The sequence below is a fragment of the Vibrio sp. 10N.261.46.A3 genome (assembly GCF_041472995.1).
GTDB classification, from domain to species: Bacteria; Pseudomonadota; Gammaproteobacteria; order Enterobacterales; family Vibrionaceae; genus Vibrio; species Vibrio coralliirubri.
The window spans coordinates 1-57,671 of the sequence record NZ_JBFRRH010000004.1; the positions used below are offsets into that span (position 1 = coordinate 1).

The window sequence follows — 57,671 nt, forward strand, 5'->3', positions numbered from 1 at the left end:
TATATTTGATCAACTGTCGATGAAATCAATGAACTCGTCAATGAACACATCGTATTGGTCAAAATCAGCAATCGAAGTCTTGCAGCTTACTTCAAAACCCAGAATCGCGAATTCACCTAGGTATAGCTTTTTGCGTAGGCGGCGATTTTTGTTTTCGATTTTATCTAATTTCATAACTGTCTCTCTTTTCGTTTGATAAAGCATTTATACACAGTTCTACCCTAATCCCCAAGAGTTTTGTATTGCACGAGAGTGTTAATGGCAAAATTCGTGCTACAGAAACAAAATCTTAATCAAATCTATAAAAATCTGTCACTTAACTGCTTCACGATTAGTCACACATTGACCAAACTTATTAACTCATTAGTTAGTAACTGGGTTAGTCATGAATAACGAATAATAAAATCAGCCAATAGGAAGCAGTCGAGATGAGCAAGGAAACATTTGATAGCACTCGTTTTAACAAGAGCAAAAACAAACCCTTCGAAGAAGTTTTAGATGCGAACCTTTCAAGAAGAAATGTTCTCAAAGGCGGTCTAGGCATCAGTGCAATGACCGCATTTGGCGCTTTTGGTTTAGCAGGCCACAGCACAGCGCACGCGGCGACAGCATCATCTGGCGCACCGCAAAAAAGCACTGCTACACTTGCATTCGAATCGGTTAAAGGCTCATTGACAGACAGTGTCGTTGTGCCAAAAGGCTATACAGCACAAGTATTGGTTCCTTGGGGTACTCCACTAAACAAGCAAGGCAAGGCTTGGTTAAAAGACGGCACCAACAATGCACAAGATCAAGCAAACTCACTGGGCATGCACCACGACGGCATGCACTTCTTCCCGCTTAATGGCAGCAGCAACGACGGCTTATTGGTAATCAACCACGAATACATCGACCAAAAAGCACTGCACGCTAATGGTCCTACATACGATGAAGGCAACCGCCCTAGCCTTGATGAAGTACGTAAAGAGATCAACGCACACGGCGTCAGTGTGGTTCGTGTGAAACTTGAAGGCAACCAATGGGTGATGGTCGATAACGATCCACTTAACCGCCGCTACACGGGCGCGACCGTAATGGATCTGTCTGGTCCTGTTGCTCACAGTGAATTTACCAAAACCAAGTTCTCACAAGACGGCAGCCAAGCTCGTGGCACGTTGAACAACTGTGGTAATGGCTACACACCATGGGGCACTTACCTAACGTGTGAAGAAAACTGGCCGGGTTATTTCGTTAACAAAGGCGAGACAACACCAGCGCAAGAACGTATTGGTATCGCTACCGACAAAACACGTTACGGTTGGGACACGCTTTCAGGTAACAAACAAGAACGCTTAGACGAATTTGCTCGCTTTGACGTAACACCAACAGGTGAGTCAGCAATGGACGATTACCGTAACGAAGCACATGGTCACGGCTACATTGTTGAAATCGACCCATACACAGCAAACTCTCGCGCTAAGAAACGTTCTGCACTGGGTTGTTTCCGTCACGAAGGCTGTACGTTTGGTAAGTTGACCGAAGGAGAGCCGATTGTATTCTACTCTGGTCACGATTCACGCTTTGAATACCTATACAAATTCGTTTCTGAAGAGAAATGGGACCCGCGTGACGCAGAGCCGAGTAATCGCCTAAGCGCGGGTGACAAGTACATGGACAAAGGCACACTGTATGTGGCTAAGTTCAACGATGATGGTTCAGGTACATGGCTACCACTAACGTTGAGCAGCAAGACTACAAACGGCGGTAAGCTAGGTGATTCATTTGACTCTCAAGCAGCGCTTATCATTAATACCGCAGGTGCAGCCGACCTTGTTGGTGCAACGCCAATGGATCGCCCTGAATGGTGCTCTGTTGACCCAATGACAGGTACGGCTTACCTGACGCTGACTAACAACAACAAGCGTAAAGAAGCGAACTCTGCGAACCCTCGCGTAGACAACAAGTTCGGTCATGTTATCCGTTGGGATGAAGGCAAAACGGCAGGCGAGTTCGATTGGGATATCTTCGTATTTGGCTCTCCAGCAGTGGAAGACAAGTCTATTAACCGCTCAGGCCTAACAGACATGAACCAATTCGCGAGCCCTGACGGCTTAGCGTTTGATGCTCGTGGCATCTTGTGGATTCAGACAGATAATGGCGCAGATGAAGTAACTGGCTACACCAATGACCAAATGCTGGCAGTGGTTCCATCTCAGCTAACGGATGACAACGGCAACAGCGCGGTGATTGATGCAAACAATCAAGCACAGCTTAAGCGCTTTTTTGTGGGTCCAAACGGATGTGAAGTAACTGGCTTTACCATCAGCCCAGATTTCAAATCACTGTTTGTGAACATTCAACACCCAGCAAACTGGCCATCGTCTGAAGATGCAACAGCACAAACTCAAGGCAATGTCCGCCCAAGAGCATCTACGGTTGTGATTCGTCGTGAAGACGGCGGTGAAATCGCGGTTTAAATATACAACGCAGGCTAAGCTCAGAAACATCTCTGTTATCTATTTTCTGTTCGCTAGCTAAGTAAAATCAAAAAGAGCGATAAGGCCAAATGCCCTATCGCTCTTTTATATTCTATGCATTCTTCGGTTTAAGTAAGAATCCGAATTTTCAAAACTCACCGTAATCCTAAATAGTCATCATCCCAAGTACACGTCATCCTCGAGAAGGAGGAACGACGTCTCTGCTCGTTGTAAGCTAACCAGAATTAACTCACAAACAACCAAACACCAACGCCCATCATCAACGTACCTGCAATACGGTTCATCAACTTAACGTTATCGGCTTTGCCCAGCATATGCTTTAAGCTCTTTCCGCCTGTCGCGTATAAAGTCATGCAAACAAACTCAGAGACAAGAATGATCGACACGAGAATGAATAACTGCGGTGCTAAGTCTTTATTGCTGTTAATAAAGGGAGGCAGTAGAGAAATCATAAACGCCCAGCCTTTCGGATTCGCGATAGCTGTCACGAAGCCTTGAACCACCAAGTCCCAATCATTGCTGACTTTTGTTGTTTGGTTGTCAGTACTGATCGCCAGTTTGCCTCTCGAACGCCACATCTGAACGCCCAAATAGAACAAATACCCTGCGCCCACAAACTTAAAGCCTGTAAATAGCCATGGGTAATTCAACATGATAGAAGCGATACCCAATACCGCGGCAATAGAAACCACAGCGACACCAGCCAATTCACCGATCATCATCCATAATGTACGCTTGTATCCAACACTCATTCCTAGCGTCAACGCCAAAGTCATACACATACCGGGCGTGATTGACACGAAGAAAAACGTGGGAATAAAAGCCCAAAGTAGTGCGCTATCCATATTATTACCTTATCGACTTATTTTTATTTAATAGTTCTTGTTTCTTGATCGGGCTTGAAATGAAGCGAGGTGGAAACGAAGCAGTAATGACAATAAACAATATTGCGATCAATACAAACAAAAAGAGCCACAAAACAGTGGCTCTTTTCAATCACCAACCGTAATTACTTACGACGGTTTTTAATTCGCTTCATCATAGTCAAACGACGTTCAGCGCTTGCTTGATCTTGTGGCTCTTCGTTCGCGTTGTTCTTACGACCTTGGCGGTTTTTGTAAGCCGATTTAGTGTTCAGCTTCTCAATGTAAGCATCACGTTTCTTCGGTTCATAACCCGGTTGTTCAACACGGCGAATACGTTGTTGAATCAGTTTTTCAACTTGAACAACAGTCAGCTCTTCTTCGCGGTTAACGAAAGAGATTGCGTGACCTTGTTTACCAGCACGACCTGTACGGCCAATACGGTGAACGTAATCTTCCGCTAAGAAAGGCATGTCGTAGTTAATTACGTGTGGTAAGTCTTCGATATCAAGACCACGAGCCGCAACGTCGGTTGCTACCATCACACGTGCTCTGCCTTCTTTGAAGTCATCCAACGCACGACGACGCGCGCTTTGCGCTTTATCACCGTGACAAAGTACCGCTTTAATACCGTCAAGCTTGAGCTCTTTAACCACATCGTTCGCTGTTTCTTTGTAGTTCACGAACACAAGCACTTGGCGCCAGTTTTTACGGCCGATAAGCTCAGAAAGCAGTTCAGTTTTACGTTCTTGATCCACTGGATAAACCACGTGACCAACAGTAGCAGCCGTAGAGTTTTCGCGCTCAACACTAATACGTTTAGGTTTACGTAGAATATCAACAGACAGTTGGTTTAACTGAGTAGAAGTCGTTGCAGAGAACATCATGATTTGCGGTGATGTTTCTACATCCAACATGATCTTACGAACGGCATTGATAAAGCCCATATCAAGGATACGGTCAGCTTCATCAAATACTAGAAATTCTAGGTTTGCGATAGACACGTTACCCGCTTCTAAGTGCTCTTCTAAACGGCCAGGAGTTGCAACCAAAATATCCACACCCAGTTCTAGTTGACGAACTTGTGAAGACATCTTGTTACCACCGTAAACCGCAGAAACGCTTAGATCCGTGTATTTAACGTAGTCTTTAATGTTTTGAGCGATCTGCGCAGCTAGCTCTCGAGTTGGAGCAAGAATAAGGCCGCGAGCCGTTCCTCTAGACGCTTTTTTACCGCTGTTCAAAAGGTGTTGGATAACAGGCAATGAAAATGCCGCTGTTTTACCCGTACCGGTTTGAGCAGTAGCAAAAATATCATGGCCTTTACGAGCCATTGGAATCGCTTTTTGTTGAATTGGAGTGAGTTTTTCATAACCACACTCAGTCAACGCTTTGACTAATTCAGGAGCAAAACCTTGAGAGGAAAATGACATTGTTACGGGTTCCTTAAGCAGACAGCCTACATTCTTATTTCAGCCGAGCACTATAAAGTAATTAGAGTGATTTATCTCACATTTATCGTGATATAACGCAAACTTTCTCATTTAATCTGGTGTTTATCCCGCCTTCAACGAGGTAAACACCAAGATCCTTGGTTCAAACAGCAAAAACTGGGCTATTTGATGCCACACAGCTTGAGTAAAATCTGCTCGAGCTCGCCCCATGGCATAAGCTGCGAGTCGATCACTTCCAATCGAGATTCAAAACCATCAAGCGTAATTTCGTTCACAGACACGACTTGATTCGCCACATTGAATGCGTAGCAACCTTGATCGGTGTTCACGACGGCTTTTACACGTTCAGCCGTTAGATCCGACAACATAGAGAATAGCGCATCGAAGTCGAACTTATGCTCTGCGCCAAATAGCCAACCACAACTAAAGTAGCCCTGCCCTTTATTCTCTTTACGGATGAAAGCTTCACCAGGAGGAAGTTGGAATTGAGGCTCTTGTTCAGCATGATCGTGATGATGGGCTTCAATATGAGAGGAAGCACTGCCGTATACTCTTTCAATGTCCAACACTTCCAATGGCACTTCGCCATCGTGAATTAGCTTATGGAAGACTTTTGCCGGCGATTGATCCGTCACCCAATCATTAAACACATCGATGTCTTCAGAATGAACAAGGTCAACCTTAGTACCAAGAATCACATCAGCACTGTCTAGTTGATCATTAAAATTCTGATTCGAGGTGTACTTTTCATTAGATAGATTTCGTGGGTCAACCAAACCAAGCGTCGCTTTTAAATCAACATAAGGCTTGTACTGATCTGAAGTCAGTGTCGCAATCACTTGTTTAGGGTGACCAAGCCCTGTCGGCTCAATCAATAAACGGTCTGGTTTTTGGCGAAGTAAGGCATTAATACCTACCGACATAGGCACGCCCGCAGTACAGCACATGCAGCCACCCGGCACTTCTTTAATCAAAGCGCCTTGATCTGTCATCAATGCACCGTCAATGCCGATTTCCCCGAACTCATTAACCAGAACAGCCCAGTTTTCATTCTCAGGTTTATTTTTTAGCAGGTTCAAGATGGCTGTCGTTTTACCAACACCCAAGAAACCCGTAATGATGTTTGTAGGAACTTTTTTAGTCATATCAGTTCTCCTTTTTAAGGGAGTATATACTCAATCACCAAAAAGTTGACCCCAATCGATTGTTTACACTGAGATTCGTTAATAGAGGTTGGCGCGAAAATAATCAGAAGAGATAAAGCAGTAGAAGCGGAATGTGGAAATGGGATGCTCCAGACGAACTAAAGGCGTACTTACTCAGTACGCCTCCCCCTCGTTACTCAATCGTGAGTTCGCGAATCAGGAAGCCTTAAATATCGACCTGAACATTTAACGAGGAACTAAAACTTTGTTTCTGAATCCATCCAAATTGTGTGTAAAACCTCACTTCTCCTTGCGGTTCGTTATGTTGCTTTACGATTTAACTATGGTTCATTTTTGGGGATATTCAAGCTGCCGCCAGAGAATCGATCAAAATTGTGACGGTGATTCCACTATTGGCCATAGATTCCATTTATGTAACACGTACATTCCATAAATGAAATTCAACTTTTCATCTTTGTTGCTATAGGATATGCAGAGGAAGCGTATAATTTAATGCAACCCCGCCTTAACTCATTCAGGAAACTTATCTCTATGACCAGAAGAGAGAAAATTAAGCAGTCCTTACTAGCAAAAATGCCAAGGGATGCTATTAATCAATTTCTCTCAAGAGATAAGACCCCAGCTTCGGTTCTCTTCCTTTCTTGTATTGTGGGTGTACTTGCAGGTGTAGTGGGTACCTATTTCGAAGTTGCGGTTCATTTCATCACAGAAACCCGCACCGATTGGCTAAAAGATGAGATCGGTAGCCATTTACCACTTTGGCTTGCTGCTTTCCTTATTAGTGCGGCATTCGCCTTTATTGGTTATTTCCTTGTTCACCGATTTGCTCCAGAAGCTGCCGGTTCAGGTATCCCTGAAATCGAAGGTGCAATGGACGGCATGCGCCCTGTTCGATGGTGGAGAGTATTACCCGTAAAATTCTTTGGCGGCATGGGCGCGTTAGGCTCTGGTATGGTTTTAGGCCGCGAAGGGCCAACCGTTCAAATGGGCGGCAGTATCGGTCGTATGGTCACAGATATCTTTCGAGTTAAAGATGATGACACTCGCCACTCACTGTTGGCTTCAGGTGCTGCTGGTGGCTTAGCCGCCGCATTCAACGCTCCGCTAGCTGGCATCATGTTTGTGGTTGAGGAGATGAGACCACAATTTCGCTACTCACTCATATCAATCAAAGCCGTCATCATCTCAGCGGTTTCAGCCAACATTGTGTTTCGTTCTATCAATGGCCAATCTGCCGTTATCACAATGCCTCAATACCAGCCACCTGAACTCGACGCACTTTGGTTGTTCTTGTTGTTAGGTGTGTTGTTCGGCCTGTTCGGCGTAATTTTCAATAAGCTGATTACGCTTTCCCAAGATCTGTTTGTGGCGATACACAAGAATGACCGTAAACGCTACTTGATGACAGGTACCCTACTTGGCGGTTGCTTTGGCTTGTTGCTGCTCTATATACCTGAATTAACTGGTGGTGGTATTGGTATCATCCCTAACATCACTAATGGCAGCTACAGCGCCAATGTGTTGTTGTTGATTTTCTTAGGCCGAGTCCTCACTACCCTGCTTTGTTTTGGCTCTGGTGCGCCAGGCGGCATCTTTGCACCAATGCTTGCGCTAGGAACACTCTTTGGTTATGCGTTCGGGCTTATCGCAGCGGCATTCTTTCCTGAACTGAATATTGAACCGGGTATGTTTGCCATTGCTGGCATGGGAGCCTTATTTGCAGCCACTGTTCGAGCGCCTATCACTGGCATACTGTTGGTTATTGAAATGACCAATAACTACTACCTGATCCTGCCGTTAATCATCACCTGCTTAGGTGCGGTAATCATTGCTCAAATGTTAGGTGGGCAGCCAATTTACAGTCAACTACTTAACCGTACGCTGAAAAACGAGAAACTAAGACAACAAGATCTCCCTCAACAAGAGGAAGTGCGTTAATTACAAATGACTCATGAAACAAAAGCACACATTCAACGTGCTTAATCTCCCGATTCTGTATCAAAATCAAAAAAGCAAACGTTAAACTTGGTATCATCCACTCAAAATTAGTTGAGTGCCCTCAACATCTATTGAAGGGTGACCTACACGCTCTAACTAAAGCAAATAGTCCAATATTCTGTAATTAACTAAGTCGGAGCAAGTCGTTGAACTGGAGAAGATTAACCCAAGTAAAAAATGTACCGCCATCTCAGGCATCTTTAGCACTTGGCGTTATTGGGTTAGGACAAGCTTGGGCGTTATATATCCCGGGCATTGGTGAGATCATTCGTCCCTACCTCGCTTCATTCGGCGCACTATTATTGCTGCCTGTTTTACTGCGCTATTTAACGAGCTTTAATACCTTCCTTAATGACATTCGCCACCCGTTAAGTGGAAGCTTGATGGCACCAATGAGCATGGCTTTACTGATTCTGTGCGACTATTTAGCCGAGATATCGCCTGCCATAGCTTACCCAGTTTGGTTCTGCGCGTTATTGCTGCACTTTACCATGATGGTGTTGTTCTTCAGTTTTCAGATCATCAACTTCAAAATGTCGAACATTGTACCGAGTTGGTTTCTGTATCCGGTCGGTTTGATCAGCAGTTCCTTAGCAGGCACACAGTTCGGGCACACCGTATTTTCAGAAACACTTGCGGTCACTTGTATTGGTATCTATTTCCTTATGTTGCCAGTGGTGTTGTACCGCTTGGTGTTCGAAGGCAATCTTCCTCGCCGAGCAAGACCAACACTCGCTATCATGGCGGCTCCGGTTAACTTATCTTTAGCCGCTTACTTGGTTAACTTCGACAACCCAGACCCGATTCTAACAGGTGCATTGGCGGGCATTGCCATCACCATGACACTATTGATTTACTTGTGTTACATCCGCCTAATGCGTCTGAAATTCCAACCTTCAATTGCTGCCGTCACCTTCCCATCCGTGATCAGCGCGATTGCCATGCATCGTCTAACCACATTTTTCGGCACGGAATACCCACAATGGTACTGGCTGCACAAGTTCGGTTTCTTCGAGCTAACCATCGCCACCATTCTAGTGATTTGGGTAGCAGGCGGTTACGTGAAAATGTACTGGCCTGAGTTTTTTGATTCCGATTACATGTCTAAGAAGGTTAAACGTTCTTAGATAAAAGCTAAAAGATCCTAGCTTCAACCATCATACTCTGCAGTAGGTGATGATGTTAGACAGAGCAAACCAAAAAAGGCCTCACAATGTGAGGCCTTTTGAATAGGCAAGGTATTAATAGTTCAGGCGAGTGTTACTAGAACTCTCGAGACCTATTAGAAGTTAGCGTGAGGGCCGAATACTTCGTAGTGTACGCGTGAACGGTCAACTTTAAGTGCGTCTAGTTGTTCCACGATGTTCTTCATGAAACCAACAGGACCACAGATGTAGAAATCGCTCTCTTCAAAGCCTTTAGTATCAGAGATAGACGCTAGATCCATTTGGCCTTGATGCGTGTTTTCACATGCAGATTCGTCTTTGTTCATGTACCACGTTTTCGCTTCCCAACCTTTGTCGGCAACAATATCTTTAACACGAGTCGTGAAAGAGTGTTGGCCTACGTTCTCACAAGCGTGAAGGTAAAGTACTGGCTCGTTTTTATCTTCCGTGTTTAGGAACTCAAGCATAGACTGCATTGGCGTTACACCAACACCTGCAGAGATAAGCGTTACTGGCTTGCTGCGCTCTTGATACATGAAGTCACCTGCTGGTGCGTATAGGCTAACTTCATCACCAATAGCAACCGTATCGTGTAGGTGGTTAGATACAACGCCTTGTGTCTCTTGGCCTTGTCCTTCACGTTTAACAGAGATGCGGTATTGCTTGCCGTTTGGCTTATCAGACAGTGAGTATTGACGAATCTCGCTGTATTGCGAGCCTTCCGGTTTCACTTCGATACCGATGTATTGACCTGGTGTGTAATCCAGAACTTCACCGCCGTCTTTTGGCTGAAGGATAAAGCTAGTTACTAGCGCTGACTCTTCGATCTTGTCTGCAATCACAAAAGCACGTGCCGCTTCCCAACCACCAACAGCTTGCTTACGCTGTAGGTAAAGTTCAGCTTCACGATCGATGAATACTTGCGCCAAGAATAGGTAAGCAGCTGTCCATGCTTCTTCCACTTCTGGAGTAAACGCGTCAGCAGCTAGTTCACGTAATGTTTCAATCAGGTGCAAACCAACAATTTGGTAGTGCTCTGGTTGAATGTTAAAGCTTGTGTGTTTCTGAGCAATACGTTCAACAGCTGTTGTTAAAGCAGCTAGGTTTTCAATGTTCTTTGCATAAGCCGCGATAGCTTCAAACAGTGCTACGCCTTGGCGACCTGTTCTTTGGTGAGTCATATTGAAGATATCTTTCAACTCAGGGTTATGCGTGAACATACGTTGATAAAAGTGCTGAGTTAAAGCTGGGCCTGCGCTCTCAAGTAGAGGGATAGTAGATTTGATGATTTCGATATGTGCATTGTTAAGCATGAATTTACTCCGAACACTGAGCCTTATGACCTATATGTCATTTTGACTACTTAAAAATAAGAATGACTTATCGATTTTCTGAAATCTTAGTTATTTTTAGAAACTGAGTTATTTTGACTCGTTTTCATTTCAAAAAATCGCGAAACCTGATTAATGCCACCTGATTGATTGAGATCAAGAATAGTCTGTTTAATCAGCGCTATAATTGGGCTTCGCTGTATCTTTTGCACAATCAGTGCCAACTTTATCAATCCCCGTCATTACTGGTTTTCTTCTCAAAACTCATCTTATAAAAATGTCAAAAAGACCTTTTTTTTAAGTCAATAAGACTCTATTATGTAGATAAACACACACAGTTAGAGTTTTTTATGCAAGATATCTCCGCATCTACCCTCATGGAAATGACCATTGGCCTCGCAAGTGGTGTCAACGATCAAGATCGTTTCAATCGCCTGATCGATGCCATTCGCAAAACCATAACGTGTGATTGTGTCGCGCTTTTAAGTCTTCAAGGCGATACGCTAGTACCTATCGCAATGCAAGGGCTCAGCCGAGATACATTCGGTCGTCGCTTTATCATTTCAGAACACCCACGGTTTGAAGAGATCTGCGCGTCTCGCTCTCCTGTTCGTTTCGATGCTGACAGCTCCCTACCCGACCCTTTCGATGGTTTGCTTATTGACCATGATGGCGATTTACCAATGCATGCTTGTATGGGCTTGCCTTTGCTATTTGGCGACAAGCTATTGGGCATTCTGACTCTAGATAGCTTGAAACCTGATGTCTTCGCGAATATTCCGGCGCGTAACCTTGAAGTGCTGGCGGCTATTGCAGCCTCAACGATGCAGATGGCACTGACCTTCTCGCAACTTGAACATCAAGCAAAACAGTCAAAGCAATTACTCGAAGAATTGAACGTCGAAGCGTGGGAACGTGACGGCGGTGAGTTGATTGGTAACAGTGACACCATGGTCGCGCTTAAGAACGACATCGCTGTTGTCGCGCCGTCTGAATTCAACATCCTGATTCATGGTGACACCGGGGTTGGTAAAGAGCTCGTGGCTCGTACCCTGCACCACCAATCTCAACGTAAACGTAACCCACTCGTCTACGTAAACTGTGCTGCAATTCCTGAAAACTTAGTAGAGAGTGAACTGTTTGGTCACATTCGTGGCGCGTTCACTGGCGCAGACAAAAACCGCTTAGGTAAATTTGCTTTAGCCGATGGTGGCACACTGTTCCTTGATGAGATTGGTGAATTGCCTTTGGCTGCTCAAAGTAAGCTCCTACGTGCTCTACAAAACAACGAAATCCAACCTGTTGGCCAAGACAACATTCAAACTATTGACGTGCGAGTATTGGCAGCGACAAACCGAGATCTAAAACAAGAAGTTGAAGACGGTCGATTCAGAGCCGATTTGTACCACCGATTGAGTGTGTACCCTATCGCGGTGCCTGCACTGAAAGATCGTGGTGACGACATCAGCTTATTAGCGGGTTTCTTCTTAGAACAAGCGCGTCGTAAGCTTGGTATCAACCAAGTTAAGTTCCGCTCCGACGTTCTTTCTTTCCTAAACCGTTATGGTTGGCCGGGTAACGTGCGTGAACTTGAGCATGTGATCAGTCGTTCCGCATTGAAAGCCTTAGCGCGCAGCACCAATAAAAACCTGGTGACAATCACCAAAGAAGATTGTGGTCCACTCGACCAAGATCAGCCTATTGCGACGACTCAGGTGAAGAACACACCGTTATCGACACCAACGATCGACCTTTCTGCAGGGCTACGTGGTGCAACGGACGATTTTCAACGCAGTATCATTACTGAGGTGTTGGAAGATGCCAACTTTAACTGGGCACAGGCAGGGCGAGTTCTGAAAACAGACCGAGCAAATCTGACTCGACTGTCTAAGCGTTTAGGGCTAAATGTGGCTAAGTCTCACACGATCGAACGGACAAAATAGATATTAGCGGTTTGTTGCGAGCATCTGACAAAACTTGTGTATATAATGCTGCAAATTGTAACGCTAATTTTAAATATGTAGAGAGAGTTATGAAGTTTATCCGTTGGTTCTTAGGTCGTGTCATCTTGTTATTGAATTTTGTTTTCAGCCCACGTGGTGTGAAACGTTCTCAAGAAGAACAAAGCAAAGTGAATGAGCAAGCAAAAACGCACACGTTATACCAATTCGAAGCGTGCCCATTTTGTGTGAAAGTGCGCCGCGCGATGAAACGTCAGTCGGTTCAATTTGAACTTCGTGATGCAAAAAACAACGAGCAACACCGTGCTGAGCTTGAAGCTGGCGGCGGTCGTGTGAAAGTGCCTTGTCTACGTATCGAAAAAGACGGCAAAACTGAGTGGATGTACGAATCTTCAGATATCGTGACTTACTTAGAAAAGCAGTTTGCATAAGCAATAAAGCGACAAAATCTAGATACAAAAAATCCCTCTAATGTGAGGGATTTTTTATGTCTGTTATTTGGCGTTAATCGCTTCAAATTGGGAGCGAAAACTCAAACGACTACTTCGCTACAATCAGCATCAATTCCACACGGCGGTTACACGCCTTGCCTTGCGCAGAAGCGTTCGTACAAGCTGGAACATACTCACCGAAGCCACGAGTATAAATAGAACGACTCGACACATAGTTACTCTCTAATCGAGCCTTCACTTCTTTTGCTCGCTGCTCTGAAAGCGGATCATTGATTCGATCTGTGCCCGTATTATCGGTGTGCCCTTCAATCACCACATCAATATCTTGGCGTTGAGCAAGGTAGCTGCCTAGCGTATCTAGCCATTGATTATAAGCTGGCTCGGGGAATGCTGAACCTGTTTTAAAGTTCACGTGCTGCTCAAGCTTTACCATCACATGGTTGCCCGGCAACACTTCAAAATCGATACGGTTTTGTCTTAAAAAGACTTCCAGTGGGTCGTTAGTCGACACGCCACGTCCGTAGTTGGTCGTTATGGTTCTTTGTTGATGAGTGCTGCTCTGAATTGAGTAACCACGATTGCTTGCTACATGAGTCGTTTGAACCACACCCCATTCAGGATGCATCAAGTCGTAATCGGTTTGTGGTGCAGTTTCTAGCATGTCACCGCCAAGTAAGTCAGTTGGTGACGTGGCTTCACACCCAGCCAAAGCTATGCTCAACATTATCGCTAAATATCTCATTACTTCACCAACCACTCATGCAGATAAACCATTCACTAATGTCTATATCGGCACCGAGGGAAAAACTTTAGACGAAAAGAAAGCAGAACCCAAAAAAGTGCTGTTGATCACAGTTAACCGTCTACTAGCCTGTCTTCAGCCGCTAGTTCGAACTGTTTGCATTTATTTACCTTATAATTGTTTTCCAATTCGTACTAAATAGTTAGAATCTCACGACTTCTCAACGCTAGAGCAAACATTATGTTTAAACCATTTACTAAATTCATCACAGCACTCGCTGCCGTACTTATTATTGCGGGTTGTAGTGAAACAGACGAGCCACAAAAAGGCGTTCAATACGAAGCGCTTCCAACTGCTCTAACAGAATTTAACTTGTCTCCGATCACTGAAATCTTCTCTCTTAACTGTGGTCACTGCCGTCAAATGGAAAGTGCCATTCCAGAGATTGAATCTCTAACAGACCAAACGATTGGCAAGATGCACGTGACGTTCAACGAAAGCGCTCAAATCAGCGCAATGATCTACTACACAGCAGTGATGCAGCTTAATGCGACGCCTGACCACGCATTCATGGACGACCTATTCGGTGCCGTTCAAATGGGTGCAGATGCAACACCAGAGCAGCGTCAACAAGCACTAGAGACAGCGTTTACTTCTCGTGGTTTGGTTAGCCCATACCAGCTGAACAAAGAACAGCAAGTCGCTCTTTTCGACTACGTTAAAAAAGCTGAAGAGATTTCAGTAAAAGGTCAGATCAACTCAGTACCAACCTTTATCATCAACGGTAAATACCAAGTACTAACAGCAGGTCATCAAGACGTTGCTGGCATTGCAAAAACGATCAACTACCTTTTGACTCAACCATAATCACGGCTTTAGTCAACTGATTAACACATTCTGTATTAACTACGAAATTCAGCACTCAATATAAATAGGTTTTACTATGTCTAAATTTGTCATCCCGGTCATTGTCTTTCTTTTGGCGGGTTTCATGATTTACCGTACTTGGACGAATCATAAGTCTGGTGCAGAGAACTTCGAACAAGGTCAACAGTTCCTTATCGAGAACGGCGCTAAAGAAGGTGTTGTAACGACTGAAAGCGGCCTACAGTATCTTGTACTTGAAGAAGGCACAGGTACAGAGCACCCAACAAAGAACAGCAAAGTAACAGTTCACTACCACGGCACTTTGATTGACGGCACGGTTTTCGATAGCTCTGTTGAGCGCGGCGAGCCAATCTCATTTGCTCTTAAGCAAGTAATCAAAGGCTGGCAAGAAGGTTTGACTTACATGGTTGAAGGCCAAAAAGTTCGTCTATTCATTCCAAGCACTCTAGCTTACGGTAAAGGCGCTTCAGGCCCTATCCCACCATCATCGACTCTGATTTTTGATGTAGAACTCATCTCTATCAAATAATCGAAGTGATTGATTTAAGCCCCAACATACGCGCTATGTTGGGGCTTTTTTATATCTGAACATTTGAAAGCACTTTGGCTATTTGGCTATTTGGCTATTCAGCTACTGAGTTACTGTAACAACGACCAAATATAACCTCGAAAACCAACCACTAGACGACTGGTCTAATTTAACCTATAGTACCGCCCATGAACGAAAAAACGAATGACACACGCCTGCATGTTTTAGATGTTGGCTATCAACTAATAGTAAACAACGGCTTTAACGGCGTTGGCCTATCGCAATTGCTTAAAGAAGCGGACGTGCCGAAAGGATCGTTTTACCACTACTTTAAATCTAAAGAGCAATTTGGCGAGGCGTTGATTCAACACTATTTTGAAAACTACATCACTAAGATTGAAGCAATTTTAGTACACGGTGAAGGTAATCATTATCAGCGAATCTTGAGCTATTTCTCGCTATGGGCGAAGACCGAAAACGGTACCTGTAATGCTCATAAATGCTTGGTCGTTAAACTCAGCGCGGAAGTTTCTGATCTTTCTGATCCTATGCGCCAAGCGCTACTAAAGGGTGCTGAGAAAGTGACGAATACCATCGAGCAGTGCATTGTTGGTGGTATTGTAGATGGCTCTATAAAGGTTGAAGACAGCCAAGAAGCCGCTCAGAACCTATACTCAATGTGGTTAGGCGCAAGCTTATTAAGCAAACTGAGCCAGAGTTCACATAGCTTACAGTCAGCTTTGAGCCTTACCGAACGAATTTTAAAAGGTGAAAGCTAATAACGCGCAGCGCGCTTTATAGGCTTTGACTTAAAAGAAATCACCCACCCTCTTATCAACTTGATGACGGCGGGATTTTTAGACAACAAGACTAGACGACTGGTCTAATTCTAAATATATAAAACATAGATTAAGGATATCCAATGACTCAACAAGACAATCGCCGCATCGTATTGGCTTCTCGCCCAGTTGGCGCACCAACTCAAGACAACTTCCGTTTAGAGACAGTAGCTGCGCCAAGCATCAAAGACGGCGAGATGTTACTTCGCTCAGTTTTCCTTTCTCTAGACCCCTACATGCGTGGTCGTATGAGCGATGCTAAATCCTACGCAGATCCAGTTGCGATTGATGAAGTGATGGTAGGCGCAACCGTATGTCAGGTTGAAGAATCAAACCACGCTGATTACGAAGTTGGCGAATGGGTTCTGGCTTACACAGGTTGGCAAGATCTTGGTGTGTCTAACGGTGAAGGCCTAATCAAACTCGGCAAAGAACCAACGCACCCTTCTTACGCGCTTGGCATCATGGGTATGCCTGGTTTTACTGCTTACATGGGCTTGCTTGATATCGGCCAACCTAAAGAAGGCGACACGCTAGTCGTTGCAGCAGCAACAGGTGCTGTAGGCGCAACCGTTGGACAAATCGGCAAACTAAAAGGCTGTCGTGTTATCGGCGTTGCAGGCGGTCAAGAGAAGTGCCAATACGCAAAAGAGGTTCTTGGCTTTGATGAATGTATCGACCACAAAGCTGACGACTTCGCAGAGCAACTGGCTAAAGCGTGTGACAACGGCATTGACGTTTACTTTGAAAACGTTGGTGGCAAGGTATTCGATGCAGTAATGCCTTTACTTAATACAGGTGCTCGTATTCCTGTGTGTGGTCTTATTTCTCAATACAATGCGACATCACTTCCTGAAGGCCCAGATCGTATGTCTAGCCTGATGGGTATGCTGCTTGTTAAAAGAATTAAGATGCAAGGTTTCATCATCTTTGATGACTACGCGCACCGTTACAACGAGTTTGCTGTTCAAATGACAGAATGGCTATCTCAAGGCAAGATGCACTATCGTGAGCACCTGGTTGAAGGTCTAGAGAATGCGCCACAAGCATTCATGGGCCTTTTGGAAGGTCAGAACTTTGGTAAGCTTGTTATCAAAACGAACGAAGCTAAATAAATTCAATAAACTGAACCCGTTAACTAGGTAGAATCATGATTACTTTGCATCACCTAAATAAATCGCGCTCAAAGCGTATCATCTGGCTGTTGGAAGAGCTTGGGGTAGATTACCAAATCAAACCCTACCAACGCGACAGTGTCACTTTTCTTGCACCACCAGAACTCAAATCCATTCATCCATTGGGTAAATCTCCTGTCATTGAAGACGATGGCGTCGTGATCACTGAATCTGGTGCTATCACGGAATACCTAATCGACAAATACGGTCAGGGTAAGTTCGCACCTACACGCGGCACCGCAGACTACGTGCAATATTCGCAATGGCTTCACTTCGCTGAGAGTTCAGGTATTTTGCCAATGCTACTTAAGATCTTTGTAATGAAAGACGGCTGTGAAACTAACTTCCTAGGCGGTTATGCAGACGATGAAAACCAAAAGATCTTAACTTACGTGAATAATGCACTTGAAGGTAAAACCTACTTGGTTGCAGACACACTAACAGGTGCAGATTTTATGATGTCTTTCATCGTAGAAATCGTTGGGAACTTTGGTGCAACTGCGCTCTACCCAAACATTGCTAAATACGGTGAACTTTTAACAAGCCACCCTGCTTACCAAAAAGCAGAGCAAGTAGAGCTAGAACACTCGAACTGATCGAGTTTCACTCAAACACGTGCTTGCTAGGGTAAACACAAGAAACTAAATGAAGCCAAAGCCTATTTATCTTCTGCTTTGGCTTCTCATTTGTCTTCATTTCGACAACAATACCGAACTCTAACTGAACAGCCATAGAGTTTGATCTTAATGCCAGTAAACCTCGCTCAATACACACCTCTGCACCTAGCAAACACGAATGTCGATTTAGCGCTACCGACTCGCTTTACGTTCCCGTATTACTATACGCCGCACCCTGTGTGTGAATTCGCTATGCTGCAGCTTCAGCAATCACTTGTCGACTATGGTGTGAATGAAAACTCGCAAGGTAATCTCTATGCTGTGCTTCTTGTTCAGAATCCAACAACACAAGAGTTAGGCTACCTTTCTGCGTTTTCGGGCTTGCAGTTAGATCCGGCTTTGGCCTCTCAGTTAAACAACATTCACTTTGTTCCACCAGCCTTTGACTCAGAACAGTTTCAATCTCAAAACAGTGCGAACCTTGCTCGCCAGTTGCAACTTGTGGACGACATAGAAAAGCTACAACAATCGCACAACCTAGACGCATTATTGGCTGAACTTGAAGAGTTAAAAATCAAATCAGCACAAGCCATCGAAGCCTTTCAGTTAGCAATGGCCGCGAACAAAGCCCAACGTTGCGAACTCAGAGAGCAAGCCAATCAAGAAAAAGCATTAGGGAATCTAGAGTCAGCGGCAAACTTGCTCAAACAACTGGGTAATCAAAGTAGCCAAGAGAAACGTGACCTAAAAGCACTTCGTATTGAGTGGAAACAGAAGATCGCAGAGCGCCAATCACAAGTTGATTTGATTGAAAGCGAACTGAAAAACCGTCAGCAAGATCACCAAGCAGTTTCACAGCAGTTGGAAACTCAACGTCTCTCTCACTATCGCTTTATCGATCAAGCCAAGCAATCTAAGAATTTACTCGAGTTGCTCGATGGCAAAGACGCTCTTGAAGGCTCTGGTGAATGCTGCCTACCTAAGTTGCTTAACTTTGCGTTTGAACACGGGTTCAAGCCGTTAGCTTTGTCTGAATTTTGGTGGGGATTACCGCCTACAGATATCATTCGACAACACGCAAACCTCTACCCTGTTTGTCAGAGTAAAAGCTTTGAGATCCTCGAACACCAGCTAAGTGGCATAGAGCTAGAAGATAACCCGCTTATCGTGAACCCTGCTGTAGGTAAGTCTTTTGATATTGTTTATGAAGACGACGAGATCGTGGTCGTCAATAAGCCTGAAGAGTTCTTGTCGGTTCCCGGTAAGTTCATCGAAGATTCAGTTTATACCCGCATAAAAGCGCGTTACCCGGATGCGACTGGTCCTTTGATTATCCATAGATTGGATATGTCGACGTCAGGTTTGTTGATCTTGGCGCTCACGGCAGAGTCAAACAAGCACATTCAGAAGCAGTTCATTGATAGAACCGTAGAGAAACGCTACACCGCGCTACTTGATGGCGAAATTACGGGCGAATCTGGCGATATCAGCCTTCCTTTACGCGGCGACATCACAGACCGACCAAGACAACTGGTTTGCCATCAACACGGCCGAAATGCAGAGACCCATTGGCAAGCGGTGAGCACTCATAATGGCAAAACCAAGGTTCATCTGTACCCTAAAACAGGGCGAACCCACCAGCTGCGAGTACACTGCGCTCACCCATTAGGGCTTGGTGTGCCTATTCGTGGTGACGACTTATACGGATACAAACGCGAGCGCTTACACCTGCACGCTGGCTACCTGAAACTGATTCACCCGACAACCGGTGAATGGATGGAGTTTGAAGTTCCTTCTGAGTTCTGAACCATTTCCATTTGGTAGGGCTTCGTGCCCTACTCTTATTTCCTTTGCCCCCCATTGCTATCGCTACATGTCGAATAAACTTAGTACGGATGCAATGATCAAGAAGCCAGACCCCAACAGTGTCACCATCGCGGGAATACCATCCTTCCACGTATCGAATCTCAAATGAAAGTAAATAGCCCCTAGTGAAGTACTCGCTAATATCAAACCTCCCATCATTTGCGTATGTTCAGGTGCTAAACCAACCAAAGCACAGAGCAACAATACAGCTCCAGTAAACTCAACCATGCCAACTAGAAACATGGTCACTCGGTTTAATCCATAGCTTTTAAAAAAACCAAGTTGGATTTCAAACACTTTACGCTGCCAAGCAAGTGTCTTGATTGAGCTTGCCAATAAAAAGAACACCACCAGTAATACACTCACCACTGAAATCATATCGCCACCTTTCTTAAGAGTTATTAACGTCAGTGGGATTATTTAACCATTCATAAATCGAGCGATAAATGCTAATTTTATGATAGTTAAGATTCCAATTTGGAATGATTAAGTTTAGATAGCAGACGTAAGGCAAGTAGAATGGATAAAATTGAGTGTATTCGTATCTTCGTGGAAACTGCACAGCTGAACAGTTTTACTGCTACTGCCAATAAGCTCGATATGACACAAAGTGCTGTCAGTAAAAAGATTGCGTGGTTAGAAAGTGATTTAGGAATGACGTTGTTTCAGCGAAACAGTCGCAAAATATCCCTAACCCATGCAGGTAAAGACTACCTCACTTATTGTGTCCGCTTCCTAGAAGAAATGTCCGCAATAGAAAGTCAGCTCAAGCGAGAAACTGAGTCCGTAGAAGGTGAATTGAAAATATCCGCTCCAAGTGCCTTTTCAACCATGTTACTCAGTGAACCGCTTCAAGCATTCATTGAACAACATCCGGGGATACGGATTAATCTCAGTGTTGACGACCGTATCGTTAATCTCAATGAACACAATATTAATGTCGCCATCCGCGCATCACAGCTGAAAGACTCAGGGCTAAAAGCACGCTTGCTGTTTAATAACAAAGTTCACTACTTCGCATCACCCGCATACCTAGAGAAACACGGAGCACCGCAACAGCCACAAGAACTGAGCAAACACCACTGCTTAACCTATTCACTGATGACGCCTGCGAATGAGTGGCGTTTTACCGACAAGAGCCACAAAGCCAGCAGTATTAAAGTAAATCAAATATTCACTTCAGACAGCCCAGAAATGCTGCTTAAGATGTCTCGTCAAGGTTTAGGTATTGTCGCTTTGCCGAATTGGATGGGTAAAGAGTTTGTAGAGAAAGGGGAATTAATACGGTTGTTGGCAGATTGGAGTAATGACCAGTTACCAATGTATGCGGTGTATCATGCGAGCGACTATTTGCCCCAACGAATCCGAGTGTTTATCGATTTTCTTGCGGAGTATTTGAGTTCAAGAAATAGTTAAAGCTCTAAGAACAGCTAGAGCTCAACTGAGATCGATAGCTAAGATAAAATCTTAGCCCATTACATCCTTGCGCTGATCAACGCATTCATAAGAGCCCATTTCGAACTCACGACAGATCCATGGTCGGTTTTCGTAGATAGTACACATCAGTGTTTCTCTATCTACCGCAGAACACCACCCGTCATCTAAGCGCTTCATGGTTTCACCGCCCCATTCATCGTAAGCGATGTGCTCTTCAGGTACGCCCGTATCTGTGATGATCATAACCTCTAAACGACAACAGCATGCCTGACAATTGGCACAAGTTACTTCAGGTTCGGTGATGTTCTTTATCTCTATGGTCATAAGTGACTACACTGCTAAATTTTGCGTATAGTAATCGAAACCGCTCGCTACGGCTAATAAAGAAAGCTGCCAATACTGTTTTCATACAGGCAAGAATAGAAACGGGCGTTGTGATTGACTCACAACGCCCGTTAGATTTTTCGTTTAATTAACTAGAAGCGCTATCTAGAATAGACTCGCGAAGAACAGCTTAACGTAGTCCATTAAACGTTTGAACAAACCGCCCTGTTCAACCGCTTCAAGCGCGATCAAAGGCTGAGTTTGAACATCTTCACCATCAACAGTGTAATGAACCACACCTAGAGTTTGACCTTCTGCAATCGGCGCTTTCAGTTCAGAGTTAAGCTCGATAGATGCAGTCAGCTTTTTACTATCCGACTTAGGCAACGTAATGAACGTGTCTTCTGCCACACCTAGTTTCAATGTGTCTTGCTCACCAAACCATACCTTCTCTTCAGCCACTTGATCGCCGCCTTTGTGCGGGTTTAGTGTATCGAAGAAACGGAAACCATAGCTCAATAGCTGTTTGCTGTCTGATTCACGGCTCTTAACGCTTGATGCGCCCATCACAACCGCGATAAGTCTCATCTCACCTTGTGTCGCTGAACTCGCCAAACTGTAGCCAGCACCGGAGGTGTAGCCCGTTTTCATGCCATCAACGGTTAAGCTTCTATCACGCAACAAGCCATTACGGTTGTGCTGTGTGATGCCGTTGTAACTGAAAGAGCGTTCGCTGTATAAGCCATACACATCCGGTAAATCACGAATAATGGCACGACCGAGTAACGCGATATCGTAAGGAGTCGAATAGAGGTCGTCTGCATCTAAACCATGTGCATTGGCAAAATGGGTGTTTTCTAGCTTCAGAGAGGTCGCCCAAGAGTTCATCAGGTCAACGAATGCATCTTGCGAGCCCGCAACGTGTTCCGCAATAGCAACACTTGCATCGTTACCGGATTGAATAATCAAACCACGGTAAAGGTCCATCATTGCTACATCGGTATTTACTTCGATGAACATTTTTGAGGAGTCTGGGAAGTTCTTCGCCCACGCATTTTCACTGATTCGTACCTGATCATCAGCAGAAATGTTGCCTCGCTTCATCTCTTGACCTGCCACATAGCTGGTCATCAGTTTGGTCAAGCTCGCTGGGTTTAACTTAGTGTGTGCGTTTTTTTCTACCAGCACATCACCAGAATTAAAATCAATTAACACATACCCTTTTGCGCCTAGGCTAGGTGGGCTTGGTACTATAGAAGGTGCTGCGATAGCTGAATTACTTACCATCGCTGCGTTACTTACAATGAATATACTTAATAGAGGGAGAGAGTATTTGGAAAACAGTTTCATTGAATCAAACCTAAGTTAACGTTTTGAGCAGTATAGACAAATGCTAGCAAAAGAAGCGCGAACTTTACGTTGCTTTACGTATTTGTACCATTCGTTACAAATAAAAAAGTATAATCTGCGATCTGACCATATTTTCCACAACTAATATTGACCCAATAAATACATTCAACATCTAATACTATCGCTCAGGCATGCGTCTAAATAACATTTCCACAAAGCCAGTAATGCGCTGTTTGCTCTCGCTTGGCTCTAAATCAGGTTGAATGCCAGACTGTGCTAATGCTTGCCATTGTACGACCTCTGAGTTAGGTACGAAAAACGCAATGTACAACGACCCTTTCTCCGCAACTTTACCTTCACCATCGTAAAATGGCACACCAGTAGATAGCTTAATCGCATCGAAGATAGACTCATCGTTCAGTTCCGATTCTTCCGCTAATCCAAAGCCTACAACAACATCGCCGACACCATTCTGCTTTAACTGGTAACCTTTACTTGAGAGTTGTTCTTGAATCGAGTCCCGCACTAAGTCGGTCACCACGGTTTCATCATATTTTTGAGAAAGGTAAACCTTTTCAGATTCAGGGTGCCAGGAGTACGTCATCACGCCGTGTTTCATGAAATCAAAGTCACCGCTAGTGACCACACCATAATTGTGTGTGGGTGGTATTTCTTGCGAAGTGCATGCAATCACCCCAATAGCCATCAAAGCCAACAGTACTACTTTTTTTATGCTTTTTGTTGCACAAATGGATCGTTTTATCATTCGAGGCTTCCTTACCTATATAAGAATAACTATCAATTCAACCTCCAACATAAATAGTAATTATGTTAATAGAAAGGTCATTAAACGTTTGCGTAATCGCTAACCTTCACTTCTGTCCGTTTTGGGGGTTTAATCACAAAAACAGAGTTGGTATAGTTCACCCCGTTAAACAAAACCAGACCATTCGAGGCACGGAGCTTCCTCAGTCATCTCATGAAGAGAAGAATTGGTACCGACAAAGTATCGGCAAATTTAAGAGGGTCAAACAATGGAATTCAATATGGTTGAAATTTTAGGTTACGCTGCGTCTATTATGGTCGCAATTTCATTAACAATGAAAGATATCGTTCGTCTGCGTGTCCTTAACTTTATTGGCTGTGCACTCTTCACAGCATACGGCATCATGATTGACGCATGGCCAGTTGCAGCCACCAACGGCTTTATCGCTTGTGTAAACATCTACTTCCTTGCAAAAATGCAAAAGGAAAAAAAAACGGAAGCGATGAAAGCAGCGAAAGCTTAAATTAGCGATTAGCCTTTCAAATAATTCTGAAAAAGCCCAAATAGAGCGATCTATTTGGGCTTTTTTGTGTCTGTCGTTCTCAAGAACTCGATTTGTGTGCACAAAACTTTTCAATCCAACGAGTCTTTCAACCAATCACATGTAAGCAACGTGATATTCGTTCTCTCGATACGCTTGAGTGTTGTTACGTCCACTCTCTTTTGCTTGATAAAGCGCTTTGTCGGCTTTATCGATAGCGGTTTCAATGTCAGTCAGTGCTTGTGTATGGCAACACCCAGCGCTGATAGTCACTGGCGACACCAAGCCTTGAAGTTGCTCAACACATAGCCGTAACGCCTCTGATAATTCGAATAACTCATGTTCATCACAATCAAACGTCACCAAAATAAACTCTTCACCGCCATAGCGTGCAATCAAACGACGACGGTTAACAAATCTCTTAAGTGACTTTGCGACCGCACAGATAACTCGATCGCCTTGAGCGTGACCATATTGATCGTTGACCCGTTTGAAATGGTCAATATCAAGCAAGATGACGCCGACATTCGTTATCGGATAAGGCGAATTCTGAGTAATTTTCAGTTTTAGCTGCTCGATAAAACTCCGTCGACTAGGAAGCCCAGTAAGGTAATCTAGGCTTGCCACATCCAAGATTTTGAGATGACGATGCCGCAGGTAAAGAACCAACACGACAATAATGCTCAACAAACTTACAACCAAAGCCATCAAACTAATAAACAACAGGCTATGATTTCGATTAAGCTCTTGCTCTAAGATACCTGCAGAAATGACCCAATTAAGATAAGGGTAAAACTTATAGAAGATTTTTTTGTTGGTCGTGCCACTATCACTGGAAATCGAGTAACTGAATTGACCTTCTGGTTTGGTGGCGATTCGATCAATAAGCAGTTCAGACGAGTAGCCTATTAAGGATTTCAATGATTTATGTTCATAATCCGGATGAAGCACTAAGTTACCTTGCAGATCGACAATGTATACATATCCGCTATCACCAAACGCGTACTTTCTAAGTTTGTCTTTTAAACCTTCAAGATCGACCAAATACATCAGTTCTTCTTTATAGGTCGTCGCAACCAAAGTGTTGCCACTCGGGAGCCTCATCGAATAAGCGACTTTGGCTCTACGGCTTATTTCATGAGGATTAGCGTGAAAGTACTCGATCATGCCAGAGTCAATAGTGAGCTGTTTTTGGATATGAGTAAGATGTCCGCGCTTCTGACCTTGCAAGAATGGATGATAAAGGTGGACGCCTTGGGGTGACATCAAATAGATATAACCCGATTGTCCAATATGCAATTCACGGGCAATTTGGCTTACCTGTTCAACTTCTTGTTCTGGCGTGGTATGCCATACATGAGACGCAACGGTATCCGTAATTCCTTTAAGATATGTCTTTATCGCCTCATTCACTGTGGTGTCGACAATATCGTAACTCGCGTTCACAATCGTACGAAAAAACAGTTGGTTAGATTCCAACAATGACCTTTCAGTTCGATTAAATTGAAAGGCAGAAAGAATCATCGACACGACGGCGAGCGCAATTGAAAAATTAAGAATGTATTTACGTCTGACTTTCAAGATTACCCCGTAGATTTATAATTTCAGGTAACGCTGTGACTTCTCTTATATACAGACTGTTTTATATCATGTTTTTATTTTTTACTGAACGAGTGTCGATATTTTCAAGGGTTTCTATACGCAATCTGTGACTTATGACAAAAACGCCGAACTGGATTCAGTTCGGCGTTTTAATTTTACGTTTAAATTGATGACTTAATTTATACTAACATCCTGATAAATAGACTTAAAAGCATTCGCATTTATTACCTATTACTACGCTCTATTGTCTATAAAGAGATTACTTAGCATTAAATTAAGAACAAACTTGAGTCCAGCTACCGTCGCTACCCGGTTCAGAACTTGTCCACCAGTTTGCTTGATAAACACTACCGTTATGAACCACTTGGTCGCCTGTGTTTGCGTGGCTTGGGTTACCCGCCCAATCTTTCTGAGGTAAGTCTGGGTAAACCGCTAAACCAGCTGTATCACATGTACCAGGGTTGGTGCCGCCATCGCCAGGGTTACCGCCACCTGAACTGATATCACCTAATGGTAGATCTGGCTGCTCGAAGCTAAACGCGTAATCAACGCCACCGACATTCACCGCGTAGTTAGCAGGGCCTGAGATTGGTAAGTAATACACCATATCTAGCTCATACACACCGCCAGCAGGAAGCTCTTCCCATGTCGGCAAAGTAAACGCTACTCGGTGCATGGTTCCATCTAATCCACCGATGTTATCCGCACGAGTATGACCTGAAGCAATCACCGTCAAACCACCACCCGATTGATCTTTTGCATTATCAGGCGCAGACACAGGAATATCGAATTGGAACTCGGTACCGCCCGGAAGTGCTTGCCCTGTGTTGTTTGTAAACGTGATCTTAGGGTTAATTGGGTAGTTTTGGTCACCAACTTTGAAGCCACCAACCGATACCGAAATATCTAATGCTTCTGTTGGAATAGCACCCGTCGCTACCTTGTTTCCATATGGAGTCGCAGACTTAAACTTATCGTAGATAGCTTTCGTCATGGTGTTACCCATGTGGAACTCACCGTTACCGCTATTACACGCTTGTTCAGTTGTATCGATAGACGTTCGATTGCCATTCGCATCGAGTACATAACAGTTGTAATCCCCTGCTAGTTCCCAGAACATGATGCCGCCGATCTCTTTGTCGATAACGTAGTCCGCTTTTACGTCGATAGACTGTTTATCTTCCGTCGAAAGGAATACACCCTTCTCTGCGTTCCACAACCAAGGCGCAACCGCCACGCTGTCATAGTTTCTCGTGTAAGTGCCCGTTAGAACATCTGAAGGATCATTCACTGGATCAAGCTTGTAAGCGTCAGCATAAGAACCCCAAATACCTTTCTCTAGGTTCTTCGCGTGCCACATTGGGTTAGAACCCGCGCCCATTTCGTTACCTTTTGGATCGGTATCATGCCACATGTTATCGATACCAATAGCGCCATGGCCACAGTTGTTTTTCTCGCCTTCACCCGTACCCGCTGAACATTCAGATTGGTTTGGCAGTGCTGCTCGGCCCCAAAGACCATTCTCACCACCCGTTACGCCTTGCCAACCACGAGTGTAGTAAGGCACACCAATGTTAATACGGCCTGCTGGCATAGAACCACGGAAGTAATGGTAAGCCCAATCCGTGTTCAGATAACCAATACCACCGTAAGCCGCCGTGCCGTAAACGTTCCACTGTGCTAGCTCTGAATCTTTACCTGTATCAAACAAGGCTGCGTTATGACCTACGTGATCGTTCCACGCACCATGAAGGTCGTAAGACATGATGTTCACGTAATCGAGGTACTTAGTCACATCGAATGTTTCCATACCGCGTAGTAGGTAACCAGAAGAAGGCGCCGCGATCGTTAACATGTAGTGATTGCCATCTTGCGCTGAGGCAGCATCGAGCTTCTCACGTAGCACTTTCATCAACACTTGGTACGAAGCCCATAGGTATTGACGACGTGGTTCCATGAAGTCTTTGTCGTAAGGGTTACCAGCACCTGCCATTGAGGTTGGGTATTCGTAATCGATATCCAGACCATCGAACTGGTACTTACGCAACATTTCAACAGCGGAAGTGGCGAATGTTTCGATACCTTGATGATTTATTGATCCATCGGCATTGGTTGTCATTGTGTAGAAACCGCCATCAGCCACTCGACTGCCGTCAGTCGCGAAGTGACCACCGGTCTCTGCCCAACCACCGATTGAAATTAGCGTTTTCACGCCATGTTTTTTCTTCGCTGTCGCTAATGCACCAAAGTGACCTTTGAAGCCCAATGCAGGGTCAACTTCAACGCCCGGCCACTCTTTGCCAACCGCTGCGTTTTCAGGATCATTCACATCACCGACGTTTACTTTGCCGTCTGAGCCGATGCTCACAAACGCGTAGTTAATGTGTGTGAGTTGTTCCCAAGGGATGTCATTTACTAAGTAAGCGGCTTGTGGGTCATCCCCTGCACGCCAACTTGTGAAGTAACCAATGACACGACGTGGGTGATCCGCGCCCATTTTCTCACGACCTTCATCATCGTAAATCGTACAGTAAGGAACATCGACACCTTGAGTTTGATATAAGCCATCAGGGCGACATGTGCTCACTGTTGGAGCGCCATTCACAGTCAACGATGCCAACGCAGAATCTGCAGTCGCACCTTGGTCGTCTGTTGCTTTCGCGTAAACCGCTAAAGAACCCGCTTGAGTCGTTGTGTAATCTAACGTGTAAGGGCTCGTTGCTGCTGTACCCACAAGAGCACCCGCTACGTAGAAATCAACCTTATCAACCGTGCCATCGCTATCTGCTGCCGTTGCTGTCAGTGTGACTACACCACCAACATCAACAGATGTCACTGAAAGTGCAACTGAAACTGTCGGTGCTTCATTCCCTGGTTGTGCTGAATCAACAGAAACAGAAACCGCACTTGCAACACTTGCTGCGCCTTCATTATCCGTTGCAACAACAGAAACCTGATGATTACCCGACGTTGCAGCCCAAGTCGCTTCGAAAGGTGCCGCTGTGACTACCGCAACTGATGTGCCATCAACAAAGAACTCAACCGAAGCCACACTGCCATCAGAATCTAGTGCTGTTGCACTCAATACAACATTGTCGCCTTCAGTAATCACGTCAGAAGTAGAGGGTGCCGTTAATGAAGCAGTTGGTACTTCATTCGGCGTACCGCCACCTCCGTCGCCGGCACACACATCCACTTTCTTCCATTGTGCGTAGTCGCCTTCAAATTGGCTTGGGTTGTTATTTTGATTCCAGTAATTTGCCGTATAAGCACTGCCGTCATGTGAAACCTGATCACCACCTGTGTATACAGTGGCAGAGTCCCACGTTTCTAACGTTGAGCAATCCACAGCCGCATAGCTGTTGAACGCCATTAAGCATGACGCGGTGAGCGTACTGAGTGTAAAAACCTTCTTGGCCACTCTTCCTTGATTTAGGTGCATGTTAGCTATCCCTTAAGTTGTTGTTTCAAGATGTTTAATTTAAATGGGACTTTCCTCGCCACTTAAATCTCTTCGCAAAACAACTGTAGGTAACAGCGCCAATTTAACACCTAAAATATTCAGTATTTATAAAATGACTCGCATTAATTTGTTTATAGCATGCAATAAGTCGACACTTATTTTGCACCAACAACTAATATTAATTTATTTCGGAAAGCTAAAAAATAACGTCTCAAAAATCAGAAATGTGATTTGGATTCGAGAAAAAAATTCGTATCAAAACTAGCCAAAAAGTAGTGATTTAAAAGCGATTTGGGATTCTTTTGGGAATTCGCCCACTTTTTGATAACAAATGTGTTAGTATCGGCGGCTTTTTTGACGAACCTCACATTTCTATGCAAGTGTGGGAGAAATACATAGGCTTGAAAGAGCCAAATATAGCGAAGAAATAATGTCCAACTTGACGCAAGTCGCCAACGAAAACATCAACGCAGAATCTACTTCTATCGATTTCAATAAAGCTCAATCTTTGGGTGAAAAACTGGAACTCGGAAACCCAGTCTTTTGGCTTAGTGGCAGTTTTTTAACCCTCTTTGTCATCCTAGCCTTCACCAACACCTCCGTGTTGTCCGAACTTGTAAACATCGGCTTTAGTTATTCAACTAAATGGTTCGGTGCTTTCTGGCAAGTCCTACTACTTCTCAACTTCATTATCGGTTTAGTGCTTGCACTAGGTCGCACCGGCCACGTTCGCTTAGGAACGCTTGTCCTACCTGAAATGACCACCTTTAAATGGATGTCTATCGTCCTATGTACGCTGCTAGCCGGCGGTGGTGTGTTCTGGGCAGCCGCAGAGCCTATCGCTCACTTTGTTTCAGCTCCGCCACTGTATGGCAACGCAGATCCTCAAGCAATGGCGTTCAATGCTCTATCACAATCTTTCATGCACTGGGGTTTCCTTGCATGGGCAATCTTAGGTGGCTTGTCTTCCATCGTGTTAATGCACCTGCATTACGACAAAGGTCTTCCTCTTAAGCCACGCACGCTGCTTTACCCAGTACTTGGCGACAAAGCAATCAATAGCTGGATTGGTAACGTAGTCGACGCATGCAGCATCGTGGCTGTAGCCGCAGGTACTATCGGCCCTATTGGCTTCCTTGGCCTACAAATCAGCTACGCGTTGAGCGAACTGTTTGGCATTTCAGACAGCTTTGCAACACAAAGTGTCGTTATTATCTTTGCTATCGCAATGTACACGCTTTCTGCTTTGAGTGGTGTGAACAAAGGTATCCAACTAGTAAGCCGTTACAACATCATCTTGTCTGTGTGTCTAATCGGCTACATCCTTCTAGTTGGTCCAACGAGCTTCATCGTTGATGGCTACCTGCAAGGTATGGGCGAAATGGTTGATAACTTCATCCCAATGGCGCTATACCGCCAAGATACAGCGTGGCTAGGTGGTTGGACGGTATTCTTCTGGGGTTGGTTCTTAGGTTATGGCCCAATGATGGCTATCTTCATTGCTCGTATCTCACGTGGCCGTACTATTCGCCAAATGATCGTTTCTATCAGTATCGTTGCACCGCTTGTAACGTGTTTCTGGTTCAGCATCGTTGGTGGTAGTGGTCTAGCGTTTGAATTAGAGAACCCAGGTGTGATTTCTAGTGCGTTCGAAGGCTTCAACCTTCCGGCGGTTCTTCTAGCAATTACCGCGCAACTGCCGTTCCCTACTCTGATTGCGATTTTGTTCTTGATCCTGACGACCACGTTCATCGTGACAACAGGTGACTCAATGACTTACACAATCAGTGTGGTAATGACAGGAACAACAGAGCCAAACGCAGCGGTACGTACCTTCTGGGGTATCATCATGGGTGCGGTAGCGATCGCACTTATCTCAATGGGTTCAGGCGGCATCTCCGCTCTACAGTCGTTCATTGTGATCACAGCCGTTCCGGTATCGTTTATCTTACTGCCATGCTTATGGCACGCACCGAAGATCGCGAAGCAGATGGCAAGAGATCAAGGTCTCGCTTAATACCTAATCCGATTTAGTTTCAGATAACCTAGAACACTAAAAAGCCACTCAAGTGATTCACCTGAGTGGCTTTGTTTTATCTGCTCGTTATATGTATCGTCGAAGCTTAGTTCTGCCGATAGTTCGGCTTATTGAAACTTTTCACCCGCAGCAACCATGAATGACATTTCAACCAATAGCTCAGGATTAGCAAGTTCTGCTTTCACGCATGCACGACTTGGCGCACAGCCTTCAGGGAACCACGCTTCCCAAACTTCATTGAGTGCATCAAAGTTAGCGAAATCAGTTAGATAAATAGTCACTGACAATACGCGAGATTTATCACTGTCTACCAAACTCATCATTTCTTCAGCTTGTTCGAAGATTTGCTGAACCTGACTCTTAATTCCTGCCGTTGTATCCGTCTCAGCCACTTCCACAAAGCTTGCGATACCGTTAAATACCGTCACATCAGACCAACGTTTGGTCGGGTTAATTCTATGAATTTTCACTGGTTATACTCTTCTTATAATTAGGGTGAACATCAGCGTAATCTAATCCAAATCATGAATATTGAAAACAAAAATTGCAAAGCTCGCGGCACCTTTTGAACAGCACTATCGCTTCCCCATTGCTTTGGCTTTCAACATCACCAGCCTTTAAGTTCCTATCAAGACAATAAGTCGTTACCTGTTAAGTTTTCAGATAAATATATTAAGTATTATTCACAGCGCGAAATTTAATCTGAGCTCTTGCGGTCATATTCAGGGATTTTATTAAATGGAGTACTTTTATGCATGTTCAAACCTATGATTTAAAACATAGTAATGTGGGATATAACCTTGGAGTGGTTGGAGTAGCATTAGTGCTCGCTTGGATTGGTATTTATAAGTTTACGCCAACCGAAGCGATGCTCATTGAACCGCTAATCGCAAATCATCCTGCAATGAACTGGCTTTACAATCTGTTCTCAGTGCAAGCTGTGTCTAACATGGTGGGTGGCGCGGAGATCGTTGTTGCGATTGGACTGATCGTTGGATTTAAGAAACCGACAGTAGCTTTCTACTCAGGCATTGCGGCAGCGGCTATCTTTGTTGTGACACTCAGCTTCCTGATTACAACGCCAAACGCTTGGAAAGTATCGGATGGCATCTTAGTCACTAACTTCTTCCTAGTGAAAGATATCCTGTTTTTAGCGATCGCAATTAGCGTAATCGAACGTAATAAACCTCAAAAGTAACTGTAAATCTAGAAGTGGCCGTAACTAGAATTAACCTTAAACCGTGAAATAAAAAGGCTCGAAGCTGGCTAGAAGGACGCTGCCAGCTTCTAATGTATAAAGCACTGATACTCTCCTAATCAGCTAACACCTTACGATAATAGTTGGCATCTTGATGTTCTCCTTTGAACACCGCGTAGTTCTCAACATGCTCGACCAATTCAAAACCTGTATTGGATAAGATTTTGTTGGAACCGACATTGCCCACTAACGCATAGGCATCAACATATTTAAGGTTGGTCTGCTGCGTCAAATAGTCTAGAAACTGCTTTACCGCGTTAGACGCAATGCCTTTTGAAGCAAAGGAATGACCAACTCGATAGCCTAGCTCTCCACTTTCAGAGCTTTGGTCGATATCGCGAATGTTGATTCTTCCACATACAGTGCCATTGATGTCTTTGATCAACATAGGGATCATCTCACCGTTCTCATATTCAGTGAGAAAGCTCGTGATTTGCTCGGCAACACCCTCATAGGAATAGAAACGGTCTTCCCTAGCTGGAACAAATTGCTCAAACCACTCTCTATTTTCGACCTCAAAATCCAAGAGCGCACTTGCGTCATTCAGTTGAAGTAAGTGTAAAAATACATCCATGACAAATACTCTAATGTTTCCCTAAAAAGCCGCACCTTATGATTCATGAATCGTGGCTTATTAATTCGGTTACGGTAAATCTCTCAATTTCTTGGCTGGGTTACCTGCGTATATACCTTTCTCAGTAATGTCTTTCGTTACCACACTGCCCGCGCCGATTACTGCACCTTCGCAAATGCTCACAGACAGAACTGCAGCGTTAGAACCAATCGTGACGTTGTCAGCTATCAAGGTACGTCCCCAACTGTTTGGGTTAGGATCTGGTTTGCCCTCTTTGAATAAGTCGTTGGCAAACATGACTCCGTGACCAACAAAACAATCACTTCCAATGGTCACATACTCGCAGATAAAGGTGTGAGATTGAATCTTACTTCTCGCACCTATCACGGTGTTCTTTTGAATCTCAACAAAGGGGCCAACGAACACATCATCTTTAAGCTCACAGCTATAAACGTTACTTGGTTCGATAATAGTGACATTCTCGCCACAGGTAATATCAGTAATCTGTGACTTTAATATTCTTGGACTTGCCATACTTCACTTCCTCTCGACATTAGCGTCACAATTCAACCTAAGCGATTGTGCCGTATGCATTAAAGTGCATCAAATAGATGTGTTGAGAGTTGGTAATGGATCAAAGATTCTGCATAAATTAAAACAGTCCCACCAGCATAACTGACAACAGTACGCCACCAATAAAACTTGGAGTGTGGAATGGCCGAGCTTTAGATCTAACGTACTCTTTTTGAAGGTCTTCTTGGTAAGTTTTAATGGCGAGTTCTTTTACGTAGTTATTTTGCATAATAAGCTCCTACTTAATCAGTAAGAGAAGCTTAAGACTTGAAGTTAGGTTGAGGTAAAGCAAAAAATCAGATTAATTGAACACTTTATTTTTGTTACTCGAGGATTACTCTGAACACATCGTTATTCACGCCGCCAACATCGACTAACTCTCCCGGTTTCATTAGAAGCGAGGTGTTAAGCTGTCGTGTTGAACGTGGCTCTTTTGTTTCTCGAATCACTAACATATCGACAAAGTAGCCAGAGTCTTTCTTTGATATTGAGCCCGAAAACGTAACGCTTTCAACCCTATCGGCAAGGACTGAATTGAATGTTTTATCCTCTAAAACACCTGCGGAGATGGATGTATCACCATAAAATAGCGTGATGGTTGTTGGGTCGGGTACCAACTCTTGATTGGACGAACACCCTATTAGGGTAAGGCATAGCAGTAAAATGGCTCGAAATTGCATAAACGGGTTTCTTTATTACGTTAAGCGTCTGTTTTTCATATTAAAACACTTCAACCTTATAAATACCATGTTTACGGGATAAGCTTAGGTGTGTCGCTTCGATGGATTTGAGTAATGAGGTGAACGGATCAGATCACGGCCTGTTGAATTTGCTCCCTATTTGGAAGCTAAACCGAGATCTGATCGAGATTATCGAGAAGGGTTCAATTGATTTAAGCAACAACGTCTTGTGGAGGTGTCCCTTCACAGTTAGAAACGACAGCATCAATTTGTACTAGAGCATTCGTTGGGATTTCTGAAACCCCGACTACCGTTCTTGCAGGCAGCTCAGCATTAAAGAATGTGGTGTAGATTTCGTTTACCGCATCAATATCTGAAATATCCTTAAGTTGAATATTAATTTTCACCGTATCGTCCATGCTATGGTCAACGCTTTCAATTATCGCCTTAATATTATTTAAGCATTGTTCAGCTTGTTCTTTTACACCACCAGCAACAATTTCATTTGTTTTCGGATCTAAAGGTAATTGTCCTGAAATATGATTGTAGTGAGAGAAAGCCACTGTGTGCGAATAAGGCATAAATGGTGCAGCATCGGTATTATTGGCTTCTATTACCAGTAAACGAGTGTCTTCAGGTAATTGTGGCGGTGTACCGTCGCCATGTGAAACGGATGTATCAATTTGAATTAAAGCACCCATTGGTAATTCAGCGGCATTAACAACGGTACGAGCAGGAACATAGCTTGGGAAGAATTTAGCACATACTTCATTTACCACTTCCGCATCTGCGATATTTTTTAGGTAGATAGTCGTTTTAACCACATCATTCATTACATGACCAATGCTTTCTAGAATAGCTTTGATGTTTGATAGACATTGTGCTGTTTGCGATTCGATACCACCATCAACCAACTCACCTGTGGTTACATCTATAGGCAACTGAGCTGAAAGATTGTTGTAGTGAGAAAAGGCTGCAGTCTGCGTGGACACAGTACTTTGAGGTGCATTATCCGTATTTCTTGATACCTTAACTAGTGCGCAAGGTGCTTGTGGTTTAGTGCCTTCACCGTTAGAAATGAGAGCATCCATTTGAACCAGCGCATCGCTGTTTGGCAGTGCAGCGACACCCACGACATTGCGTGTTGGCAGGCTGTTGTGGAAGAAGCTTTTGTAAACTTCATCAATAGCATCGATATCAGAAATATTCTTAACGAAAACATTAATCTTCACGACATCATCCATAACATGGTCGATGCTTTCAACAATCGATTTAATATTATTCAAACATTGTTCGGCTTGATCTTTAATATCACCGACGACTATTTCACCCGTTTTAGGGTCAATCGGAAGTTGAGCAGAAAAGTTATTATAATGAGAAAAAGCGACCGTTTGTGTAGATACAGAATTAATTGGTGCGTTTTCAGTGTTTCTTGAAATTTTAATGATATCGCTACTCATCGGTATTATCCTTTTAATAAAATAGGTATACGTATTTATATTTAACAATCGTATTTTGAAGAATGATTAAAGTAGCGCCATGTTAGTTTAATTGTTTTAGGAGAAACGTGATAACCGTCAGGCTATCACTTAACTATAAATCAGCACGTTACAGAATAATTAGTCACAACACGACTAATTATCCGCAATATGAACGCTAACCGAGTAATAAATTCTTTCTATTTTCAGATATATTCAACAATCATGAATACTATCTCAGACAGACTGAGGAATAATTTTAGTAATTTAGAAAGAATTTGATAGGTCGTTCACACTAAAGTTCTTAGAAACCGCTTACTGACTGTATTGTTTGATTTTTATTCTTATATACGTGCATAAAGTCTTAACCTAAATAACTAATTATTTTAGGGCGCTTTTACTATATAAATACATTAATAATAAATTAGAAATTCAAACAACAACATACTGAAATTACCTACAGTTCAATACATTTGCTCATCTTGATTAACAAGGGGTGATATTCCCACAAGTTTCCCTTTTCTAAGCCCGCTCTCTCAACTACAGCCTGAGTAAATAGCTCATAGCTGAAACATGTTATGCATCAGGCAAATAACTCTTATGTTTCAAGGTCATTATCCAACATATGCCCACCAAGATAGTATGCACGCAACATGAAGATCACTTATCGCTTCATTAATTTAAATCTATTTGTCGACCTCGAAGAGAGTTCAATATCAATGATTAAACGAATTTGTTTGGTCAACTTGAGGATTAGAAAGTGAACAAAAAAACAAAACTGTTAGGCCTGAGCCTAGTCATGACCTCCCTCTCTGCTCTTGCTAGTGGTGGCTACATCACAGACCCAACCACTCACATTTCATTCAATTACGACAACGTGACCCTTGAGGTTGCTCAGCAAGAGCTTGCGACATGCCAAGGTGTTGCTGAGTCAACGCTTACAGCACCTACAGAAACCAAGAAAGGAAGCGGCGTAAAAGGCGCAGCTAAAGGGGCGGCGGCTGGCGCTGCTGTTGGCGCTATCTCTGGCGGATCTGGCTCTGACGCTGCCAAGACTGGTGCGGCGATTGGTGTTGTATCCGGTAGAGTTAGCGGCCGACGAGCAGGGGCTCAGGCCGAAGAAGATAACAATGCCATGTATGCGACGGTGTTGAGAAACTGCATGATTGATAAGAAATATAACGCCCTGAACTAAGGAGATTCGGCAATGACAAAGCGCATTAAAACAAGAGTGTTAGCAGCTCTATTGGCAGGGTTTTCCGCTCCGTCGATGGCTGATATTGCGTTCGGCTTGGGGTATCAGGAGGGTGATAAACTCTCATCTCAATACGTCGACCTGATGTTTCGTGGTGACATATTTGAGATTGGCGGTGAGTACCAGAACAGAAAGCGTGATGACCAACTAGAAGACTACGACCAAGACGCGATCAGTGAAGGCATGGCGTTTTTAAAGGTAGGCGCAGGTTACAGCTTCCCGCTTAAACGCATCACGGTTCGCCCTTATTATAATTTCGGCATAGGTGGCGCTCAGCTCAGCGACGAGGTTGATGACGCGGCCAACCCTGACGCAACCTATTTCAACGTCCTCGGTGTATCGACTAAATGGAAGTTTGCAGAGCTAAAAATGGAATGGAGAAACTACCAAGTGGACAGCGGCGAGTCAGAGGGTGAGGATCTACCTTATGACATTGATGAGGATACGTTTAACGTGTCTATTGGCATGGCATTCTAGCGATTGATTTTATGGGGCTAAACAAACTCGTTAGAGCAGTGAAGCCTTCTACTTCCTCTCCCGCCAATCAACAATATAAAGAACTAAACCGCTCTTGGAGTAGTATTGAAGTGGCGCTTAAATTCGCGACTGAATTGGGATGGGCTCGAATAGCCGACTCGACGTGCAGCATCGCTGATTCTCAGGCCTTCTAGTTGAATCAGCTCTTTCGCTTTGTTAAGTCTAACCTTCTTCAAATATTGCAGTGGTGACTCAAACGTGACATTACGGAATGCATTGTGGAAGGCAGACACGCTCATGTTAGCTTCGTCAGCAAGCGATTGAACAGTGATGGTTTGGTCGTACTCTTCATGCACTTTAGACAGCGCTTTGGCAACACGTGCGTAATGTCCATCATGATGAGCTAAATCAAACAGCACACGCCCTTCTGAACCGGTTAATGCGCGGTAGACAATCTCTGTCACCATGGCATCGCCCAATATATTGGCTTCAATGTCGCAATGTAGCGTTTTCACCAATCGGGTAAAGCTCTCTAGCATTTGCTCTTCCATTGGCGTCGATTCTAAGCCGCTCGAGTTCTGTTTGTGCTTGTTGCAGTAGCTCTCTAGAAAGCCCTGATCTTCGAGCTTTTTGACTAAGCTATGTAAACGTTGAGAATCAATGCTAATCGACAAGCCAAGCAATGGTTCTCCATTAACAGGCAAGGCTTCGCACTCTAACGGCATTGGCACACCCACCACAAGATAATCACCTGCAGCGTAAGTCACTGGCCTTTCGCCAATGTAGATGTTCTTTTTACCCTGTCCGAGCATGATAATGCCAGACTGGTAAGTAAATGGCTGACGCTGATTCCCGCCACTGCTTCTATACAACCACACGCCGCTAATTTCAGTTTCTCTGATCCCTTCGAGATCATCCCAACCTTTGTGTTCTACATAAGACTGTAATAACTGTGCGAGTGTTTTCATAAGTGGCGACTTTCCATTCCAAGTGCTAAGAGTAAGTAAGCTAAAGCAGAGGAAGAATATCAAGTTTGTAGAAATAGGCAATTTATTTGGAGGAACAGCTCTTCATTGACCTAGATTACTGTACTAATATGCAAATATAGAAATTGAGCAATATACCAAAATAACAAATTTCGCTTTACACAAGGAATCTCTGATGCAATTTACTTACGTTAACCCTACTGTTATCCATTTCGGTCAAGGCCAAATCAACGCTATCAGCCAAGCGGTTGATACTTCAAAGAAAGTACTGGTCATCTATGGTGGCGGTTCAATCAAGAGCAACGGTGTTTACGACCAAGTTGTAGAATCTTTGAAAGATCACTCTTGGATTGAATTCTCTGGCGTTGAAGCAAACCCTACCAAAGAAACGCTAGACAAAGCAGTCGCTCTTGTTAAAGAAGAAAACGTAGAGTTCATTATCGCGGTTGGCGGTGGTTCAGTAATCGACGGCTCTAAGTACGTTGCTGCAGCGGCTAAATACGACGGCGACGGTTGGGACATTCTAACGGGCAAACACCAAGTAACAGAAGCGACGCCAATCGGTGCGGTACTGACACTTCCTGCGACAGGTTCTGAATCTAACATGGGCGCGGTAATCACGCGTAAAGCGACTCAAGAGAAGCTTGCTTTCCTCAACCCTGCAGTACAGCCTAAGTTTGCAGTTATGGACCCTGATGTAATGAAGTCTCTGCCTGAGCGCCAACTGATCAATGGTTTAGTTGATGCGTGGGTACACGTGTGTGAGCAATACATCACGATGCCAACAGACGCAATGGTTCAAGACGGTTACGCAGAAACACTGCTTAAGAACCTACTTGTACTGGGTAAGCAATACGACGAGCGTGACAACGACGCATGGCGTGCAAACCTAATGTGGACAGCAAACCAAGCGCTTAACGGCCTGATTGGTACGGGTGTTCCTCAAGATTGGGCAACGCACATGATTGGCCACGAATTCACAGCACTATGGCACGTAGACCACGCACGCTCACTTGCGATCGTTCAACCTTCACTACTTCGCAACCAAATTGAAGCGAAACGTGGCAAGCTAGAGCAAATGGGTCGTAACGTATTTGGCCTAGAAGCGGGTACTGATTTAGCAGAACGCACAATCACTGCAATCGAAGCCTTCTACCACAGCCTAGACGTAGCAACCATGTTCGACGGCTACGAAACAAACAAAGCAACAGCGATTGACAATGTTGTCGCTCAACTTGAATCACACGGCTACCTACAACTTGGTGAGAATCAAGCAATCACGCCAGAGAAAACACGTGAGATTCTAGAGTCTGCGATTCACTAAGAATCGGGAAAATAGAGAGAAAGTAAAGATAGTGGTCATACAACGATGAATTTTCACATCTGACTGAACCCATTACTTTTTTCTTTCGTACAACAGAAGCAGCGTTCATTTTGAGCGCTGCTTTTTAATTTGCCCTACAAGATGCTATTAAATTCTCATAAGTCCCTAATTTTATGTGCAATCATATTTCTATATTGTTAAGGTAAACCTGTCTCTTTACTAGGTATGAACAACGATTTGAACAATCTCAAGGAAATGGTTAAGTTTAAGTCACTTAACAAGTGGTATGGTGATTTTCATGCCCTAAAGGATATCGATTTAAATATTGAACAAGGAGAGATAGTGGTGATTTGCGGGCCGTCTGGTTCGGGTAAATCAACCTTGATCCGTTGTATCAATCAGCTAGAACCTTTCGAAAGTGGCGAACTTTCCGTGCTAGAACAAGTACTCCCGAGTAAGTTCAACACACCGGGCCAAGTCGGAATGGTGTTTCAGCACTTTCATTTATTCCCCCACCTTACCGTGCTTGAGAACCTAACTCTTTCTCCGATACGTACGCTGAAAAAAAGCAAACAAGAAGCCGAGAAGATAGCAATGCACTATCTCGAGCGTGTGCACATTGCAGAACAAGCCAACAAATACCCAGTGCAACTTTCTGGCGGCCAGCAACAACGAGTGGCTATCGCCCGTTCTCTGTGTATGAAGCCGGAATTACTCTTATTCGATGAACCAACTTCAGCGCTTGATCCGGAGATGATCAACGAAGTGCTCGATGTGATGGTTGAACTGGCGAGCGAAGGCATCACGATGGTGTGTGTGACCCACGAAATGGGCTTTGCTAAACAAGTGGCCGACCGCGTTATCTTCATGGATGAAGGACAAATTGTGGAATCGAATACTCCACAAGCGCTCTTTGAAAACCCTCAACATGAACGTACTCAAGCGTTCCTAAATCAGATCCTGACTTATTGATGTTGATTCGAATTATTAAACCCGCCCTTTCCGCTCTAATACAAATAGTTGTACTGGTGGCCGCTGTTGTTTGGATTCTCGATTCTGGCGCACAAACCATGGGATACAGCTGGCAATGGGAGCGCGTGCCGGACTATATTGCTTTCTATGAAGATGGCGAATGGTGGCCTGCTGAATTAGTTGAAGGGCTACTGGTTACTATCAATATCTCGTTGATTTCTTTAGTCGCGACACTGATCATTGGTTTAACGACAGCGCTATTGAGAAACTCCAATTCTGTGGTTGGACGCACCTTAGCCACCAGCTATGTTGAGTTGATTCGTAACACGCCGTTATTAGTACAAATCTATTTGCTCTATTTTGTGTTTGGCCCCGTATTAGGGCTGGATCGTTTTAGCACTGCCGTTTTAGCCTTGGCACTTTTCCAAGGTGCTTACACCGCCGAAATCTTCCGTGCTGGTCTAAATGGTATTGCGAGAGGACAATTTGAAGCAGCTCAATCTTTGGGTTTATCAAAGACCTATACTTACTGGGATGTGATTCTTCCTCAGGTGGTGCAACGCACCTTGCCACCTTTGACTAATGAAGTGATCTCTCTTATCAAAAACTCTTCGATTGTGAGTGTCATGGCTATCTTTGACCTAACAACCGAAGCCAGAAACATCGTTTCTGAAACCGCGATGCCATTTGAGATTTGGTTCTCTGTGGCGATCATTTACCTTGCACTTACACTTTCACTTTCTGCCGTTGCAGCTTGGCTTGAGCATAAGCTCGGAGCTAACTGGCGAACACAATAAGGATTTATCAGCATGAAGCTATTTAAAACCGCAATTACAGCCCTACTTGCGCTTGCCGTCAGTTTGCCTGCACTTGCTTCTGAAACGCCTAACCTAGACAAAATAAACGAACGTGGCTCTCTACGCGTTGGTATGTCGACGTTTGTTCCTTGGGCGATGCGTAACAAACAAGGCGATCTTGTTGGCTTTGAAATCGATGTAGCGAAGCGCCTTGCCGAAGATTCGGGTTGGAAGGTCGAATTCGTTCCTACGGCATGGGACGGCATCATCCCTTCTCTACTTTCGAACAAGTTTGATGTAATCATCGGCGGTTTATCTATCACTGAAGCTCGCGCTAAAAGCGTATTGTTCACTGAACCTTACTCGCATTCTGGCGTTCAACTAGCGGCGAATAAAGAGCTAGCAGAAGGTTTTACACAAATCTCTGATTTTGATTCTCGCCGTGTGAAAATTGCCGCTCGTCGTGGCGCATTCACGGTTCAAGTAGCTCGTGAAACCTTCCCTAAAGCGAAAGTTCTACAGTTCGATGACGATGCTCAAGCATTCCAAGAAGTATTAAACGGCAACGCACACGCGGTTATCGCATCTAGCCCGAAACCAGAACATGAAGCGATTAAAAACGCAGACACGCTATTTATTCCATTTGAAGAACGCCTATCAAAAGGTAATGAAGCATTTGCAGTTCGCCTAGGTGAAACTGACAAGACAGAATTCTTCAACGAATGGATCAAAGCACGTACTGAAGACGGTTGGTTGAAAGAGCGCTACGAGTACTGGTTCTCTACTCTCGATTGGCAAGACCAGATTGCTCAAGGTCAGTAATCAGAACTTGAATCAAGGCAGTGCATTGTTTGCGCTGTCTTGTTTAAGACAACGAGATAGCTATAACCTCATAGCCACCTCTCACAACACATCAATTATTATCGTTTAAACAGGAATGACGTGAGTAGTACTAGCGCATTAACAACACCTAAGCCCAACGTTCATATGAAGCCTTGGTATCAACGCCTTAACCTTTTAGATGGCGTGTTATTCGCTGTCATTTGTGTGTTTGCAGGCTGGCTTTATTATCGTTCTGCTGTTGGTATTAACTACCAGTGGCGCTGGGAAGATGCGTTTACCCTGATTTTCATTCCACCTTCTCAAGGTAATATTCCTTACTTTTTCCAAGGCTTGATCGCAACGTTACGCTTGAGTGTTTGGAGCATGGTGTTAGCTCTCTCTTTTGGCACATTACTTGGCGTTGCAAGGCACTCTAAAATTGCTTTCTTTCGTACGCCTGCACTGATTTTTATCCAGCTGGTTCGAAATATTCCACCACTGGTTTTTGTCTTCATATTCTATTTTTTCGTTTCTAACCAACTGATTCCATTACTTGGTTTAGAAAGTATCTTGCGTGAACACAATGGCGAGATTAACGCTGTTCAAGCCTTTCTGTTTGGTCCTGCTAACCTTTGGGAAAACTTGGCGTCTGGTGTTATCTGCATTGGTTTGCTCTCTTCGGCTTACATCGCAGAAGTGATTCGAGCTGGCTTAGAAAGTATTCCTAAAGGGCAATGGGAAGCGGCCGATTCACTCGGCTTATCGGCGTTGTCTAAGTATCGATTTGTGGTTGGCCCGCAAGTATTAACGGCCATCACACCGCCATTGGCTGGCCAAGCAATCTCTTTGGTTAAAGACACGTCGATTGTGTCTCTGATTTCGATCCAAGAGATGACTTTCGTTGGTACTGAAATGGCAAACTCTTCAGGTTTGATCTTCGAGATCTGGCTGATTGTAGGCTTCGTATATTTTGCTTTATGCTTTGTGCTTTCACGCCTGTTCAAAGTAATTGAGCAACGTTCTAGTGCTTACCTTAACCATCAGTAACGTCATTAATCAGAAGTACCGACTCGCCCAACTATTCATCACCCTTACCCATTTCACCTGATTGGTTTAAGTTATTGACCAATCAGGATTTATTCCTTCATATTTCTTCTTAGAAACACAGCAAAATACTCGTCTAATCACTATACTTAACCTATCGAACTACGTTGATTCATCTCAAGGACATTGCTCAACATGGACAATCATAAAGAAAGAGCTTTTTACGCCGTTGTCGGCGCATTGGTTGGAGACGCCGCTTCAATGGGGTTGCACTGGCTGTATGACCAAGAGAGGATCTTACACGTAGCGGGTTTTGAGCCAGAATTTCGCTCTCCGAATCAGTTCGATTATCAAGACAAGGGCTACTTTGCTCACCAAGGAAAAACCGCAGGTGAACAATCGCAATATGGTGCTCAGCTATTGGCGATGGTCGATAGCTTAGTCGACAACCAACAATACGACGAAGCGAGCTACATCAAACACTTCCGCTTCTGGTTTGATTTTGGTGGTAGTTGGAAAGGCTACATTGATAAAGCGACTCGTATGAGCTTGTTGAACATCCATCAATTAGAATTGGCAAACGCCCCAATTACAGCGTGTGGCGCGGATGATACTCAATTGCCAGCTGTTTCAAAAATCATCCCATTGGTCGCATGTACTTACACCTCTCACACCTTACCAGCGATGGTAGAGAGCGCGGTACGAGTGACCAACAACAACGACAAAGCCGTGGAATGGGCGCAAGCCATCACCCTACTGATTCAAGCGGCAATTCAAGGCAACTCGCCACTGCAATCGGTAGAAATGGTGCGACAAACTTGTAGCAAGTTCATACACGATCAAATCGACGAAGCACTGGCTGATCCTGAGCTTTCGATTACAGATGCCGCGAAGAAGTTTGGATTGCATTGCGAATTGAGCGCTGCGTTCCCCTTGCTGATTCGCATCATTGCTGGCGCTCAGAGCTTTAAACAAGGTATTCGTGACAACATCTTATGTGGTGGTGACAGCTGCGGTCGTGCGATTGTAATTGGCGCGGTATTAGCGGCGTGTTTCTACGAAGAAGATGGCGGAATTCCAACCGAATGGCTAAAACAAGTCAAACTCAATGGCGGTGTGCTGTCTTTGCCTATTGAGTGATTCCCACAATAACGAACTAAAGTCTGACATAAGACAAGCACACTTCTAGGTCAGAGACTGTCATTCCTCTAAGGTTGGAACACACTGCGATAACTCATTCTTTAGCCAAACCACAAACGGGCTTTCTGGCTGATCGCGCTTGTCATCTTGTGTGAGCAATATGTACTGATGGCCGGAAGGCACAAAGCCAAACGGTGCGATTAAGTTGCCTCTATTCAAATCATCAACCACCAATGGATAAGAACCTAGAGCCGCTCCTAGCCCATCAACGGCCGCTTGAAAGCAGAAATAGAAGTGTGCAAAGGTCTGGTTTGATATAGCTTGCGGCACCATTCCGCTATCAAACTCACTATCTTTGGTGATGGATACCCAGTGGCTCCAAGCGTTTGGTCGCGTGGCGCTGTGCAGTAATTTCACATCGGCTAGCTTGTCTTTGACCTGTTGCCAATAATCAGGCGAGAACACCGGGCCAACCCATTCTTCGACTAACGGAATCTGTTTGTAATGCTCGGTTACGTTGAAGTCGTCTCGGCGAATGGCCATATCTAATCCAGTTGCGCCTAATGTCACAGGTCCACCTGCGGTAGACAATCGAACATCAATTCCGGATTCGTTATAGAAATCACCGAGTCGAGGCATTAACCAACGCATGGTCAATGTGGGTTCGCATGAAACTTCCAACGCTTGATGATTCAGCTGATTAAGCTTATGGACTCCAGTTTCCAAGGCTTGGAACGCTTGCTCTGTGTAACCTTTGAGTAATTCCCCTTCTTTGGTGAGACACACATTCCTGCCCTGTTTATAGAACAAAACTTGGGATAAGTGATTTTCCAATACCTTGATCTGCTTACTCACTGCTCCATGTGTGATATTGAGTTTATCCGCCGCTTCACTGTAACTGCTCGAATGCGCTGCTATGTGGAAAATATGAAATGCTTTCAAATGTCTCATTTGTGATTTTTTCTCACAGATAGGTGGAATTCATTTCGATTATAGGCAGCAATAAAAAACCATACAATGCTGGCTCATCAAATATAAAGAGTTGGAGTCATTATGGAGTGGTTAAGCCTAGCAGTATTGGGACTATTGATTGTTATTAGTCCAGGAGCTGATTTCGTTTTAGTTTTGAAAAACAGTGTCAATCAAGGAAGACAAGCAGGGATTTGGACTGCAATAGGTGTGAGTTTAGCCATTTGTGTTCACATCAGTTACTCAATGCTTGGGATCAGTTACTTAATCTCACAGAATGAGCAGCTGTTTGATATGATCAGATACGCAGGCGCAGCCTACCTTATTTATCTAGGGCTAAAAGGTATCTTGAGTGCGGACAACAAGCTTGCACCTATGGAAGATGCAAAGCAAAGCACCAGTGTTTGGCGCTATTTAGCCCAAGGCTTTTTATGTAACGTGCTCAACCCAAAAACCATGTTGTTCTTCTTGAGCATCTTCAGCCAAGTCATCTCACCTGATGCAGAAAACCAGCATGTCGCACTCGGCTATGGACTTTACATGATCGTTCTTCACGGCTTATGGTTTGGCGTTGTCGCTATGCTGTTTACGTCAAATACATTGCAAAAGCACCTATTGAGAGCAAAGAAAAGGCTTAATCAAGCGTGTGGATTTGGTTTAGTGACGTTCGGAGCACTGTTGGCAATTAAATCGTAAACAAGCGAGTCAGAAATAGAATGCGATTCAATCGACTGAATCGCATCTAACTGGATCTTGGTAAACCTCTAGACAAGATTCATCGGTCTAATATCGGCACTATCAGGGAAGATAGTGTTGAGTTGTTTCACTTCTACCGATAAATGTTGGTTGAGCACGCCCTTGATAACCGAGCGCATATCAGTCGTTGGATTAAGGTCTCGACCCTCATATAACTGGCTTTGGCTCAAGCCCGGCCAATTAGCGATAACCTTACCACCCGCTCCTTTCAACGATGGCAGCGCACCGCCCGCAACAAACATGACGTTGCCGGTGCCATGATCGGTGCCTTTAGTGCCGTTTTCTTTTGCTGTTCGACCAAATTCACTGGCCGCGATGATCACTGTCTTCTGCCAACGACCACCTAGTGAAGCCTTGAGAGCCGCTAACCCAACATCCAAAGTTTTAAGTTGATTACTCAACCGTCCATTTACGCTGCCTTGATTGGCGTGAGTGTCCCATCCACCGAGTTCTAACGCTGCGATGTTTGGTCCGTTATCAGCCGATAAGATATCGCCTGTTTTGCCCATCAGTGATTTAAACTGTTTGCCGACACCTTGGCCTCCCACCAATTGATCTATCTTCATGACACTTTCAAAGTTTGAAGACAGCATTTGATCACTTTGAAACAGCTCTTCCAGCAGTTCTGTTTGTTTATCGCGTGTTTTTAAGCGGTTTGGGTACCAACTTGCCACGGTCGATTCGCCCTGCATGATGAGCGGTAAGCCCGAATCAATCGCTATTCCATCGTATTTTTCTGAGCTCAACGTGAGTAAACGGTTAATCCATCCTACGGTGTTAAACGGGTCGGAAGTGCCGTTCTCTAATATCTTCTGTCCATCAAAATGTGAACGTTCACGATAAGCGGTTGAACAAGCGTGAACAAAGCTGAGTTCGTTACTTTCATACCATTGATGGCACTGCTTTAGGGATGGATGAAGCCCAAAGAAATCATCCAACTTCAGTAGCTGTTCTGGTTTCAATCCGATGTTGGGTCTCAAATTAGAGTAATCAGGATCGGCATGCGGCACTACAACATTTAAACCATCCATCGCGCCACGCAGTGATACCCAAATGAAGATATTGTCTGAAGCTGTTTTTGCAAAGCTTGGAAATGGCACCATCGCACTGACGCCAACAGCCGCCGCAATGCCCATAAACTGACGGCGGTTAATACTATGTGGCGCTTTATTCTGAGAACAATCTGGCTTTTTCATACCCACTCCTAACGATATTGAAACTGCGGGCTTAGCCACAACAGGGAAAGTTGCATTGCAGCGCTGTCGGCTTTGTTCAATACAATTTGGGTGTGTTCATCAATAGCATCGCCATATAAACCCGCGCTCACTTTATCCACTACCGCTTTCGGTTTAACTCCCGACGCTTTAGCCGATTTTATTGCAACAGACGCAAGCCTATTCGCAACTTGCATACGTTGAGTCAACGCCGAAGGGCTATTGTAGTCTCTGTCTTGATCCGACCAGCCTGCTGGTGAACCCGGTTTAAAAGGAGGCTGCCCTAAATTGTTGAGTGCATTGAATGCCTGTTTCTCGTTTAAAGAAATATCGGCACTACGAAGGACGGCAAACAGCCACTCCCTCGGCGGTCTAAAACGATTGGGGTTAGGTTTACTCGCCTCAGCGCTGTTCAATAACAAGCGATAAATAGGCAGTAAATTCCCCTCTCCTTTCAGATATTCAGCAACCATTTGATCTGAGAGTTCTTTAGGCGTGTCGCCAATGAAATGCTGGCATAGCTTACCAACCAAATGCGTAGCAGTGTCTTTGTGGATCGCTAATGTTTGTAGACACGACTCTCCTTGCGAGACGCCGGATTGAGAATAAGCCTTTCCAAGCAGTGTGATACTTCCTGGCTCATGCAGGTTATTAGCAAATCGAAAGCCAGCATCAGGAGATTTGAATTTAATGCCCCAGCCTGAAATTGCTTTTGCTAAAGCAATAACATCTTGCTGAGTGTAAGAACCATCAACGCCAAGAGTGTGGAGTTCTAAGATCTCACGAGCGAGGTTCTCATTGAGGCCCTTATTACGGCGCTTTCCGACTTTTGAATTGGGACCAATCGAGAGTTGATTGTCGAGATAAAGCAGCATCGCAGGATGTTTAGAAGTAGCCATCAGCATCTCGCCAAAGCTACCATTCCAATGCTGACGAACCACATCGTTTTCTATACTTGCCGCTAAGGGCATCAGTTTTCGATTATCGACCGAGATAGCAAAGTGATTGCTCCAAAACTGAATGATGCGCTCTTGAAAACCATAAGGCGTTTTAACACTTTGTAGGTGGCGAGCTTGAGCTTGTTGTCGATACTGCGTTCGAAAAAAAGACTGCGCTTCTTTCTTCATAGCTTGCATCTGTTGTTCGTCACCCTTGGCCTTCATTCGTTGTACACGATTCTCTCCTACTTTAATCAGAGTAGATTCGGTACTCGGTAAGTCTTGTATAGCTTGGTGAACGAATGGCTTTTTATCCAACTGTTCTACAGGAGAATAATAGGTTGTTTGACCTAATCTAGGCCCAAAACCAAACCTTTGTTCACCCACGATTTTTGAAGTCGGGTAATAATTCATTGCACACTCCCTTACGCTCGATCTTTTCTAAGTGTAATCGCTTAGTCATCAAGCATAGGGAGCTTTACAAGGTTTTACGTTAGATGGGTGTCAGGTGCCTATCAAGTTACAGACACGGTGTGATCATTTTGAATGAATGTCTATTTACGCCACATATAGACAAACTGCTCGTTCTGAGAGGTGATTTCAAAGCCAAATCTCAGATACAACTGCCCAACTCGATTACCTTGCAGGTAACAAAGTTCGATGCGTTTATTGAGGCTGTCAGCCTTAGTTAAGCAATCTTTCAGTACTTGGCTGCCAATGCCCTTTCCATGATACTCAGGCAGTAAGAAGAATCGACAAAAATAAAAGTGCTCGCCTTTGTCTTGTAACAACACACTGCCAATCGCTTTACCTTGATATTCAATGATTTCAGGTCGTTCTTCTGCCCACTCTTCAGCGTGTATATCTCGTTGAACCTGCTCATCCCAGCCAAATACGGCTTTGATTGGTTCAAACTCAGCGGCTTTCTTAAGCTCAAACAGAAATTCATAATCTGATGACTGAGAAGGTCTTGTTGAATACGAAAGAGCAGCTTTAACCATGTCCATATAATGTTGATTCCTGTTACTTTTCTACCGGGTTTAGTTATCAAGCCTAAGATAAGTGCATGGTGTATTCTTGATGTTCTGTGTGCTCATCAGTTTGTTCGCTCACAATAGAGAAACCTTGAGACAAATAGAACTCAATGGTCGCTTGGTTCTCTTTATACACATTCAAAGACAGATTCGGGCATTCAAGCTTCGCGTGTTGGATAAGTTGCTTACCAACACCACAACCTTGATGCTGCGGGCTCACAAAGATCGCAGCTAAAATCCCTTCATAAAGCGAATAAAAGCCACGAACCTCACCGTCTATTTTATACACGTAAGTTGTTGATGCTGGGATGTATATATCGCGCATATTACCCACTTGCGACTCCCAGAACTCAGGAGCCACAAAATCATGCGCCTTGATCGAGGCGGTTAACCAAATATCTATAACGGTTTCAATATCGGCTGGACGGTATTCTCTGATCATCTTAATTCTCTGAAATTATTGCGGTTCAATATGCGAATCAGTATGCCGAGAAGCGACTTAAACTTATTGAAGATTTACGACAATTGTTTGAAACAATGGTTACTGCTTCTTAACGTACTTCGCTGTAACCAGCATTTCACCGCCACCATCCAGCTTGCAATCTAGTTGGTGATCTTTACCTTCGTTGATGCGTCGAATCACGGCTTTAGTGCCGATTTTCAATACGCTAGAACTTCCTTTAATTTTTAGATCTTTAATGAAGGTAACTTTATCTCCACTTTCCAATACAACGCCATTCACGTCCTTAACACGCGCGGCTTCTCTTTCTAAACGCTCTTCTTCTGGGTTCCATTCGTAGGCACACTCAGGGCAGATTAGGTTGTTTTGGTCTGGGTAGACATATTCAGATTGGCATTGCGGACAAGGAGGTAAAGACATACGTTAATACTTCATTTAAATAGAATTTGTTCCATTTTAATGGCTCTTGTCAGGCTTAGCGAGCATAAATCTAACAAGTTTTACAGAGAACTAATTGTCTTTAAAAAAAGAGCCGTTCCTAAAACGAACAAACACAGCCGCTAAGCTGTGTTTGTTTAAAAACTTGAGAAGCGGAAAGGTTTAACGTTCGACTTTTGGTGAGTAAATCGAATAAGCGGTGATTTGCCCTGCCACGATTGCAGAGAACATGAATAGCGCCGACAAACCGATGCTCGGGATAGGCAGAATCGATTGTTCAAACACCGACTGGCTGGCACTCACCAATACTCGGCTACCCGGAACCAAGATGATGATCCCTTGCACGATATAAATAGAGCCCGTGAGCTCCATCTTTTTAGCAATCCAAGTTCCGTACAAAGTAATAAGAACCGTCGTAACCCAAGTACCGACAACCCAGCCACTATCAAAACCTAGATAGAACGGGCCCCACATACCGAGAACGGCAACTGGCAAACCAAGTAAGATGTCTTTAGGGCGAGCATTGAACATTACACCGATAGACACAGAGATCAGCACCAAGCCAGATATGTGCATCCACATCGGTACCGCATTGGTATAGTCGATGGAAACCGCTTGTCCCCATATCGCTTCACCGATATTAAGCCCCATGATAATCCCGACAAACAGCTTAATCAGCGTTAAGGCACTCTGCCCTAGCAAGCTAGTACCAGAGACTAGATCATTAAACGCCAAACATTCTAGTGCGTTGGCTATGGATAACCCGGGGACAAACAAGACAATCGAGGCGATACACAACGCCCACACCGGAATCGGCAACCCTGTACTCGCCAGAAACGCCACAAAGATACCCGTTAACAGTGCCGAGATGAATTCAACCGCGATAGCGCGACGTGAATGAAGAACTTGCTGACATACCCAAACCATCAAACCCAATAACGCAGAAAAGCCCACCGCTTCCAACGTACTGCCCACCAGCATCAAATAAGCAGGCGGAATACCCATATTGGCAAGTGCCGTCACGAATTTAGAGTAACCGACAGGTTCTGGTACAGGCTCACTGCTTGGCTGGTTAATACGAATGATCGTATTGGCCAACAAACTCAGGTTAATTGACGCAGGCTTTAGACGCTTAAGAATCACGGCGTTGTTATCGTCTGGAAATTGATAGTTAATCGCAGTTGGCGTAGCTTGGATCATCACATCAACACCATGCTTTTTTGCATAGAATTGAGTGTATTTCTCTAGCTTGTAAGGGGCACAGCCACTGCGGTGAAGAGTGTCACCAATTTCAACAATTTTGTTAATTCGGAACTGAGAAGGCATGGGTATTTTAGGGGAGACAAAATGTGCGGCAAATGTACCAAACGATAGACGGAATGACGAGACTTTTGCGTGAATTATCAACTGAACTCGTTACTTTTTTCTGCAAAGGCTTAGAAGTACCTATAACTCTACTCATTTGGGATTAGTTTACTGAATGTTTTGACCGGCTGATAAGTTAAATTTATGCATTCAGATTGTTATTAACGGACGCCAAAACACAAATAAAAATCAGTTTATGTTAACACTCCAAATTCCTTAATTTTCATAAGATTTATGACAACCAAGCACCACTGAAACAGGTTTATAAATTAAGGTCGGTTTATCGCAAAAAGCAGCATGACATTTACTAATATTTCTCGCCCTCCTTTTAACGAGATTTTAGTCACATTTTATTCACTCTGAAAACGCCAAACATGATGGAAAAACTAGCGGAGTGGTGGTTATGCGAGCACTTAGAATAAAAATGAAAGAAAAAGGTTTCGTTTTCAGTTAGATGTGGCATTATCAAACTCGTTAAGACGATGTGCGTGCATCGTATAATGGCTATTACCTCAGCCTTCCAAGCTGATGATGCGGGTTCGATTCCCGCTGCACGCTCCAAGTCTCTTAATGCCTCAGTCTTACTCATAAGACAGTGTGCGTGCATCGTATAATGGCTATTACCTCAGCCTTCCAAGCTGATGATGCGGGTTCGATTCCCGCTGCACGCTCCAACTTCTCCTTATGCTCCATGACGCACTTTCTTCCAGCGATACACTATTCAAAAATTTTTGCTGTTTGCTAAGTCCACAGTCATTAAACCTATACTGATTAAACTTATTTTGTTTAAGTTTAGATTGACCAACCAAAGCTATTAACTCCTTAAATCGCTTCGTATTTCTGACACCTATCCAAATCACACATTGCAGTTCAACTTTTAATGATTTTCAAAATTGTTCCAATTTAATAATCTTGGTCAATATCTGCAAAAATCATTGTGGTAATGTGCGCGCATTAGCAACAACCCATAAATAATAAAAAATGTTTAAAAGCAATGAGTTAACAATTAACATCGAAGCAATTAATGTCGCGCTAGCAAAAGTTGAAAATGCCAATAAAATTCAGCTAGATACATTGAAAGGTTATGTGAACAGCGAGCCTGAACAGGCTGTACTGGCTTTTCGATCGCTGAATGAAGCAGAATCAATCGACGACAAGCTTAAGAAGATCATGTCAGAGCTACCGCATCTGAGCGGCGAAGCACACCACCTGCTTGAAACTTCTATCTTACTACAGTGATTCTAACTACAGATAAGCCTCAGCCAATACAAGTTAGTTCATGTATTCCTGAACAGGTTGAGACTTATCTTTAACTGGTCATAATGTTTAACCAATGACTTAGCGGTCACACAAAGCTGTGCTGATAGGTTGAAATGAATTGGTGATGTTAGGCCCTCGCATTACTCCCAGAAGTTCCACCACTTTTTGCTGTTTTCTTCACGCTGCTGTTGGCCTTTCTCTGACCCTTTTCCTTCTTCTTTACGCTCTTGTTCCGCTTTCTTGTCTTTCTGCTTTTCTAATCCCGACTTTTCTTCGTCATTATCTATATCATCTTCAAGCTTTTCTTTCTTATCTTTGAGCTTCTCTTTACTCTCTTCGAGGGCTTCTTTCTCGTCTTCCAAATCGTCGAGTTCTTTATCTAGTTTCTGCTTATCTTTTTTGTTCTTACTTTTTTTCGCTTTCTTATTTTTCTCTTCGATCATTGAATCAAGCTGCTTCTCACGATCATCAATTTCGCCTTCAACTTTTTTAGCCTCAGCGAGCGTTTTCACTTCTTCTAAATCGGGCTTACCTTTACCAGCCCACTCAGGTTTAGCAGCAATGCTGTGGGTCGACCACGTTATTAAAGCTCCCGTTACTGCAAGTACTAGAACTGTCTTATTCATCCTTAAACTCCTATTCCTATAGTCTTTTAAAGCTAATACCTAAATAGCACTAAAACAAGGTAGCCATACCTAGCACTCATCCCTTTGAACTAGTTATGGCTTGTGTATCACCTTATAGCGTTAACGACTTCACCATACCCGCTTCAGCGTGACCAGGAATATTGCACGCGAACTCTACGTTATTATCACCATGGAAATGCCACAGCAATTGCTTCGCTTTACCCGGCTTAACTGTAACTGTGCTACCCGAGTCATGGGCGTGATTACCCATGTTTTTCATCATTTCACGGTGCTCTAACTGCTCTGAAGCAGAACCAATCGAGAATTCGTGATCAATCTTGCCTGTGTTCATCACAACAAACTGCACCACGTCGTTCGGCTCAATATCAACCTTGTTCTTAAATGTGATTTTCATATCGTCACTTAGCAGAACATGAACCACTTTATCCGGCTTTGCGCCTGTCGCAGGCATACCCACCTCGGACATGCCTTCCATATTCATCATCGAATGGTCCATCTTTCCATCCTTCATCATGCTGTGATCCATTTTTGAATGATCCATCTCTCCACTCTTCATCATCGAGTGATCCATGTTTGAATGGTCGATACTTGAATGATCAACAGTTGAATGGTCCATTTCAGCAAAAGCCGTTGCAGTAGTTAACGTCAGTGCAATCGCAATAAGTGTCTTTTTCATGATCGTTCCTTAGATTAATTCAGTTATTTATTTGTTAGTTTCACATGTTCATGTGATACGCCCGTACTCACTCTGTTTTTGGTCAGTAAGGGCTAATAATCAATACGTTATTTGTTTGTCTCGTTTTGGCTATCCGTAATCTCACGCTGTTTCCAGAGCTTAAAGATTGCAGGCAACACCAGTAGCGTAAGCAATAGTGCAGAAGCCATTCCGCCTATCATCGGCGCTGCAATTCGCTGCATCACTTCAGAGCCCGTTCCCTCGCCATACATAATTGGAATGAGGCCAATAATCACCGTAAGTACCGTCATCATCACTGGGCGAACACGCAGTCCTGCGCCCTCACGAATCGCATCCGTTAAGTCTTCACTCTGAAGTGCTTGCTGGTTCTGCTCCGCATCCCATTTCTTGTAGTGCCATGCTTGGTTTAGGTAGACCAACATGATCACACCTATCTCAACAGCAACCCCGGCAAGGGCGATAAAGCCCACACCCACCGCAATGGAGAAGTTGTAATTGAGGACATGCATCAGCCATAGGCCACCAACCATCGCGAGTGGCAATGTCAGCATGATCATCATCACCTCACCGACACGGCGGAAGCTGAGGTAGAGCAACAACATGATGATGGCGATTGTGATTGGCACAACGACACTCAAACGCTCCTTCGCACGCTCCATGTATTCGTATTGACCAGACCACGCCAGTGAATAACCCGCAGGTAAGACGATTTGATCTGTAACGACTTTTTGCGCCTCTGCCACATAAGAACCAAGGTCGCGACCTTCGATGTCAACGAACACCCAACCATTAGGACGCGCGTTCTCGGTCTTAATCATTGGTGGCCCATCTTCATAGCGAATATCTGCAACATCAGACAAAGCAATTCGCGCTCCATTTGGTGTCACTAACGGCAGGTTCTGCAGCTTAACGACAGAATCACGATAGCTTTGTGGGTAACGGACATTGATTGGGTAACGTTCTAGCCCCTCAACGGTTTCGCCCACGTTCATGCCACCAACCGCAGTCGAGATAACCTGTTGCACTTCTTTAATGCTCAAGCCATATCGCGCAGCCGAGCGACGTTTAATGTCTATCGTCACATAACGACCGCCCGCAACACGCTCGGCGTAGACAGAAGCCGTACCACTCACGCTGTTGAGGATGGGTTCAAGTTGCGACCCAATATCTTCAATCACGCTCAGCTCTGGGCCAGCGATTTTGATACCGATTGGAGTTTTGATACCGGTCGCTAACATGTCGATACGAGTTTTGATTGGCATAACCCACGCATTGGTTAAACCTGGGAACTGAATCAGATCATCAAACTCTTTACGCAGAGACTCAGTAGTGACACCGTCACGCCACTCATCTCGCGGTTTAAGCTGAATCACGGTTTCAATCATGGTTAACGGTGCAGGATCGGTTGCTGTTTCTGCTCGACCAATTTTGCCCCACGTGGTTTCGACTTCTGGAATGGTTTTGATGAGCTTGTTGGTTTGTTGCAACAACTCACGCGCCTTACCTATTGAGATGCCCGGATAGGTGGTTGGCATGTACATCAAATCCCCTTCGTCCAAAGGAGGGATGAACTCACTACCAAGCTTACTGGTTGGGTAATAAGCAGACGCCATTAAGCCAAGTGCGATAACAATCATCACCTTTGGATATTTTAGGCTGAGGTTCAGAAGCGGTTTGTACATCGCCACTAGGCTGCGGTTGACTGGGTTTTTATGTTCAGGTAGCACGTTACCGCGAATGAAATAACCCATTAACACAGGCACCAGCGTGATAGCCAAACCCGCCGCTGCCGCCATCGCATACGTTTTGGTAAACGCAAGTGGCGAGAACATCTTGCCCTCTTGCCCTTCTAGCGCGAACACAGGCACAAAACTCAAGGTAATGATAATCAGAGAGAAGAACAGCGGTGCGCCGACTTCTTCTGCTGCCTTACCAATCACCTGCCAACGGTTTTTATCAGTGAGCGGAGTCCGTTCAATGTGTTTATGAACGTTCTCGATCATCACGATGGCACCATCCACCATGGCACCAATCGCAATCGCTATACCGCCAAGAGACATGATATTGGCGTTAATACCCTGCCAATGCATCACAATGAATGCACCCAAGATACCAACAGGCAGGCTTAGTGCGATAACCAGTGATGAGCGGATATGGAACAAGAACAGCGCGCACACCACGGCGACCACGATGAACTCTTCAGCCAGCTTCTTCCATAGGTTTTCAACGGCTGAATCAATCAAAGTAGAGCGGTCATAAGTCGCGACAATCTCGACACCATCAGGTAAGCCAGCTTGCAGTTCAGCGAGTTTGGATTTGACCGAGTCGATCACTTCACTGGCATTTTCACCAAAGCGCATCACAATAACGCCGCCAACCGCTTCTCCTTCACCATTAAGTTCAGAGATACCACGACGCATTTGTGGGCCAAGGTTAATGTCAGCAATGTCACCTAATAGCAACGGAGTACCTTTGTCGGTCACTTTTAGCGGCAAAGATTGAATATCTTCGATGCTTGTCAGGTAACCGGTGGTACGAACCATGTGCTCGGCTTCCGCAATCTCAACAACAGACGCTCCTGTTTCTTGATTACCATCTTGGATTGCCTTGTTGACTTGCTGAAGCGTCAGGTCATATGCACGTAACTTGGCCGGATCAATCTGTACTTGATACTGCTTCACCATGCCGCCAACGGTCGCCACCTCAGACACACCTTCTACGGTTTGCAATTCATACTTCAAGAACCAATCTTGCAAACTGCGAAGTTCCGCTAAGTCGTGCTGACCGGTTTTATCTTGCAACACGTAGCTGTAAACCCAGCCCACACCGGTTGCATCTGGCCCTAGTGTTGGCTTAGCACTCGAAGGCAAGTTAGGTGCAACTTGGCTTAGGTACTCCAGCACTCGTGAACGTGCCCAGTACATATCAGTATTGTCATTGAAGATGATATAGACATAGGAATCACCAAAAAACGAGTAACCACGAACCGTTTCAGCTCCCGGTACAGCTAACATGGCGGTGGTTAATGGATAAGTCACCTGATCCTCAACCACTTGTGGCGCTTGCCCCGGATAACTGGTTTTGATAATTACCTGAACATCTGATAAATCTGGAATGGCATCGACCGGTGTATTTTTAACGCTGTATAAACCGCCAAATACGATGGCTACAGTAGCAACCAGCACTAAGAAGCGGTTGCTAATAGACCAGCAAATGATTGCATTGATCATAGTTCGCCCTCACCCGCTTCTAAAGATTTGAGCACATAATCAGAACCCTGCTTCGCCACTAGAAACCGAATCGTTTGACCCTCGGCAAACTCAGATAAATCAAGGTCATCACTGGCTTGGAAATTCATTTCACCCGCTTTCCAATTCCACTCAGGGACTGGCTGATGTTTTACGGTGATCATGCCAAAATCTGCCATCAACATTGTAATGTCACCCGTTACCCAAACTTCGCCAGCCA

Annotated in this window: 54 protein-coding genes, 2 tRNA genes and 1 pseudogene (1 of these 57 running past the window's edge); 27 read left to right on the forward strand and 30 right to left on the reverse strand. The window is 44.3% G+C overall.

Features of this window, described 5'->3' with window-relative positions:
* Window positions 1–12 precede the first annotated feature (12 nt).
* Window positions 13–174, reverse strand: a pseudogene (locus AB4484_RS01340) (50S ribosome-binding protein YggL); the annotation flags it as partial.
* A 254-nt stretch (window positions 175–428) separates the two neighbouring features.
* Between AB4484_RS01340 and AB4484_RS01345 the strand changes: the two are divergent.
* Window positions 429–2,456: a PhoX family phosphatase gene (locus tag AB4484_RS01345; RefSeq protein ID WP_372076089.1), complete on the forward strand. Its 2,028-nt coding sequence runs from the start codon at window positions 429–431 to the stop codon at window positions 2,454–2,456.
* Between the two features lie 245 nt (window positions 2,457–2,701).
* Here AB4484_RS01345 and AB4484_RS01350 read toward each other — a convergent pair whose 3' ends face one another.
* The 3 genes from AB4484_RS01350 to AB4484_RS01360 all read right to left on the reverse strand — a co-directional run bounded on the left by AB4484_RS01350 (window position 2,702) and on the right by AB4484_RS01360 (window position 5,939).
* Window positions 2,702–3,322 carry a LysE family translocator gene (locus AB4484_RS01350; protein WP_017064486.1) on the reverse strand — a complete coding sequence of 207 codons (621 nt, stop codon included), beginning with the start codon at window positions 3,320–3,322 and terminating at the stop codon, window positions 2,702–2,704.
* 164 nt (window positions 3,323–3,486) lie between these two features.
* Complete coding sequence (locus AB4484_RS01355; protein WP_019821956.1) at window positions 3,487–4,773, reverse strand: DEAD/DEAH box helicase; 1,287 nt, start codon at window positions 4,771–4,773, stop codon at window positions 3,487–3,489.
* 182 nt (window positions 4,774–4,955) lie between these two features.
* Window positions 4,956–5,939 carry a GTP-binding protein gene (locus tag AB4484_RS01360; RefSeq protein WP_372076091.1) on the reverse strand — a complete coding sequence of 328 codons (984 nt, stop codon included), beginning with the start codon at window positions 5,937–5,939 and terminating at the stop codon, window positions 4,956–4,958.
* 552 nt (window positions 5,940–6,491) lie between these two features.
* On the opposite strand from AB4484_RS01360, the gene clcA reads away from it, so the two are divergent.
* Both clcA and AB4484_RS01370 read left to right on the forward strand, forming a co-directional pair.
* A complete protein-coding gene (gene clcA, locus AB4484_RS01365) occupies window positions 6,492–7,898 on the forward strand; it encodes a H(+)/Cl(-) exchange transporter ClcA (protein ID WP_017064484.1) in 1,407 nt (468 codons plus the stop codon).
* Between the two features lie 206 nt (window positions 7,899–8,104).
* On the forward strand, window positions 8,105–9,085 hold the full coding sequence (locus AB4484_RS01370; protein ID WP_050620668.1) for a TDT family transporter: 981 nt from the start codon (window positions 8,105–8,107) through the stop codon (window positions 9,083–9,085).
* 155 nt (window positions 9,086–9,240) lie between these two features.
* Here the strand turns inward: AB4484_RS01370 and hmpA are convergent, their stop codons facing one another.
* Window positions 9,241–10,437: an NO-inducible flavohemoprotein gene (gene hmpA / locus AB4484_RS01375; protein ID WP_372076093.1), complete on the reverse strand. Its 1,197-nt coding sequence runs from the start codon at window positions 10,435–10,437 to the stop codon at window positions 9,241–9,243.
* A gap of 368 nt (window positions 10,438–10,805) precedes the next feature.
* Between hmpA and norR the strand changes: the two genes are divergently transcribed.
* Both norR and AB4484_RS01385 read left to right on the forward strand, forming a co-directional pair.
* On the forward strand, window positions 10,806–12,398 hold the full coding sequence (norR, locus tag AB4484_RS01380) for a nitric oxide reductase transcriptional regulator NorR (RefSeq protein ID WP_372076095.1): 1,593 nt from the start codon (window positions 10,806–10,808) through the stop codon (window positions 12,396–12,398).
* An 89-nt stretch (window positions 12,399–12,487) separates the two neighbouring features.
* Window positions 12,488–12,847, forward strand: a complete 360-nt coding sequence (locus AB4484_RS01385; RefSeq protein WP_017062638.1) for a glutaredoxin — start codon at window positions 12,488–12,490, stop codon at window positions 12,845–12,847.
* A 109-nt stretch (window positions 12,848–12,956) separates the two neighbouring features.
* On the opposite strand, the gene AB4484_RS01390 is transcribed toward AB4484_RS01385, so the two are convergent.
* On the reverse strand, window positions 12,957–13,592 hold the full coding sequence (locus tag AB4484_RS01390; RefSeq protein ID WP_017631828.1) for an OmpA family protein: 636 nt from the start codon (window positions 13,590–13,592) through the stop codon (window positions 12,957–12,959).
* 258 nt (window positions 13,593–13,850) lie between these two features.
* Between AB4484_RS01390 and AB4484_RS01395 the strand changes: the two genes are divergently transcribed.
* From AB4484_RS01395 to AB4484_RS01420, 6 genes are all read left to right on the forward strand, one after another.
* A complete protein-coding gene (locus AB4484_RS01395) occupies window positions 13,851–14,477 on the forward strand; it encodes a thioredoxin domain-containing protein (protein ID WP_248642439.1) in 627 nt (208 codons plus the stop codon).
* A 76-nt stretch (window positions 14,478–14,553) separates the two neighbouring features.
* On the forward strand, window positions 14,554–15,027 hold the full coding sequence (locus AB4484_RS01400) for an FKBP-type peptidyl-prolyl cis-trans isomerase (RefSeq protein WP_372076097.1): 474 nt from the start codon (window positions 14,554–14,556) through the stop codon (window positions 15,025–15,027).
* Between the two features lie 188 nt (window positions 15,028–15,215).
* Entirely contained in the window at window positions 15,216–15,806 is a 591-nt protein-coding gene (locus AB4484_RS01405; protein WP_081230520.1) for a TetR/AcrR family transcriptional regulator, read from the forward strand.
* Between the two features lie 143 nt (window positions 15,807–15,949).
* The gene (locus AB4484_RS01410) at window positions 15,950–16,981 is read left to right on the forward strand and encodes an NADP-dependent oxidoreductase (RefSeq protein WP_081230521.1); all 1,032 of its coding nucleotides are present in this window, start codon (window positions 15,950–15,952) and stop codon (window positions 16,979–16,981) included.
* A gap of 35 nt (window positions 16,982–17,016) precedes the next feature.
* Window positions 17,017–17,637 (forward strand): glutathione S-transferase family protein, encoded by a 621-nt coding sequence (locus tag AB4484_RS01415; protein ID WP_052878574.1) that lies wholly within the window; start codon window positions 17,017–17,019, stop codon window positions 17,635–17,637.
* A 150-nt stretch (window positions 17,638–17,787) separates the two neighbouring features.
* Entirely contained in the window at window positions 17,788–19,464 is a 1,677-nt protein-coding gene (locus AB4484_RS01420) for a pseudouridine synthase (RefSeq protein WP_372076099.1), read from the forward strand.
* 63 nt (window positions 19,465–19,527) lie between these two features.
* On the opposite strand, the gene AB4484_RS01425 is transcribed toward AB4484_RS01420, so the two are convergent.
* Window positions 19,528–19,926 carry a DoxX family protein gene (locus tag AB4484_RS01425; RefSeq protein ID WP_248642491.1) on the reverse strand — a complete coding sequence of 133 codons (399 nt, stop codon included), beginning with the start codon at window positions 19,924–19,926 and terminating at the stop codon, window positions 19,528–19,530.
* 117 nt (window positions 19,927–20,043) lie between these two features.
* On the opposite strand from AB4484_RS01425, the gene AB4484_RS01430 reads away from it, so the two are divergent.
* Window positions 20,044–20,940, forward strand: a complete 897-nt coding sequence (locus AB4484_RS01430) for a LysR family transcriptional regulator (RefSeq protein ID WP_248382440.1) — start codon at window positions 20,044–20,046, stop codon at window positions 20,938–20,940.
* A gap of 51 nt (window positions 20,941–20,991) precedes the next feature.
* Here the strand turns inward: AB4484_RS01430 and AB4484_RS01435 are convergent, their stop codons facing one another.
* The 3 genes from AB4484_RS01435 to AB4484_RS01445 all read right to left on the reverse strand — a co-directional run bounded on the left by AB4484_RS01435 (window position 20,992) and on the right by AB4484_RS01445 (window position 23,401).
* On the reverse strand, window positions 20,992–21,285 hold the full coding sequence (locus AB4484_RS01435) for a YkgJ family cysteine cluster protein (protein WP_248382441.1): 294 nt from the start codon (window positions 21,283–21,285) through the stop codon (window positions 20,992–20,994).
* A gap of 165 nt (window positions 21,286–21,450) precedes the next feature.
* On the reverse strand, window positions 21,451–22,635 hold the full coding sequence (locus AB4484_RS01440) for a D-alanyl-D-alanine carboxypeptidase family protein (protein ID WP_050651717.1): 1,185 nt from the start codon (window positions 22,633–22,635) through the stop codon (window positions 21,451–21,453).
* Between the two features lie 178 nt (window positions 22,636–22,813).
* The gene (locus AB4484_RS01445) at window positions 22,814–23,401 is read right to left on the reverse strand and encodes a DUF4136 domain-containing protein (RefSeq protein WP_050651718.1); all 588 of its coding nucleotides are present in this window, start codon (window positions 23,399–23,401) and stop codon (window positions 22,814–22,816) included.
* A 268-nt stretch (window positions 23,402–23,669) separates the two neighbouring features.
* Between AB4484_RS01445 and AB4484_RS01450 the strand changes: the two genes are divergently transcribed.
* Window positions 23,670–23,924, forward strand: coding sequence for a YgjV family protein (locus AB4484_RS01450; protein WP_017068159.1), 255 nt, complete (start codon window positions 23,670–23,672; stop codon window positions 23,922–23,924).
* Between the two features lie 135 nt (window positions 23,925–24,059).
* Here AB4484_RS01450 and AB4484_RS01455 read toward each other — a convergent pair whose 3' ends face one another.
* Together AB4484_RS01455 and AB4484_RS01460 are read right to left on the reverse strand one after the other, a co-directional pair.
* Complete coding sequence (locus tag AB4484_RS01455) at window positions 24,060–25,523, reverse strand: sensor domain-containing diguanylate cyclase (RefSeq protein WP_050646202.1); 1,464 nt, start codon at window positions 25,521–25,523, stop codon at window positions 24,060–24,062.
* 295 nt (window positions 25,524–25,818) lie between these two features.
* Window positions 25,819–28,986 (reverse strand): chitinase C-terminal domain-containing protein, encoded by a 3,168-nt coding sequence (locus AB4484_RS01460; protein WP_372076102.1) that lies wholly within the window; start codon window positions 28,984–28,986, stop codon window positions 25,819–25,821.
* A 451-nt stretch (window positions 28,987–29,437) separates the two neighbouring features.
* Between AB4484_RS01460 and AB4484_RS01465 the strand changes: the two genes are divergently transcribed.
* Entirely contained in the window at window positions 29,438–31,024 is a 1,587-nt protein-coding gene (locus tag AB4484_RS01465) for a BCCT family transporter (protein ID WP_372076104.1), read from the forward strand.
* Between the two features lie 128 nt (window positions 31,025–31,152).
* On the opposite strand, the gene AB4484_RS01470 is transcribed toward AB4484_RS01465, so the two are convergent.
* Entirely contained in the window at window positions 31,153–31,515 is a 363-nt protein-coding gene (locus tag AB4484_RS01470) for a RidA family protein (RefSeq protein ID WP_017062654.1), read from the reverse strand.
* Window positions 31,516–31,796: 281 nt separating this feature from the next.
* Between AB4484_RS01470 and AB4484_RS01475 the strand changes: the two genes are divergently transcribed.
* Window positions 31,797–32,243, forward strand: a complete 447-nt coding sequence (locus AB4484_RS01475; protein ID WP_372076106.1) for a DUF417 family protein — start codon at window positions 31,797–31,799, stop codon at window positions 32,241–32,243.
* A gap of 115 nt (window positions 32,244–32,358) precedes the next feature.
* On the opposite strand, the gene AB4484_RS01480 is transcribed toward AB4484_RS01475, so the two are convergent.
* The 5 genes from AB4484_RS01480 to AB4484_RS01500 all read right to left on the reverse strand — a co-directional run bounded on the left by AB4484_RS01480 (window position 32,359) and on the right by AB4484_RS01500 (window position 35,590).
* Window positions 32,359–32,877: a GNAT family N-acetyltransferase gene (locus AB4484_RS01480; RefSeq protein WP_372076108.1), complete on the reverse strand. Its 519-nt coding sequence runs from the start codon at window positions 32,875–32,877 to the stop codon at window positions 32,359–32,361.
* A gap of 69 nt (window positions 32,878–32,946) precedes the next feature.
* Window positions 32,947–33,411 carry an acyltransferase gene (locus AB4484_RS01485; RefSeq protein WP_372076110.1) on the reverse strand — a complete coding sequence of 155 codons (465 nt, stop codon included), beginning with the start codon at window positions 33,409–33,411 and terminating at the stop codon, window positions 32,947–32,949.
* Between the two features lie 118 nt (window positions 33,412–33,529).
* Entirely contained in the window at window positions 33,530–33,679 is a 150-nt protein-coding gene (locus AB4484_RS01490) for a hypothetical protein (protein ID WP_372076112.1), read from the reverse strand.
* 94 nt (window positions 33,680–33,773) lie between these two features.
* Window positions 33,774–34,130 (reverse strand): hypothetical protein, encoded by a 357-nt coding sequence (locus AB4484_RS01495; RefSeq protein WP_050651723.1) that lies wholly within the window; start codon window positions 34,128–34,130, stop codon window positions 33,774–33,776.
* Window positions 34,131–34,342: 212 nt separating this feature from the next.
* Window positions 34,343–35,590: a RidA family protein gene (locus AB4484_RS01500; RefSeq protein WP_372076114.1), complete on the reverse strand. Its 1,248-nt coding sequence runs from the start codon at window positions 35,588–35,590 to the stop codon at window positions 34,343–34,345.
* A gap of 778 nt (window positions 35,591–36,368) precedes the next feature.
* On the opposite strand from AB4484_RS01500, the gene AB4484_RS01505 reads away from it, so the two are divergent.
* Both AB4484_RS01505 and AB4484_RS01510 read left to right on the forward strand, forming a co-directional pair.
* Complete coding sequence (locus AB4484_RS01505; protein ID WP_372076116.1) at window positions 36,369–36,803, forward strand: hypothetical protein; 435 nt, start codon at window positions 36,369–36,371, stop codon at window positions 36,801–36,803.
* Between the two features lie 12 nt (window positions 36,804–36,815).
* A complete protein-coding gene (locus tag AB4484_RS01510; protein WP_372076118.1) occupies window positions 36,816–37,340 on the forward strand; it encodes a hypothetical protein in 525 nt (174 codons plus the stop codon).
* 83 nt (window positions 37,341–37,423) lie between these two features.
* On the opposite strand, the gene AB4484_RS01515 is transcribed toward AB4484_RS01510, so the two are convergent.
* On the reverse strand, window positions 37,424–38,308 hold the full coding sequence (locus AB4484_RS01515; RefSeq protein WP_017067592.1) for an AraC family transcriptional regulator: 885 nt from the start codon (window positions 38,306–38,308) through the stop codon (window positions 37,424–37,426).
* A 193-nt stretch (window positions 38,309–38,501) separates the two neighbouring features.
* Between AB4484_RS01515 and AB4484_RS01520 the strand changes: the two genes are divergently transcribed.
* The 6 genes from AB4484_RS01520 to AB4484_RS01545 all read left to right on the forward strand — a co-directional run bounded on the left by AB4484_RS01520 (window position 38,502) and on the right by AB4484_RS01545 (window position 44,425).
* Window positions 38,502–39,650 (forward strand): iron-containing alcohol dehydrogenase, encoded by a 1,149-nt coding sequence (locus AB4484_RS01520; RefSeq protein ID WP_372076120.1) that lies wholly within the window; start codon window positions 38,502–38,504, stop codon window positions 39,648–39,650.
* Between the two features lie 225 nt (window positions 39,651–39,875).
* Window positions 39,876–40,622 (forward strand): amino acid ABC transporter ATP-binding protein, encoded by a 747-nt coding sequence (locus AB4484_RS01525; protein ID WP_048606287.1) that lies wholly within the window; start codon window positions 39,876–39,878, stop codon window positions 40,620–40,622.
* Complete coding sequence (locus AB4484_RS01530) at window positions 40,622–41,419, forward strand: amino acid ABC transporter permease (RefSeq protein ID WP_017062664.1); 798 nt, start codon at window positions 40,622–40,624, stop codon at window positions 41,417–41,419. The genes AB4484_RS01525 and AB4484_RS01530 overlap by 1 nt, the downstream gene beginning before the upstream one ends.
* A gap of 12 nt (window positions 41,420–41,431) precedes the next feature.
* Complete coding sequence (locus AB4484_RS01535; protein ID WP_050634275.1) at window positions 41,432–42,241, forward strand: transporter substrate-binding domain-containing protein; 810 nt, start codon at window positions 41,432–41,434, stop codon at window positions 42,239–42,241.
* A 120-nt stretch (window positions 42,242–42,361) separates the two neighbouring features.
* Window positions 42,362–43,288 (forward strand): amino acid ABC transporter permease, encoded by a 927-nt coding sequence (locus tag AB4484_RS01540; RefSeq protein ID WP_372076123.1) that lies wholly within the window; start codon window positions 42,362–42,364, stop codon window positions 43,286–43,288.
* Window positions 43,289–43,480: 192 nt separating this feature from the next.
* Window positions 43,481–44,425 carry an ADP-ribosylglycohydrolase family protein gene (locus tag AB4484_RS01545; RefSeq protein WP_372076125.1) on the forward strand — a complete coding sequence of 315 codons (945 nt, stop codon included), beginning with the start codon at window positions 43,481–43,483 and terminating at the stop codon, window positions 44,423–44,425.
* Window positions 44,426–44,485: 60 nt separating this feature from the next.
* On the opposite strand, the gene AB4484_RS01550 is transcribed toward AB4484_RS01545, so the two are convergent.
* Complete coding sequence (locus AB4484_RS01550) at window positions 44,486–45,376, reverse strand: LysR family transcriptional regulator (protein ID WP_372076126.1); 891 nt, start codon at window positions 45,374–45,376, stop codon at window positions 44,486–44,488.
* Window positions 45,377–45,478: 102 nt separating this feature from the next.
* On the opposite strand from AB4484_RS01550, the gene AB4484_RS01555 reads away from it, so the two are divergent.
* Complete coding sequence (locus tag AB4484_RS01555) at window positions 45,479–46,090, forward strand: LysE family translocator (RefSeq protein WP_061038166.1); 612 nt, start codon at window positions 45,479–45,481, stop codon at window positions 46,088–46,090.
* A 68-nt stretch (window positions 46,091–46,158) separates the two neighbouring features.
* Here AB4484_RS01555 and AB4484_RS01560 read toward each other — a convergent pair whose 3' ends face one another.
* From AB4484_RS01560 to AB4484_RS01585, 6 genes are all read right to left on the reverse strand, one after another.
* A complete protein-coding gene (locus AB4484_RS01560) occupies window positions 46,159–47,346 on the reverse strand; it encodes a DUF1501 domain-containing protein (protein WP_372076127.1) in 1,188 nt (395 codons plus the stop codon).
* An 8-nt stretch (window positions 47,347–47,354) separates the two neighbouring features.
* Complete coding sequence (locus tag AB4484_RS01565; protein ID WP_372076129.1) at window positions 47,355–48,716, reverse strand: DUF1800 family protein; 1,362 nt, start codon at window positions 48,714–48,716, stop codon at window positions 47,355–47,357.
* Window positions 48,717–48,856: 140 nt separating this feature from the next.
* Window positions 48,857–49,309, reverse strand: a complete 453-nt coding sequence (locus AB4484_RS01570) for a GNAT family N-acetyltransferase (protein ID WP_372076131.1) — start codon at window positions 49,307–49,309, stop codon at window positions 48,857–48,859.
* Window positions 49,310–49,355: 46 nt separating this feature from the next.
* Window positions 49,356–49,778, reverse strand: coding sequence for an N-acetyltransferase (locus AB4484_RS01575; RefSeq protein ID WP_372076133.1), 423 nt, complete (start codon window positions 49,776–49,778; stop codon window positions 49,356–49,358).
* Between the two features lie 99 nt (window positions 49,779–49,877).
* Complete coding sequence (locus AB4484_RS01580) at window positions 49,878–50,216, reverse strand: zinc ribbon domain-containing protein YjdM (protein WP_004731484.1); 339 nt, start codon at window positions 50,214–50,216, stop codon at window positions 49,878–49,880.
* Window positions 50,217–50,396: 180 nt separating this feature from the next.
* Window positions 50,397–51,560, reverse strand: a complete 1,164-nt coding sequence (locus AB4484_RS01585; protein ID WP_004731486.1) for a threonine/serine exporter family protein — start codon at window positions 51,558–51,560, stop codon at window positions 50,397–50,399.
* 525 nt (window positions 51,561–52,085) lie between these two features.
* On the opposite strand from AB4484_RS01585, the gene AB4484_RS01590 reads away from it, so the two are divergent.
* The 3 genes from AB4484_RS01590 to AB4484_RS01600 all read left to right on the forward strand — a co-directional run bounded on the left by AB4484_RS01590 (window position 52,086) and on the right by AB4484_RS01600 (window position 52,838).
* Window positions 52,086–52,160 (forward strand) — tRNA-Gly (locus AB4484_RS01590).
* Window positions 52,161–52,198: 38 nt separating this feature from the next.
* Window positions 52,199–52,273 (forward strand) — tRNA-Gly (locus AB4484_RS01595).
* A 307-nt stretch (window positions 52,274–52,580) separates the two neighbouring features.
* Complete coding sequence (locus AB4484_RS01600; RefSeq protein WP_050634283.1) at window positions 52,581–52,838, forward strand: hypothetical protein; 258 nt, start codon at window positions 52,581–52,583, stop codon at window positions 52,836–52,838.
* Between the two features lie 161 nt (window positions 52,839–52,999).
* Here the strand turns inward: AB4484_RS01600 and AB4484_RS01605 are convergent, their stop codons facing one another.
* The 4 genes from AB4484_RS01605 to AB4484_RS01620 all read right to left on the reverse strand — a co-directional run.
* Complete coding sequence (locus AB4484_RS01605) at window positions 53,000–53,485, reverse strand: hypothetical protein (RefSeq protein WP_017091500.1); 486 nt, start codon at window positions 53,483–53,485, stop codon at window positions 53,000–53,002.
* A gap of 112 nt (window positions 53,486–53,597) precedes the next feature.
* The gene (locus AB4484_RS01610) at window positions 53,598–54,182 is read right to left on the reverse strand and encodes a cupredoxin family protein (protein WP_050644223.1); all 585 of its coding nucleotides are present in this window, start codon (window positions 54,180–54,182) and stop codon (window positions 53,598–53,600) included.
* Between the two features lie 107 nt (window positions 54,183–54,289).
* Window positions 54,290–57,433, reverse strand: coding sequence for an efflux RND transporter permease subunit (locus AB4484_RS01615; RefSeq protein ID WP_372076136.1), 3,144 nt, complete (start codon window positions 57,431–57,433; stop codon window positions 54,290–54,292).
* On the reverse strand, window positions 57,430–57,671 hold the 3' portion of the coding sequence (locus AB4484_RS01620) for an efflux RND transporter periplasmic adaptor subunit (protein WP_372076138.1). It continues 1,468 nt past the right edge of the window; only the last 242 of its 1,710 coding nucleotides appear in the window; its start codon lies off the right edge, out of view; the stop codon is at window positions 57,430–57,432. The genes AB4484_RS01615 and AB4484_RS01620 overlap by 4 nt, the downstream gene beginning before the upstream one ends.

Coding starts and splice junctions, on each gene's coding strand:
- AB4484_RS01345 (WP_372076089.1), top strand. CDS start 429: ATGAGCAAGGAAACATTTGATAGCACTCGTTTTAACAAGAGCAAAAAC.
- AB4484_RS01350 (WP_017064486.1), bottom strand. CDS start 3,322: ATGGATAGCGCACTACTTTGGGCTTTTATTCCCACGTTTTTCTTCGTG.
- AB4484_RS01355 (WP_019821956.1), bottom strand. CDS start 4,773: ATGTCATTTTCCTCTCAAGGTTTTGCTCCTGAATTAGTCAAAGCGTTG.
- AB4484_RS01360 (WP_372076091.1), bottom strand. CDS start 5,939: ATGACTAAAAAAGTTCCTACAAACATCATTACGGGTTTCTTGGGTGTT.
- clcA (WP_017064484.1), top strand. CDS start 6,492: ATGACCAGAAGAGAGAAAATTAAGCAGTCCTTACTAGCAAAAATGCCA.
- hmpA (WP_372076093.1), bottom strand. CDS start 10,437: ATGCTTAACAATGCACATATCGAAATCATCAAATCTACTATCCCTCTA.
- norR (WP_372076095.1), top strand. CDS start 10,806: ATGCAAGATATCTCCGCATCTACCCTCATGGAAATGACCATTGGCCTC.
- AB4484_RS01385 (WP_017062638.1), top strand. CDS start 12,488: ATGAAGTTTATCCGTTGGTTCTTAGGTCGTGTCATCTTGTTATTGAAT.
- AB4484_RS01390 (WP_017631828.1), bottom strand. CDS start 13,592: ATGTTGAGCATAGCTTTGGCTGGGTGTGAAGCCACGTCACCAACTGAC.
- AB4484_RS01395 (WP_248642439.1), top strand. CDS start 13,851: ATGTTTAAACCATTTACTAAATTCATCACAGCACTCGCTGCCGTACTT.
- AB4484_RS01400 (WP_372076097.1), top strand. CDS start 14,554: ATGTCTAAATTTGTCATCCCGGTCATTGTCTTTCTTTTGGCGGGTTTC.
- AB4484_RS01405 (WP_081230520.1), top strand. CDS start 15,216: ATGAACGAAAAAACGAATGACACACGCCTGCATGTTTTAGATGTTGGC.
- AB4484_RS01410 (WP_081230521.1), top strand. CDS start 15,950: ATGACTCAACAAGACAATCGCCGCATCGTATTGGCTTCTCGCCCAGTT.
- AB4484_RS01415 (WP_052878574.1), top strand. CDS start 17,017: ATGATTACTTTGCATCACCTAAATAAATCGCGCTCAAAGCGTATCATC.
- AB4484_RS01420 (WP_372076099.1), top strand. CDS start 17,788: ATGCCAGTAAACCTCGCTCAATACACACCTCTGCACCTAGCAAACACG.
- AB4484_RS01430 (WP_248382440.1), top strand. CDS start 20,044: ATGGATAAAATTGAGTGTATTCGTATCTTCGTGGAAACTGCACAGCTG.
- AB4484_RS01435 (WP_248382441.1), bottom strand. CDS start 21,285: ATGACCATAGAGATAAAGAACATCACCGAACCTGAAGTAACTTGTGCC.
- AB4484_RS01440 (WP_050651717.1), bottom strand. CDS start 22,635: ATGAAACTGTTTTCCAAATACTCTCTCCCTCTATTAAGTATATTCATT.
- AB4484_RS01445 (WP_050651718.1), bottom strand. CDS start 23,401: ATGATAAAACGATCCATTTGTGCAACAAAAAGCATAAAAAAAGTAGTA.
- AB4484_RS01450 (WP_017068159.1), top strand. CDS start 23,670: ATGGAATTCAATATGGTTGAAATTTTAGGTTACGCTGCGTCTATTATG.
- AB4484_RS01460 (WP_372076102.1), bottom strand. CDS start 28,986: ATGCACCTAAATCAAGGAAGAGTGGCCAAGAAGGTTTTTACACTCAGT.
- AB4484_RS01465 (WP_372076104.1), top strand. CDS start 29,438: ATGTCCAACTTGACGCAAGTCGCCAACGAAAACATCAACGCAGAATCT.
- AB4484_RS01475 (WP_372076106.1), top strand. CDS start 31,797: ATGCATGTTCAAACCTATGATTTAAAACATAGTAATGTGGGATATAAC.
- AB4484_RS01480 (WP_372076108.1), bottom strand. CDS start 32,877: ATGGATGTATTTTTACACTTACTTCAACTGAATGACGCAAGTGCGCTC.
- AB4484_RS01485 (WP_372076110.1), bottom strand. CDS start 33,411: ATGGCAAGTCCAAGAATATTAAAGTCACAGATTACTGATATTACCTGT.
- AB4484_RS01490 (WP_372076112.1), bottom strand. CDS start 33,679: ATGCAAAATAACTACGTAAAAGAACTCGCCATTAAAACTTACCAAGAA.
- AB4484_RS01495 (WP_050651723.1), bottom strand. CDS start 34,130: ATGCAATTTCGAGCCATTTTACTGCTATGCCTTACCCTAATAGGGTGT.
- AB4484_RS01500 (WP_372076114.1), bottom strand. CDS start 35,590: ATGAGTAGCGATATCATTAAAATTTCAAGAAACACTGAAAACGCACCA.
- AB4484_RS01510 (WP_372076118.1), top strand. CDS start 36,816: ATGACAAAGCGCATTAAAACAAGAGTGTTAGCAGCTCTATTGGCAGGG.
- AB4484_RS01515 (WP_017067592.1), bottom strand. CDS start 38,308: ATGAAAACACTCGCACAGTTATTACAGTCTTATGTAGAACACAAAGGT.
- AB4484_RS01520 (WP_372076120.1), top strand. CDS start 38,502: ATGCAATTTACTTACGTTAACCCTACTGTTATCCATTTCGGTCAAGGC.
- AB4484_RS01525 (WP_048606287.1), top strand. CDS start 39,876: ATGAACAACGATTTGAACAATCTCAAGGAAATGGTTAAGTTTAAGTCA.
- AB4484_RS01530 (WP_017062664.1), top strand. CDS start 40,622: ATGTTGATTCGAATTATTAAACCCGCCCTTTCCGCTCTAATACAAATA.
- AB4484_RS01535 (WP_050634275.1), top strand. CDS start 41,432: ATGAAGCTATTTAAAACCGCAATTACAGCCCTACTTGCGCTTGCCGTC.
- AB4484_RS01545 (WP_372076125.1), top strand. CDS start 43,481: ATGGACAATCATAAAGAAAGAGCTTTTTACGCCGTTGTCGGCGCATTG.
- AB4484_RS01550 (WP_372076126.1), bottom strand. CDS start 45,376: ATGAGACATTTGAAAGCATTTCATATTTTCCACATAGCAGCGCATTCG.
- AB4484_RS01555 (WP_061038166.1), top strand. CDS start 45,479: ATGGAGTGGTTAAGCCTAGCAGTATTGGGACTATTGATTGTTATTAGT.
- AB4484_RS01560 (WP_372076127.1), bottom strand. CDS start 47,346: ATGAAAAAGCCAGATTGTTCTCAGAATAAAGCGCCACATAGTATTAAC.
- AB4484_RS01565 (WP_372076129.1), bottom strand. CDS start 48,716: ATGAATTATTACCCGACTTCAAAAATCGTGGGTGAACAAAGGTTTGGT.
- AB4484_RS01570 (WP_372076131.1), bottom strand. CDS start 49,309: ATGGACATGGTTAAAGCTGCTCTTTCGTATTCAACAAGACCTTCTCAG.
- AB4484_RS01575 (WP_372076133.1), bottom strand. CDS start 49,778: ATGATCAGAGAATACCGTCCAGCCGATATTGAAACCGTTATAGATATT.
- AB4484_RS01580 (WP_004731484.1), bottom strand. CDS start 50,216: ATGTCTTTACCTCCTTGTCCGCAATGCCAATCTGAATATGTCTACCCA.
- AB4484_RS01585 (WP_004731486.1), bottom strand. CDS start 51,560: ATGCCTTCTCAGTTCCGAATTAACAAAATTGTTGAAATTGGTGACACT.
- AB4484_RS01600 (WP_050634283.1), top strand. CDS start 52,581: ATGTTTAAAAGCAATGAGTTAACAATTAACATCGAAGCAATTAATGTC.
- AB4484_RS01605 (WP_017091500.1), bottom strand. CDS start 53,485: ATGAATAAGACAGTTCTAGTACTTGCAGTAACGGGAGCTTTAATAACG.
- AB4484_RS01610 (WP_050644223.1), bottom strand. CDS start 54,182: ATGAAAAAGACACTTATTGCGATTGCACTGACGTTAACTACTGCAACG.
- AB4484_RS01615 (WP_372076136.1), bottom strand. CDS start 57,433: ATGATCAATGCAATCATTTGCTGGTCTATTAGCAACCGCTTCTTAGTG.